At 70.9% G+C, this 56,239-nt stretch carries 51 protein-coding genes (2 of these 51 only partly in view); 11 read left to right on the top strand and 40 right to left on the bottom strand.

The genetic code is table 11. The features are described 5' to 3' along the window. The 4 genes in view from CRP50_RS21320 to queA are tightly spaced (at most 27 nt apart) and all read right to left on the bottom strand, a layout consistent with a single transcriptional unit that may run on beyond the window. Positions 1–61, bottom strand: the 5' end (the start) of a protein-coding gene (locus CRP50_RS21320; protein ID WP_097281219.1) for a chemotaxis protein CheB. It extends 2,462 nt beyond the left edge of the window; the window shows 61 of its 2,523 coding nt (coding positions 1–61); it begins with the start codon at positions 59–61; the stop codon falls past the left edge of the window. Further along, positions 62–1,258, bottom strand: a complete 1,197-nt coding sequence (queG, locus tag CRP50_RS21315) for a tRNA epoxyqueuosine(34) reductase QueG (protein WP_097281218.1) — start codon at positions 1,256–1,258, stop codon at positions 62–64. Positions 1,259–1,285: 27 nt separating this feature from the next. Then, positions 1,286–2,419 (bottom strand): tRNA guanosine(34) transglycosylase Tgt, encoded by a 1,134-nt coding sequence (gene tgt, locus CRP50_RS21310; RefSeq protein WP_176525291.1) that lies wholly within the window; start codon positions 2,417–2,419, stop codon positions 1,286–1,288. Then, positions 2,416–3,462, bottom strand: coding sequence for a tRNA preQ1(34) S-adenosylmethionine ribosyltransferase-isomerase QueA (queA, locus tag CRP50_RS21305; protein ID WP_097281217.1), 1,047 nt, complete (start codon positions 3,460–3,462; stop codon positions 2,416–2,418). Before queA ends, tgt begins: the two co-directional genes overlap by 4 nt. A 263-nt stretch (positions 3,463–3,725) precedes the next feature. On the opposite strand from queA, the gene CRP50_RS21300 reads away from it, so the two are divergent. Continuing rightward, the gene (locus tag CRP50_RS21300; protein ID WP_097281216.1) at positions 3,726–4,490 is read left to right on the top strand and encodes a DODA-type extradiol aromatic ring-opening family dioxygenase; all 765 of its coding nucleotides are present in this window, start codon (positions 3,726–3,728) and stop codon (positions 4,488–4,490) included. A 101-nt stretch (positions 4,491–4,591) separates the two neighbouring features. On the opposite strand, the gene CRP50_RS21295 is transcribed toward CRP50_RS21300, so the two are convergent. Together CRP50_RS21295 and CRP50_RS21290 are read right to left on the bottom strand one after the other, a co-directional pair. After that, on the bottom strand, positions 4,592–5,470 hold the full coding sequence (locus CRP50_RS21295) for a prephenate dehydratase (RefSeq protein WP_097281215.1): 879 nt from the start codon (positions 5,468–5,470) through the stop codon (positions 4,592–4,594). 35 nt (positions 5,471–5,505) lie between these two features. Beyond that, complete coding sequence (locus CRP50_RS21290) at positions 5,506–6,276, bottom strand: 3-deoxy-manno-octulosonate cytidylyltransferase (protein ID WP_097281214.1); 771 nt, start codon at positions 6,274–6,276, stop codon at positions 5,506–5,508. A gap of 168 nt (positions 6,277–6,444) precedes the next feature. Between CRP50_RS21290 and CRP50_RS21285 the strand changes: the two genes are divergently transcribed. Further along, positions 6,445–7,476: a c-type cytochrome gene (locus CRP50_RS21285; RefSeq protein ID WP_097281213.1), complete on the top strand. Its 1,032-nt coding sequence runs from the start codon at positions 6,445–6,447 to the stop codon at positions 7,474–7,476. 279 nt (positions 7,477–7,755) lie between these two features. Continuing rightward, a complete protein-coding gene (locus CRP50_RS21280) occupies positions 7,756–8,196 on the top strand; it encodes a PAS domain-containing protein (RefSeq protein ID WP_176525290.1) in 441 nt (146 codons plus the stop codon). On the opposite strand, the gene CRP50_RS21275 is transcribed toward CRP50_RS21280, so the two are convergent. Then, complete coding sequence (locus CRP50_RS21275) at positions 8,181–9,089, bottom strand: heme-dependent oxidative N-demethylase family protein (protein ID WP_245913604.1); 909 nt, start codon at positions 9,087–9,089, stop codon at positions 8,181–8,183. The two genes, CRP50_RS21280 and CRP50_RS21275, sit on opposite strands and share 16 nt — an antisense overlap. A gap of 106 nt (positions 9,090–9,195) precedes the next feature. Here CRP50_RS21275 and CRP50_RS21270 point away from each other — a divergent pair, with 106 nt between their 5' ends. After that, positions 9,196–10,218: an SDR family oxidoreductase gene (locus CRP50_RS21270; protein ID WP_097281211.1), complete on the top strand. Its 1,023-nt coding sequence runs from the start codon at positions 9,196–9,198 to the stop codon at positions 10,216–10,218. 4 nt (positions 10,219–10,222) lie between these two features. Here the strand turns inward: CRP50_RS21270 and CRP50_RS21265 are convergent, their stop codons facing one another. The 5 genes from CRP50_RS21265 to CRP50_RS21245 form a co-directional block, all read right to left on the bottom strand. Beyond that, positions 10,223–12,214, bottom strand: coding sequence for a response regulator (locus CRP50_RS21265; RefSeq protein ID WP_097281210.1), 1,992 nt, complete (start codon positions 12,212–12,214; stop codon positions 10,223–10,225). A 24-nt stretch (positions 12,215–12,238) separates the two neighbouring features. After that, positions 12,239–15,181, bottom strand: a complete 2,943-nt coding sequence (locus CRP50_RS21260) for a PAS-domain containing protein (RefSeq protein ID WP_097281209.1) — start codon at positions 15,179–15,181, stop codon at positions 12,239–12,241. Positions 15,182–15,367: 186 nt separating this feature from the next. Beyond that, the gene (locus tag CRP50_RS21255) at positions 15,368–15,856 is read right to left on the bottom strand and encodes a hypothetical protein (RefSeq protein ID WP_097281208.1); all 489 of its coding nucleotides are present in this window, start codon (positions 15,854–15,856) and stop codon (positions 15,368–15,370) included. 241 nt (positions 15,857–16,097) lie between these two features. Continuing rightward, entirely contained in the window at positions 16,098–16,265 is a 168-nt protein-coding gene (locus tag CRP50_RS21250; protein WP_097281207.1) for a DUF1328 domain-containing protein, read from the bottom strand. Between the two features lie 89 nt (positions 16,266–16,354). Next, positions 16,355–16,678, bottom strand: a complete 324-nt coding sequence (locus tag CRP50_RS21245) for a hypothetical protein (protein WP_097281206.1) — start codon at positions 16,676–16,678, stop codon at positions 16,355–16,357. Positions 16,679–16,877: 199 nt separating this feature from the next. On the opposite strand from CRP50_RS21245, the gene CRP50_RS21240 reads away from it, so the two are divergent. The 5 genes from CRP50_RS21240 to CRP50_RS21220 all read left to right on the top strand — a co-directional run bounded on the left by CRP50_RS21240 (position 16,878) and on the right by CRP50_RS21220 (position 22,073). Continuing rightward, a complete protein-coding gene (locus CRP50_RS21240) occupies positions 16,878–17,633 on the top strand; it encodes a glucose 1-dehydrogenase (protein ID WP_097281205.1) in 756 nt (251 codons plus the stop codon). A 14-nt stretch (positions 17,634–17,647) separates the two neighbouring features. Then, positions 17,648–18,850, top strand: a complete 1,203-nt coding sequence (locus CRP50_RS21235; RefSeq protein WP_097281204.1) for an acyl-CoA dehydrogenase family protein — start codon at positions 17,648–17,650, stop codon at positions 18,848–18,850. After that, on the top strand, positions 18,838–19,863 hold the full coding sequence (locus CRP50_RS21230; RefSeq protein WP_245913602.1) for a phosphotransferase family protein: 1,026 nt from the start codon (positions 18,838–18,840) through the stop codon (positions 19,861–19,863). The genes CRP50_RS21235 and CRP50_RS21230 overlap by 13 nt, the downstream gene beginning before the upstream one ends. Then, a complete protein-coding gene (locus tag CRP50_RS21225; RefSeq protein ID WP_097281203.1) occupies positions 19,863–20,231 on the top strand; it encodes a DUF6285 domain-containing protein in 369 nt (122 codons plus the stop codon). Before CRP50_RS21230 ends, CRP50_RS21225 begins: the two co-directional genes overlap by 1 nt. A gap of 318 nt (positions 20,232–20,549) precedes the next feature. Beyond that, positions 20,550–22,073: an acetyl-CoA hydrolase/transferase family protein gene (locus tag CRP50_RS21220; RefSeq protein ID WP_097281202.1), complete on the top strand. Its 1,524-nt coding sequence runs from the start codon at positions 20,550–20,552 to the stop codon at positions 22,071–22,073. Between the two features lie 4 nt (positions 22,074–22,077). On the opposite strand, the gene CRP50_RS21215 is transcribed toward CRP50_RS21220, so the two are convergent. Then, a complete protein-coding gene (locus CRP50_RS21215) occupies positions 22,078–22,476 on the bottom strand; it encodes a type II toxin-antitoxin system VapC family toxin (RefSeq protein ID WP_097281201.1) in 399 nt (132 codons plus the stop codon). After that, positions 22,469–22,714: an AbrB/MazE/SpoVT family DNA-binding domain-containing protein gene (locus CRP50_RS21210; RefSeq protein WP_097281200.1), complete on the bottom strand. Its 246-nt coding sequence runs from the start codon at positions 22,712–22,714 to the stop codon at positions 22,469–22,471. The genes CRP50_RS21215 and CRP50_RS21210 overlap by 8 nt, the downstream gene beginning before the upstream one ends. 143 nt (positions 22,715–22,857) lie before the next feature. Here CRP50_RS21210 and CRP50_RS21205 point away from each other — a divergent pair, with 143 nt between their 5' ends. Both CRP50_RS21205 and CRP50_RS21200 read left to right on the top strand, forming a co-directional pair. Further along, a complete protein-coding gene (locus tag CRP50_RS21205) occupies positions 22,858–25,644 on the top strand; it encodes a [protein-PII] uridylyltransferase (protein WP_097281199.1) in 2,787 nt (928 codons plus the stop codon). Between the two features lie 79 nt (positions 25,645–25,723). After that, the gene (locus CRP50_RS21200; RefSeq protein ID WP_097281198.1) at positions 25,724–26,428 is read left to right on the top strand and encodes a GNAT family N-acetyltransferase; all 705 of its coding nucleotides are present in this window, start codon (positions 25,724–25,726) and stop codon (positions 26,426–26,428) included. A gap of 127 nt (positions 26,429–26,555) precedes the next feature. On the opposite strand, the gene CRP50_RS21195 is transcribed toward CRP50_RS21200, so the two are convergent. The 26 genes from CRP50_RS21195 to CRP50_RS21070 form a co-directional block, all read right to left on the bottom strand. Beyond that, positions 26,556–26,927 (bottom strand): DUF4280 domain-containing protein, encoded by a 372-nt coding sequence (locus tag CRP50_RS21195; RefSeq protein WP_281257961.1) that lies wholly within the window; start codon positions 26,925–26,927, stop codon positions 26,556–26,558. Positions 26,928–27,017: 90 nt separating this feature from the next. Continuing rightward, a complete protein-coding gene (locus tag CRP50_RS21190) occupies positions 27,018–27,407 on the bottom strand; it encodes a DUF4280 domain-containing protein (protein WP_097281196.1) in 390 nt (129 codons plus the stop codon). A gap of 64 nt (positions 27,408–27,471) precedes the next feature. Then, the gene (locus CRP50_RS21185) at positions 27,472–29,424 is read right to left on the bottom strand and encodes a hypothetical protein (RefSeq protein ID WP_097281195.1); all 1,953 of its coding nucleotides are present in this window, start codon (positions 29,422–29,424) and stop codon (positions 27,472–27,474) included. A 77-nt stretch (positions 29,425–29,501) separates the two neighbouring features. After that, the gene (locus CRP50_RS21180) at positions 29,502–30,728 is read right to left on the bottom strand and encodes a hypothetical protein (protein WP_097281194.1); all 1,227 of its coding nucleotides are present in this window, start codon (positions 30,726–30,728) and stop codon (positions 29,502–29,504) included. Between the two features lie 271 nt (positions 30,729–30,999). After that, positions 31,000–31,695: a hypothetical protein gene (locus CRP50_RS21175; protein ID WP_097281193.1), complete on the bottom strand. Its 696-nt coding sequence runs from the start codon at positions 31,693–31,695 to the stop codon at positions 31,000–31,002. A gap of 34 nt (positions 31,696–31,729) precedes the next feature. Continuing rightward, positions 31,730–32,491, bottom strand: a complete 762-nt coding sequence (locus CRP50_RS21170) for a hypothetical protein (protein ID WP_097281192.1) — start codon at positions 32,489–32,491, stop codon at positions 31,730–31,732. After that, positions 32,491–33,039 carry a type VI secretion system baseplate subunit TssE gene (gene tssE / locus CRP50_RS21165; protein ID WP_176525289.1) on the bottom strand — a complete coding sequence of 183 codons (549 nt, stop codon included), beginning with the start codon at positions 33,037–33,039 and terminating at the stop codon, positions 32,491–32,493. Before tssE ends, CRP50_RS21170 begins: the two co-directional genes overlap by 1 nt. 59 nt (positions 33,040–33,098) lie before the next feature. Then, entirely contained in the window at positions 33,099–34,262 is a 1,164-nt protein-coding gene (locus tag CRP50_RS21160; RefSeq protein ID WP_097281190.1) for a helix-turn-helix domain-containing protein, read from the bottom strand. Between the two features lie 93 nt (positions 34,263–34,355). Next, positions 34,356–35,111, bottom strand: a complete 756-nt coding sequence (locus CRP50_RS21155; RefSeq protein ID WP_097281189.1) for a toxin-antitoxin system YwqK family antitoxin — start codon at positions 35,109–35,111, stop codon at positions 34,356–34,358. A 10-nt stretch (positions 35,112–35,121) separates the two neighbouring features. Further along, complete coding sequence (locus CRP50_RS21150) at positions 35,122–37,230, bottom strand: type VI secretion system Vgr family protein (RefSeq protein WP_245913598.1); 2,109 nt, start codon at positions 37,228–37,230, stop codon at positions 35,122–35,124. Positions 37,231–37,241: 11 nt separating this feature from the next. Next, complete coding sequence (gene tssH, locus CRP50_RS21145; protein WP_097281188.1) at positions 37,242–39,884, bottom strand: type VI secretion system ATPase TssH; 2,643 nt, start codon at positions 39,882–39,884, stop codon at positions 37,242–37,244. Next, positions 39,881–40,921 (bottom strand): type VI secretion system baseplate subunit TssG, encoded by a 1,041-nt coding sequence (tssG, locus tag CRP50_RS21140; protein WP_097281187.1) that lies wholly within the window; start codon positions 40,919–40,921, stop codon positions 39,881–39,883. Before tssG ends, tssH begins: the two co-directional genes overlap by 4 nt. Beyond that, positions 40,885–42,678, bottom strand: coding sequence for a type VI secretion system baseplate subunit TssF (gene tssF / locus CRP50_RS21135; protein ID WP_097281186.1), 1,794 nt, complete (start codon positions 42,676–42,678; stop codon positions 40,885–40,887). Before tssF ends, tssG begins: the two co-directional genes overlap by 37 nt. A gap of 105 nt (positions 42,679–42,783) precedes the next feature. Beyond that, positions 42,784–43,275, bottom strand: a complete 492-nt coding sequence (locus CRP50_RS21130; protein ID WP_097281185.1) for a type VI secretion system tube protein Hcp — start codon at positions 43,273–43,275, stop codon at positions 42,784–42,786. A 37-nt stretch (positions 43,276–43,312) separates the two neighbouring features. Continuing rightward, positions 43,313–44,785, bottom strand: a complete 1,473-nt coding sequence (gene tssC, locus CRP50_RS21125) for a type VI secretion system contractile sheath large subunit (protein ID WP_097281184.1) — start codon at positions 44,783–44,785, stop codon at positions 43,313–43,315. Between the two features lie 45 nt (positions 44,786–44,830). Then, positions 44,831–45,373 (bottom strand): type VI secretion system contractile sheath small subunit, encoded by a 543-nt coding sequence (gene tssB / locus CRP50_RS21120; RefSeq protein WP_097281183.1) that lies wholly within the window; start codon positions 45,371–45,373, stop codon positions 44,831–44,833. A gap of 138 nt (positions 45,374–45,511) precedes the next feature. Further along, entirely contained in the window at positions 45,512–46,798 is a 1,287-nt protein-coding gene (gene tssA, locus CRP50_RS21115; RefSeq protein WP_097281182.1) for a type VI secretion system protein TssA, read from the bottom strand. 4 nt (positions 46,799–46,802) lie between these two features. Beyond that, complete coding sequence (locus CRP50_RS21110) at positions 46,803–50,924, bottom strand: type VI secretion system protein (protein ID WP_097281181.1); 4,122 nt, start codon at positions 50,922–50,924, stop codon at positions 46,803–46,805. Continuing rightward, on the bottom strand, positions 50,921–51,808 hold the full coding sequence (locus CRP50_RS21105) for a DotU family type IV/VI secretion system protein (RefSeq protein WP_097281180.1): 888 nt from the start codon (positions 51,806–51,808) through the stop codon (positions 50,921–50,923). Before CRP50_RS21105 ends, CRP50_RS21110 begins: the two co-directional genes overlap by 4 nt. Next, complete coding sequence (gene tssK / locus CRP50_RS21100; protein ID WP_097281179.1) at positions 51,805–53,124, bottom strand: type VI secretion system baseplate subunit TssK; 1,320 nt, start codon at positions 53,122–53,124, stop codon at positions 51,805–51,807. Before tssK ends, CRP50_RS21105 begins: the two co-directional genes overlap by 4 nt. A gap of 70 nt (positions 53,125–53,194) precedes the next feature. Beyond that, complete coding sequence (locus tag CRP50_RS21095) at positions 53,195–53,650, bottom strand: hypothetical protein (RefSeq protein ID WP_097281178.1); 456 nt, start codon at positions 53,648–53,650, stop codon at positions 53,195–53,197. Further along, complete coding sequence (locus CRP50_RS21090) at positions 53,647–54,582, bottom strand: SPOR domain-containing protein (protein WP_141415217.1); 936 nt, start codon at positions 54,580–54,582, stop codon at positions 53,647–53,649. The genes CRP50_RS21095 and CRP50_RS21090 overlap by 4 nt, the downstream gene beginning before the upstream one ends. A gap of 63 nt (positions 54,583–54,645) precedes the next feature. Continuing rightward, complete coding sequence (locus tag CRP50_RS21085; protein WP_097281176.1) at positions 54,646–55,137, bottom strand: SPOR domain-containing protein; 492 nt, start codon at positions 55,135–55,137, stop codon at positions 54,646–54,648. 24 nt (positions 55,138–55,161) lie between these two features. Beyond that, positions 55,162–55,536, bottom strand: a complete 375-nt coding sequence (locus tag CRP50_RS21080) for a hypothetical protein (protein ID WP_097281175.1) — start codon at positions 55,534–55,536, stop codon at positions 55,162–55,164. Next, positions 55,533–56,168 carry a transglycosylase SLT domain-containing protein gene (locus tag CRP50_RS21075; protein WP_097281174.1) on the bottom strand — a complete coding sequence of 212 codons (636 nt, stop codon included), beginning with the start codon at positions 56,166–56,168 and terminating at the stop codon, positions 55,533–55,535. The genes CRP50_RS21080 and CRP50_RS21075 overlap by 4 nt, the downstream gene beginning before the upstream one ends. Further along, on the bottom strand, positions 56,141–56,239 hold the 3' end of the coding sequence (locus tag CRP50_RS21070; protein WP_097281173.1) for a PP2C family protein-serine/threonine phosphatase. It continues 1,875 nt past the right edge of the window; 99 of the gene's 1,974 nt are visible here — the last part of the coding sequence; the start codon falls outside the window, past its right edge; it ends in the stop codon at positions 56,141–56,143. The genes CRP50_RS21075 and CRP50_RS21070 overlap by 28 nt, the downstream gene beginning before the upstream one ends.

Below are 56,239 nucleotides of genomic sequence, written 5' to 3'. Positions count from 1 at the left end.
GCCGGCCCCGTCGCGAGGGTGCGGCCTCCTCGATCGTGTCGTCCACGGTATCGTCGGGCATTCAGCCCCTCCCCTCGTCCTCGCTCGGCCCTCGCGGACCCCCTAGTGTGCCGCAGGTGGTCGTCGCCGCCGCCCTGGCTGAAGGATAGGCGGCATCCCACTCGTCACGCACGGAAGGGTCGCCTTCGTGGTCCCGAAAGTTCTCGTAGCACGAAATATATCCTTCCGGATCGACAAGTCTAGCCAAACACCAGACCGCCGCCCCGCGAACCAGCGGCGACGGGTCGGTACAAGCCGCCTTTCGCGCCAATGGAGCGAGTGTGCGATCGCCCGAATTCCCTATAGCCACGAAAACATTACGTATGAAGCGGTCGCGGCCGATCCGTTTTACTGGCGAAACGGTGAACAGCGACCGAAACCCGGCATCGTCCAACTGCGCGAGATCCGCCAGCCGCGGCGCCATGAACTCGGCCCGCGGCTGGAACGCCGCGTGCGGCGTCGGGCGGGCGAAGCGGTTCCACGGGCACACGGCCAGGCAATCGTCACACCCGTAGATGCGGTTCCCCACGAGCGAACGCAACTCGCGCGGGATCGGCCCCTTGTTCTCGATGGTGAGGTAGCTGATGCAGCGGCGGGCATCGATCTGCCGCTCGGCGGTGATGGCGCCCGTCGGGCAGGCCGGCAGGCAGCGGCTGCACGAGCCGCAGTGGTCCGATTCGGGCGGGTCGGGCTCGACGTCCAGCGTCGTCAGGATCTCGCCGAGGAACAGCCACGAGCCGAAGCCGCGCGACACCAGGTTGGTGTGCTTGCCCTGCCAGCCGAGCCCAGCCTGCGCGGCCAGCGGCTTTTCCATCACCGGCGCGGTATCGACGAAGACCTTGATGTCGCCGCCGAAGCGCGCGATCAGCCACTGGCCGAGGGTCTTCATGCGGCCCTTGATCCAGTCGTGATAGTCGCGGTTGCGGGCGTAGACCGAGATGTGGCCGCGGTCCGGGTGGTCCTGCAACGTCCGCGGATCGAGCCCGGGGCCGTAGTTGGCGCCGAGCACGATGCCGGTCACCGCCTCCGGCCACAGCGCCTGCGGATGCGCCCGGCGCTCGGCGGTCTCGGCCATCCACGCCATGTCGGCGTGCCGCCCCTCGGCGAGGTAGGCGTCGAGGTTGGCGCGCACCTCCGCCGGCAACATGGCGCGGGTGAAGCGCACGTCGTCGAAGCCGAGGCGGCGGGCCTCGTCGGTGATCGCCTGCTTGATCGACATGGCCGCCACATAGGCGCGCGCGGGAGGTTATGCCAGCGGCGCGATGTCTCCCCGCGCCTGATCCTCGTCGAAGCGGGCGGCGAACTCGGCCAGCCGGCCCTCCTGGATGGCGCCGCGGATGCCGCGCATGAGGTCCTGGTAGTATTGCAGGTTGTGCTGCGTCAGCAGCATCATGCCGAGGATTTCCTCGCAGCGGATCAGGTGGTGCAGGTAGGCGCGGCTGTACTGGCGGCAGGCGGCGCACGAGCACTCGGCGTCGAGCGGGCGCGGGTCGTCGCTGTGGCGGGCGTTGCGCAGGTTCACCGTGCCGCGGCGGGTGAAGGCCTGCGCCGTGCGGCCCGAGCGGGTCGGCAGCACGCAGTCGAACATGTCGATGCCGCGCATGACGGCGCCCACCAGATCGGCCGGCTTGCCGACGCCCATGAGGTAGCGCGGCTTGTGCTGCGGCATGAGCGGCGTGGTGAATTCCAGCGTCGAGAACATGGCCTCCTGCCCCTCGCCGACCGCCAGGCCGCCGACGGCGTAGCCTTCGTAGTCGAGGGCGTTCAGGGCTTCGACGCTCTCGCGCCGCAGGTCCTCGAACACCGAGCCCTGGACGATGCCGAACTGGCCGTAGCCGGGGCGCGCGACGAAGGCCTTGCGCGACCGTTCCGCCCATCGCATGGACAGGCGCATGCTTTCGGCCGCCTGCTCGTGGGTGGCGGGGAAGGGCGTGCACTCGTCGAAGGCCATGGTGATGGTGGCGTCGAGCAGGTGCTGGATCTCGATGGAGCGTTCCGGCGTGAGGTGGTGGCGCGAGCCGTCGACGTGGCTCTGGAAGGTGACGCCGTCCTCGGTCAGCTTGCGCAGCTTGGCGAGGCTCATCACCTGGAAGCCGCCCGAGTCGGTGAGGATCGGCCCGCGCCAGTTCATGAAGTTGCGCAAGCCGCCCAGCGCCGCCACCCGCTCCGCCGTCGGGCGCAGCATCAGGTGATAGGTGTTGCCGAGGATGATCTGCGCGCCGGTCGCCCGCACCTCCTCGGGGCGCATGGCCTTCACGGTCGCCGCCGTGCCGACCGGCATGAAGGCGGGCGTGTCGATGGTGCCGTGGGCGGTGTGGACGCGCCCGAGGCGGGCGGCGCCGTCGGTCTTCAGAAGCTCGTAGCGGAAAACGTGGGTCACGCGGGAATGTCCTCGTCGCAGCGTTCCAGCAGGCTGCCGTCGCCGTAGGAATAGAAGCGGTAGCCGGTCTCGACGGCATGGGCATAGGCCGCCTGCATGCGGGTCAGGCCGCAGAAGGCGCTGACCAGCATGAACAGGGTGGAGCGCGGCAGGTGGAAGTTGGTCACCAGCCGGTCGACCATGCGGAAGCGCCAGCCGGGGGTGATGAAGATGTCGGTCGGGCCGCTGAAGGGATGCAGCACGCCGCTCTCGTCGGCGGCGCTTTCCAGCAGGCGCAGGGCCGTGGTGCCCACCGCCACCACCCGGCCGCCGCCGGCGCGGGCGGCGTTGATGGCGGCCGCGGCCTCGGGCGTCACCTCGCCGATCTCGGCATGCATGCGGTGCTCGGCGGTGTCGTCGGCGGTGACCGGCAGGAAGGTGCCGGCGCCGACGTGCAGCGTCACGAACACCCGCGACACGCCGCGCGCCTCCAGCCGGGCGAGCAGGTCGGGCGTGAAGTGCAGGCCGGCCGTCGGGGCGGCGACGGCGCCTTCCTTTTCCGGCGCGGCGTAGACGGTCTGGTAGTCGGTGCGGTCGCGCTCGTCGTCGTCGCGGCCCATGTAAGGCGGCAGCGGAATGTGGCCGTGGGCCTTGAGCGCGTCCATGAGCGCCTGGCCGCCGCGGTCGAACTTCAGCCGCACGTCGCCGCCGTCCTTGTCCTCCACCAGGGCCTCGAAGCCCTCGGCGAAGGTGATGGTCTGGCCCGGCTTCAGCTTCTTGGCGCCCTTGGCGAAGGCGCGCCAGGTGTCGTCGGCGAGGCGCATGTGCAGCGTCACCTCCACCTTGGCCTCGCCGCGCCGGCCCAGCAGGCGGGCGGGGATGACGCGGGTGTCGTTGAACACCATCACGTCGCCGGGCTGCAGCAGGTCCGGCAGGTCGCGCATGATGCGGTCGTCCAGGCCGTCGGGGCGGACGTGCAGGCAGCGCGCCGAGTCCCGCGGCGAGACGGGACGGTCGGCGATACGGTCGCGGGGAAGGTCGAAGTCGAAGGCGTCGACGCGCATGGGGCGGTGGTTTCGGCGGCTGTGGTGCGGAAGCGGCGGCAGGCGGCCCCCATATGGGGAGCCCCGGCCGCCGAGGGTATGCCCCATGGCGGCGGCGCGGGCAAGGCCGGTCGCCGGCCGGCGGCATCATGCAGTGGCGGCGCCGCCGGGGCAAGGTGACCGCCGCCGTTTCCGCCACGGAAACGTTGCGGGTCCGCAGCCGGCGCAGACGCGGGCGCCGCGCCGCCTTATCTTGCTGGGACCGGAACCAGGAGACCGCCGCCATGCCCATGCCCGTCCTGTTCGTCAGCCACGGCTCGCCCACCCTCGCCCTCGACCCGACGCCCGCCCATCAGGCGCTGCGGGCGCTGGGGCAGGACCTGGCGCGGCCGACCGCGGTGCTGGTGCTCTCGGCCCACTGGGAGACGGCGGTGCCGACCGTCAGCACGGCGGCGCGGCCGGAGACCATCCACGACTTCTACGGCTTCCCGCAGGCGCTGTTCGACATCCGCTATCCCGCCCCCGGCGCCCCCGCCGTGGCCGCCCGCGCCCATGCCCTGCTGGACGCGGCGGGCTTCGCCCCGGCGATGGAGGAGCGCGGCCTGGACCATGGCGCCTGGGTGCCGCTCGGACTGCTGTTCCCCGAGGCGGACGTGCCGGTGTTCCAGGTCTCCGTCGTCCCCGGCCGCGACGCCGCCTGGCACCGGCGGCTGGGCGCGGCGCTCGCCCCCTTGCGCGACGAGGGTGTGTTGATCCTCGCGACGGGCGCCGTCACCCACAACCTGCGGGCCGTCGCCTGGCGCCAGAAAACCGGCCCCGGCCTGCCGTGGGTGGAGGCCTTCGGCGATGCGGTGGCCGACCGGGTGACGCGCGGCGAGAGCCTCGACGACTGGACGGCCCTGCCCCACGCCGCCGACAACCACCCCTCGCCCGAACACTTCCTCCCGCTCCCCGCGGCCCAGGGCGCGGCGGCCGGCGCCGCCGCCAAGGCGGTCCACCGGAGCACCGAATACGCCGCCCTGCGCATGGACGTCTACCGCTGGGCGTGAGGATCGGGGGCATGGGATCGCGCTGAAACGACGCGACGCCCGGCCCTCCACGACCTGCCCGGCCTCGGGCCGGGCAGCCGCGGCTCCGCCGTCGCCGGCCGTCAGTCTTCCAGTTCGGCGCGGGCTTCGAAGCGGTAGGGATGGGCCGGGTAGACGCCGAGGATCTTCACCTCGCGCGAGAAGAACTGCAGTTCCTCGAAGGCCAGCCGCACGCTGCGCTCCTCCGGGTGGCCTTCCACTTCGGCCAGGAACTGGGCGGCGACGAAATGGCCGTCGACGATGTAGCTCTCCAGCTTGGTCATGTTCACGCCGTTGGTGGCGAAACCGCCGAGCGCCTTGTAGAGGGCGGCCGGCACGTTGCGCACGCGGAACACGAAGCTGGTCACCACCGGGTGGGGCGTGTCGCGCGGCGGCGTCACGGCCTCCTCGGCCATGATGAGGAAGCGGGTGGTGTTGTGGGTCTCGTCCTCGATGTTGGCGCGCAGCGACACGAGGCCGTAAGTTTCCGCCGCCAGTTCCGACGCGATGGCGGCGATGGTCTTGTCGCCCTTCTCCGCCACTTCCGCCGCCGAGCCGGCGGTATCGGCGGCGACCACCGGGCGGATGCCCAGCTCGCGGATGATGTTGCGGCACTGGCCGAGCGCGTGAACGTGGCTGCGCACCGTGCGAATGTCGGCGATGGTGGCGCCCGGCACCGCCAGCAGGTGGTGGTTCACCGGCTGGTAGTGCTCGCCGATGATGTGCAGGCCGGAGCGCGGCAGCAGGTGGTGGATGTCGGCGACGCGCCCGGCCACCGAGTTGTCCACCGGGATCATGGCGTACTTGGCGAGCCCGTCGCGCACCGCCTGGAAGGTGTCCTCGAACGACGCGCAAGGCAGGGCCGTGAAGTCCGGAAACACCGCCCGGCACGCCAGATGGCTGTAGGCACCGGGGCTGCCCTGGAAGGCGATGGTGGTGGCGGGCTTCGACGTCTCGGCCATGATGGCGGCGGTCTCCGGAGGGGTGGATGAACGGATCAGATGTGGTCGGGGGGCGGCAGGGCCGACAGCATGCGGCGCGCCTTCTCCAGGTCTTCGGGCGTGTCGACGCCGAGCGGCACCGTGTCGACCAGCACGGCGTCGATGCGCATGCCGGCCTCCAGCGCGCGCAGCTGCTCCAGCCGCTCGCGGGTTTCCAGCACCGCCGGCGGCAGGGCGACGAAGCGTTCCAGCGCGGCGCGGCGATAGGCGTAGAGGCCGATGTGGTGATAGAGCGGGCCGTCGCCGGTGGGCGCCGTGGCGCGGGTGAAATAGAGCGCGCGGGCGCGGCGCACCCCGGGCGCGAGGCCACAGATCGCCTTCACCACGTTGGGATTGTCGCGCTCCGCCGGGTCGGCGATCTCGGCGATGAGGGTCGCCACGTCCACCGCCGGATCGTCCAGCGGCTCCAGGGCGGCGCGCACCAGTGCGGGGTCCAGCGTCGGCAGGTCGCCCTGCACGTTGACGACGACGTCGAAGCGGCCCTGCGGGTCGAATCGCTCCACCGCCTGCCACACCCGGTCGGAGCCGGACGGAAGGTCGGGATCGGTGAGCACCGCCTCGCCGCCGGCGGCCCGCACGGCCTCGGCGATCTCGGGCTCGGCGCAGGCCACCAGCACCGGACCGACGGCGGCTTCCAGCGCCCGCTGCCAGACCTGCACGATCATCGGCCGGCCGGCGATGTCGGCCAGCGGCTTGCCGGGCAGGCGGGTCGAGGCCATGCGGGCGGGGATGACGACGAGGGCGGAAACGGCGGTCTGGGACGTCATGGCGAATTCAGCCTGTGCGGGCAAGGGGCACGAAGGTATCGTTCCAGACGCCGGGGGGAAAGTCCCAAATGCCCGTCAAGTCCGCACCGGAGCGTGGACAGGACGGGCCGCAGCCGCTAACCTCCCGCGCGATTCGCTGCCCTGGCTCAGAACCGTTCGGAGAGGCGCATGTCAATAATCGGCAAATCCGTCGTCGCGCTCGCCGTGGCGATCGTCCTGGTGTTCGTCGTGAACGCCGTGGGCGACATCTACAACCCGACGCGCACGTTGGAAGAACCCGTTTACCGCGCCGGCCTCGACGGCGGCGCCGCCGCCCCGGCGAAGGCCGATGCCGCCGCCGAACCCGAGGCGGACATCTTCACGCTGATCTCCGAGGCCTCGGCCGACGACGGCGCAGCGGTATTCAAGAAGTGCACCTCGTGCCACACCATCGACGCCGGCGGCGCCAACCGCGTCGGCCCGAACCTGCACAACGTGGTCGGGGCGCAGATCGCCCATCACGACGGGTTCAACTACTCCGACGCCCTGGCCGGCCACGGCGGCGAGTGGACCTACGAGAACCTGGATGCGTGGCTGACGGACCCGAAGGCGTTCGCGCCCGGCAACAAGATGACCTTCGCCGGCATCAAGGACACCGCCGACCGCGCCGCCCTCATCAAGTACCTGATGGCCAATACCGAGAACCCGCCGGAGGTGCCGGTTCCCGCCGCGCCCGCCGCCGCCGAGCAGCCCGCCGAGGCCGCCCCGGCCGAGGGTGAGCAGCCGGCCGAGGGCGGCGAGCAGCAGGCCGCCGCCGAAGCGCCGGCCGAGGGTGCCGCCGCCGCCGAGGCTCCGGCCGCCGGTGGTGGCTTCGCCGCCCTGGTCGCCGCCGCCGACCCCGCCGTCGGTGAGAAGGCCTTCAACCAGTGCAAGGCCTGCCACACCATCGACGCCGGCGGTCCCAACCGCGTCGGCCCGAACCTGCACAACGTCGTCGGCGCCGACATCGCCGCCCACGACGGCTTCAAGTACTCCGACGCCCTGGCCGGCGTCGACGGCGAATGGACGGCCGACAAGCTGGACGCCTGGCTCGCCAACCCCAAGGAGTTCGCGCCCGGCAACAAGATGGCCTTCGCCGGCGTGAAGGACGAGCAGCAGCGCGCCGCCCTGGTCGCCTTCCTGCGCGCCAACACCGAGAACCCGCCGCCGCTGGGCCAGTGACACCAAGACCGGCACGCGCCGCCGCGCGACGCCCCGTCCCGGACCTCCGGGGCGGGGCGTTCGTTCTTTCGGCCCTATGCACTTCTTCCGGATTGACCCGGCGTAATCCTTTCGTCACCATCCGCGCCCATGAAACGGGTTGGAGCCGGTCCACCAGAAGCCGCGCCCGCCTGGGGGACTGAGGAAGAAAGGACGCAGATGGCCCTCGCCACCGGCTTGACACCGGCAGCCGCAACCGCTGCCGGCGGGGCTCGCAGTACGGCCGCCGCACTCGAAGCCATGGCCGGTGAACGGCGCACGGTGGGGCAGGCCTTGTCCTACTGGCACGCCATCCGCGGCCACCGCTCGCTGCCGACACTCGCCGACGTCGACCTGGCGGAATGCGGGCCGCTGACCGACAAGCTGTTCATTCTGGACATCCGCGACGGCATCCCCGAGGCGCCCTTCACCCACTGCGGCGGCTCGCTGTCCGCCGCCTTCGGCCGCAAGGTCGCCGGCAAGCGCCCGCACGACCTGATGCCGGCCGACGTCGCCGACCACCTGCTGGACCTGGTGCGCGCCGTCGCCGACTTCCGCCGGCCGCTGGCCGATGCCGCCACCATGCCGCGGGTACGCGGCGGCGGCGTGCTGAAGCACCGCATGGCGGTCATGCCGCTGGCCGCCGACGACGGCCGCACGGTCACCCACATCCTGGGCGCCTTCAGCTACCGCATCGACTGAGCGGCGCCGTCCAGCCACGCCAGCAGGGCGTCGCGGAACCCCGTCATGCTCTTGTAGGCCGCCATCTCCGGCGGCAGCGCCCGCACCGCCTCCGCCAGGGCGGCGGCGGTCGCGGCGTCGCGCACCACCGCCCGCAAGGGATGGATGTGGGTGCGGATGCCGAACAGCAGGGCGCCGCTGCGCGGCAGCCGCCGCAGGGTCTGGCGCTCCACCCGCAGCACCAGCCGGTCGGGCGCCGTCGCCGGCGTCACGTCGGTGCCTTCGACGCCGCCGTGGCCGGTCGGCTGAAAACGGCGGGCGTCGGCCTGGATGCCCCAGTTGGTGCGCCACACCGCCCGGTCCGCGGCCAGCCGGTCGAAGAAGCGGTCCACCGGCACCCCCAGGCGATCGGCGTAGCCCGGCACGGGGACGTGGATCGCCGCCATGGCGCGCCCCAGCTTGTCGGCCAGCCGCCAGCGGTTGGGGAAGCACAGGGACGCCGCCGTCAGCACCCAGCCCTCGGCGCCCCGCTCCATGAGGCAGAGGTCTTCCTGCACCCACCGCCCGGCGGCGTCGAGCGGCGCGACGCCCGGCTCGTCCAAGCGCCAGGACCGTCCCTGCGGCCCGTGCAGCACGGCGCCGTCGCGGCGGAACAGGGCGGCGTGGTGCTCCGTCAGGTGGGCGAGCAGGAGGTCGCGCGCTTCCGCCGCGGCCTCTTCCGATCCCGGCACGGCGCCCACCACCTCGTGCGGCCGTTCGGCCAGCAGCCGCTCCTTCTCCGCCACGTCGGCGGCCCAACCGGCGTCGAGTTCGATCCACTCGGCGGGCGCCAGGGCGCGCAGGCCCATGGCCATGCGATAGGGCGCGGCGTCGAGGAAGGGGAGATGGCGGGGCGGCGGCGGCGGTGGGGTCATGCCGCCAGCTTAGCCACGGCGGCGCGGCCCCGGCAACGGCGCCGATGCAGGCGGCGTTGCCCGCAAGGCGGCAGACCCTGCCGCGCCCACCGCCCAAGGAGGTTCCATGCCCGCCGAGACCGTCGCCCCGTCCGCCGCCGCCCGCGCCCCCGTGGTGGTCATCACCGGCGGTTCGGCCGGCGTCGGCCGCGCCACCGCCGAGCTGTTCGCCGAGGAAGGCTGGGACGTCGCCCTGCTGGCGCGCGGCGAGGATCGCCTGGAAGACGCCTGCGACGCCATCGAGGCCCTCGGCGCCCGCGCCCTCGCGGTGCCCTGCGACGGGTCCGACGCCGCCGCCGTGTTCGCCGCCGCCGAGCGCATCGAGCGCGAGTTGGGCCCCATCGACTGCTGGGTCAACGACGCCATGGTCACCCAGTTCGCCCGCTTCCAGGACATGACGCCCGCCGAGTTCAAGCGCGTCGTCGATGTCACGCTCATGGGCCAGGTCTACGGCACCATGGCGGCGCTGAAGGTGATGCAGGCGCGCGACCGCGGCACCATCGTCTGCGTCGGCTCCGCCCTCGCCTACCGCGGCATCCCGCTCCAGACGGCCTATTGCGCCGCCAAGCACGGCATCCGCGGCTTCCTCGACGGACTGCGCAGCGAGCTGATCCACGACGGCAGCGGCATCCGCCTCAGCACGGTGCACCTGCCGGGCCTCAACACGCCGCAGTTCCACTGGGCGCGCAACCGACTCGACCGCGAGCCGCGCCCGGTGCCGCCGGTCTACGACCCCAAGGTCGCCGCCGCCGCCATCCTGCGGGCCGCTCGCGAGGCCCCGCGCGAGCTGTGGGTGGGGGCCTCGACCCTGAAGATCGTGCTCGGCAGCATGGTGGCACCGGGCCTGCTCGACAGCCTGCTGGCCAACCAGGCCTTCAGCGGCCAGAAGGACGACATCGCCGCCCGCGACCGCCCCGACAACCTGTTCGAGGCCGCCCCCGGCGTCTTCGCCGCCCGCGGTCGCTTCGCCGACGAGGCACGGCAGACGGCGGTCACGGTCGACGGCGAGCGGGTGCGCAAGGGCATCGGCATGGCGGCCGCCGCCCTGGTGGCGGGCGCCGCGGCCTGGGCCGTCGCGCGGCGGCGCTGAGCCGTCACTTGGGCTTGCGCGCCGCCGCCTCCTTGGCGCCCTTGTGGCCGCGGTTCATCAGCACCATCAGCTTCTCTTCCAGCTGCTCCGGCGGGAAGGGCTTGGCGATGTAGGCGGTGACGTCGTGCGCCATGGCCTCCTCCACCGCCGGCTGGGTGGCGAGCGCGGTGACCATGAGGAAGGGCAGCACCGGGCGCACGCTGCGCACCTGCTTCAGCACGTCGATGCCCGACAGGCGCGGCATCATCCAGTCGCAGACGATGATGTCGTAATCGTCCTCGTGGTCGGTGAACAGTTCCAGCGCCTCGCGCCCGTCGCGGGCGACGGTGACGCTCTGCACGCCCATGTCGCCGAGCACCATGCGGATGTAGCCGGCCGCCGCCTCCTCGTCCTCCACCACCAGCACGCGCATGCGGGTGACGTCGGTGAAAGGCACGCCGGCGCGGCGCATCTTCTCGCCGAGCGCCGCGAGGCGTGCCGCCCCTTCGGCGCTGTCCTTGACGCCGGCCAGGAACTCGCGGATCACCGTCGGCCGCTGGCCGTAGCGGGTGAGGAGGGTACGGGCGCGCTTCATGCACTCGCCCTCGGTGAAGGCGCCCTCGGCGCACAGATCGAGGGTTTCCAGCACCTTCTGCGGCGGCGGCTTGTCCTTCTCGAAGGGCGCGAAGACCTGGTTGGTGCGGATGAAGAGCGCCTGCACTTGATCCAGCATGGTCATCCAGCGCAGGCGGTCGTCGGCGGGGAACAGCGAGGCCTTCACCTTGCGCTGCACCTCGGCCACCGACTTCAGCTTCTTCAGGCGCGTCTTGCTGCTGTCGAGCAGGCGGCCGGGGAAATCGCGGTCTTCCAGGAAACTGCGCAGATAGTCCTCGACGATGCGGCGGGCATAGGCGCCGAACACCACCGTCTGCAGGTCGAACAGCGTCTCGACCTTCTCCAGCACCGTCCGCCCTTCCAGCAGGTCCTGCAGCGCCCCCACCGACACCAGCCGCCCGACGCGGCGCTCCAGCGCCTCCGCCGTGGCGTGGCCGCCGATGAAGGCGTGGCCGTCGGGCTTCAGCGCCTCGGCGAGGCCGCCCACCAGCTGCAGCTCCGGGATCAGCTGGTTGACGCCGTAGATGTCGCCGCCGACCGCCGGCAGCAGGCGGTCCTTGCGGCCGAGTTCGCGGTGCAGCGCCCCCACCAGGGCCTGCCGCGCGCCGGCCATGGCCGGATCGCCCAGCACGGCGGCGAGGCGCGTCACCGCCGGCATGCGCTGGCGCACCGGCGCCTTGCCGTCCAGGACCTCCAGTTCCAGCAGCGCCCGCTCCGGCGCCAGCAGGCCGAGCATGACCAGGGCGTCCTCGATGACCAGGGTCACCGGGTCGACCCGCTCGCTGATGTCGTGCAGGGCGCCGGGCGAGCGGAAGATCTCCGCCAGCAGGCCGGCGACGGCGGCCTTGGCGGACGGCGGCAGCGCCTCGGCCTCCCACAGGGTGAGCAGGCGTTCGGCCTTGTCGGCCCAGTCGCGGCTGCCGTGCAGGGCCTGCGACAGGGCGGCGTCGATCAGGAAGGCCGCTTCGGCCGGCGACTCGGCGGCGGCCTCCAGCTGGCGCACCTGGGCGGCGAACTGGCCGGCCTTGGCCTCCGGCGGCTTCCCGGCGGCGAGGCGGGCACGGGTCTGCTTGAGGACGGCACCGACCAGCGCCACCAGATCGGTCAGGCGCTGCGCCGGCTTCACGTGCAGGCGCGGCGCCTGCAGGTCGGCGACGTGCTGCAGGGCGCTGCGGTAGGACCGGTCGCTCTCCACCTGCTTCTGCCAGTGCGGCGTATGCAGAAGCTCGGTCGGCGTGACGTGGTTGCCCTGCAGCCAGCCGACCAGCAGGCGGCCGAGCAGGAGGCGCGACTCGGGCAGGTAGAGGTCGTCCGGCTGCGTGCAGGCCGGCACCTCGGCGGATGCCGCGGCGTCGGAGTCGCTTTCGGGTTCGGCGGGCTGTGCCGCCTTGTCGCTCGTCATCTTCGGTTCTTTCCCCTCGCCCCGTCAGCGTTCCAGGGCCTGCCGCACCGCCGCCAGCAGGCGGTCGGGCTGCACCGGCTTCGGCAGGAAGGTCACGCCGGGGCCCAACTCGGCCACCCGCGGTTCCGCCTCGGCGGCATAGCCGGAAACCAGCACCACGCTCACGTCGGGCCTGTCCTCGCGCATCGCGCGCACGAGGTCAAGCCCGCCCATGCCGGGCATGACCATGTCGGAGACGACCACGTCGATCCCCTCCGCCTCCGCCCGCCACACGGCCAGGGCTTCCGCCCCGTCGGCGCAGGCGACCACTTCCATGCCGTGTTCTTCCAGCACCAGGCGCAAGTAGTCGCGCACCGGCTCCTCGTCCTCGGCCAGCAGGGCGGTGCCCCACAGGTCGACGACCGGCGTCGCGATCTCCGCCGCCACGGGCGCCACCGCTGCCTCCACCGCCGGCAGGTAGAGGCGGAACACCGCCCCCTGCCCCGGCCGGCCGTCCACCTCCAGCCCGCCGCCGGCGCGGGTGGCGAGGCCGTAGACCATGGGCAGGCCGAGGCCGGTGCCCTTGCCCTGCGCCTTGGTGGTGAAGAAGGGCTCGAAGATGCGGTCGACGATGTCGGGCGCGATGCCCGTGCCGCTGTCGGTCACTTCCACCACGGCGAAGCGGGTGCCGCGCAGGGACGGCAGGCGGTCGCGCAAGGGGGCGTCGACCGGCAGCTCGACGGCATCCACGCCGATGGTGAGGGTGCCGTGGCCGCGCCCCGTCTCGGCGATGGCGTCGCGGCCGTTGATGGCGAGGTTGACCACCGCCTGGGTGAAGCGCGCCGGATCCACCTCCACCCGCACCGCGGCGACGCGCGGCTCGATGGTCAACGTCACCGTCTCGCCCAGCACGGGGCGCAGGAAGCTCTTGAGCTGCCCGACCGTCTCGACCGCATCGAGCACCACCGCCTGATCCGATCCGCGGCGGCGGCTGAAGTCGAGCAGCTGGGCGGTCAGGGCGGCGGCGCGGTCGGAGGCCTTGACGATTTCCGCCAGGCAGGTGATGACGCGCTCGGCATCGTCCGGCGCCCGCTCGGCCATGCGGGCGAAGCCGCCGATGGCCGTCAGCATGTTGTTGAACTCGTGCGCGATGCCGCCGGCGAGCTGGCCGACGGCGTCCATCTTCTGCGCCTGCTGCAGGGCGAGTTCCGTCTGGCGACGGTCGGTGATGTCGGCCAGCACCACCAGGTCGGCGTCGCCGCCCTCGGCGTCGATGGGGTAGCGGCCGATCAGCATGTGACGGTCGGCGGCCCCGGCGCCGCGCCGGGTGTGCTCCACCATGGCCTCGACGCCGCCGGCCGCCGTCAGCGGCGGCTCGAAGCCCAGCAGGTCGGGCAAGGGGCGCCCGAGCGGCGAGACGGCCTCTCCTTCCGGCGGCGCCAGCAGGGCGCGGGCGGCGGCGTTGGCGAAGCGCACCTGGCCGGCGCGGGTCAGCAGGATGCCGTAGGGCGCCCGCTCCACCAGGTGCCGGTAGCGCGCCTCGCTGTCGCGCAGGGCGGCGAGCGCCCGCTGCCGTTCCAGTTCGGCGGCGGCGCGGGCGGCGAAGATGTCGAGCAGCGTTTCGGCGCTGGCCCGCGGCTCCATGCGCGTGCGCGACAGCACGGCGACCACGCCGATGGGCCGTCCATGCCCGCCGATCACCGCCCGCGCCCGGCACGAGATGGCGTCGAAGGCCGGCGCCGCAGCGCAGACCCCCGGCGCATCGTGCAGCACGTCGACGACGAGGCAGCGGCCGCGGGTGACGGCGTCGTGCAGGGCGCCGACCAGCGGCAGCGGCTTCAGCACGAAAGGCCGACCGTCGCGCACCGCCGCCACCGGCAGCAGGGCGTCGTCGGCCAGCTCGGCGATGAAGGCGCCGTCGGCGTCGAGCGCCCGCGCCAGACTGTCGGTCAGGGCGGCGAAGAAGTCGCTCGCCCCGGCGGCGCCCGCCGTCACCCCGGCCGCCAGCTCGGTCAGCACCGCCTCGTGGCGGCGGTGGTCGGTGACGTCGGTGACGGTGGCGACGCAGCCGCCGTGCGCCAGCGGCATGGGGGTGACCAGCACCTCCAGCCGGCGCCCGGCCACGTCGACCTCGCAGGTCTCGGCGCCGGCGGTGTCCTCGGCCGGCAGCAGAGACTGGCCGCCGAGCAGGGCGACCAGGCCGCGGCCCGGCAAGGCGTCCTCGGCGACGTCCATGAGGCGCGGGAAGACGCTGTTCCATGCCACCAACCGGCGGTCGGCGTCGAACACGGCGAGGCCCTGGGTGATGCTCTCCAGCGTCGTCTGCAGGCGGGCGCTCGATTCGGCCAGTTCCTGCTCGTGACGCTTCAGGGCGGTGATGTCCATCAGCACCTTCACCACGCCGCCGGCGCGGGTGGCGTGCTCGCTGATGCGGTACCAATGGCCGTCGGACAGACGGCAATCGACCGGCGCGCGATGGTCCAGGTGGCGCTCCAGGCGACGCTGCACCCAGGGTTCCAGGGGGCCTTCGGCGGGATCGTGGGCGCCGCGCGCCGCCGCCATGCGCAGCAGGGCGTCGAAGGTGATGCCGGGCTGCAGCGCATCGGCGAGCATGGGATAGGCGCGGCGGTAGCGGTCGTTGCACATGACCAGCCGACCGTCGCCGCCGAACAGCACGAAGCCTTCCGAGATGGAATCGACGGCGTCCACCAGATGGCGGTGCAGGACGGCGCTGTCCGCCACCTGCCGCTCCGCCTCCTCGGCCCGCGCCACCGCCGCCCGCGCCGTCGCCTGGGCCCGCAGCCCGGCCCGCACGACCAGCCCGAGGGCGCCCGCCGCCACGCCGCCCAGCACCGCCGCCGGCACCCCGAACCCCTGCGCCGCCGCACCGCCCCCCAGCACCGCCGCCACCGCCGCGGCGAGCGCCGACACCACGAGGCCGTGCGGCCGCAGGGTGGGTGCGGCCGCGGCGTCATCCTTCAGCGTCATGCTCTTTCCCCCTCGACCGCACCGACCGGCGGCCGAAGGGACAAGGTGACGTCCCCGGCGCAGGTCGGCAAGACCTTAGTAGGGGTGCGGTCGTATCGGAGGTATGCGGACGGCCCGCTGCCCGGGCCGTGGGAGGGTGTCCCCGGCAGGTCCCGGGCACGCCGTGGATGCCCGGCACGGAGGCACTCAGGGCGTGGCCGGGGCGCCTTCCTGACCGGCGGCCAGGGCTTCCAGGATGCGGATCTTGTCCAGGTCCTGCGACAGCACGCCGATGGCGCGCTCCAGCACCTGGACCGTCGCGAGGCAGGGAATGGTGTCGACGTGCTGGCGCATCTGCAGCAGCAGGTGCTCGTCGTGTTCGCGCAGGCGGCGCACGAGGCCGCACAGTTCGTCGCCGGCGAGCGCGCGCGGACGGACTTCGCCACCCAGCGGCACCTTGCCGCCGACCCGCCACCGTGCAACGGGAGCGGCCACGTCCTGTTCCATGGACACCACCTCGCGGCCGAGCACCGCTGCGATTTCCGCGAGCACGTCGGCACGGGCCGTTGCCATGTGGTTGAACTGCAGCTTCAGGCCGGGGTCGCCGACGGTACGCGCAGCCCCGGCGTAGAGCGCCCGGCCGGCCTCGCACGCGGTGAACAGGGGATCGAGGCAGGCCGTGGCGAGCGCTGTCATGGCAGGACGACCTTCGCGGGGATTGGATGACGGAAAAACAATCGCAACGGCGAAATGTTCCGTCGCGGGACTTTTGGCAAGCCCCCATTTCCGCCGCAGAGCCGCGGCCCTACGCCGGTGGCGCACGCCAAAGGCAGGGCAACCGTCGGTCGCGGGGGCACCTCATGCAAAGGTATATGACCCACAAGAACAATCCCCGACGCCCATGGGGCGCCGGGGAAAGGGCGAGGCCGGCGCGGCGTCAACGCCTGCCGCGCACCACGTGGGCGATGAGCGAGACGACCAGCAGCGCCAGGAAAATGAAGAACAGGATCTGCGCGATGCCGGCCGAGGCCGAGGCGATGCCGCCGAAGCCGAAGACGGCCGCCACGATGGCGACGACGAAGAAAATCAGAGCCCAGTAAAGCATGGTGACCTCCGGGGGGTCGTTAGTCCGTTGTGTTGCTTCATCAACGGCCCTGGGCCGACACCCGTTGCGGGCACCGGCGACATCCCCGCCTAGTCACGGTCCATGACTTTTCCGAGGACGAGGCCGACCAGGAAAGCGATCAGCACGCTGGTGATGGGGCGCTGCTCAATGCTCGCCTGCGCCTGCTCCAGGCCCGCCTGGGCGCGGCGCTGCACGTCGTCGGCGGTGGCGCGGGCGCGCTCGGCGGTGGCGTGGCCGCGCGCGCTGGTCAGGTCGCGCAGGCTTTCCGCCAAGGAGGCGAAGTCCTTGCGCAGCGCCTCCATGTCGCTCTTCAGGCGGTCGACGTCGCCCTCGGCTCGGACGCGGGCGGTGCCTTCCTGGGCACGGGCGGCGGCTTCGTTGACCTCGGCCATGATGGAACTCCTCCTGCTGGCGGGTTGTGCGACGGGCGACCTTTTCGCCTCGCCGGGGCAAACGCAGGAGCGGACCCTTCGGCTGCAATGCCTTGCGCCTGCGGCCCTTGACGCGGACCGCCGCCTTCCCGAACACTCGTGGACGAACGAACAAGAACGTCAACGACAAGACCAGCATTCGCCCGGGAGGCATTCCTTCATGCAGTTGAGTCTGGACGGCAAGGTGGCCCTGGTCACCGGCGCCTCCGGCGGCCTCGGCCGCCATTTCGCCGGCGTGCTCGCCCGCGCCGGAGCCACGGTGGTCCTGGCGGCGCGGCGGGTGGAGAAGCTGGAGGCCGCCGCCGCCGCGCTCGGCCCGCAGGGCCATGCGGTGGCGCTCGACGTCGCCGACCCGGTTTCGGTGGCCGAAGCCTTCGCCGCCGCCGAAGCCAAGGCCGGCGGGCCGGTGACGGTGGTGGTCAACAACGCCGGGATCGCCGACACCCGCGCCGCCCTCGACGTGACGCCCGACGACTGGGACCGCGTGCTCGACACCAACCTGACCGGCGCCTTCCTGGTCGCCCAGGCCGCCGCCCGGCGCATGACGGCGGCCGGCGTGCCCGGCAGCATCGTCAACATCGCCTCCATCGCCGGCCTGCGCCCGGCCGGGGCGGTCGCCGCCTATTGCGCCAGCAAGGCCGGGCTCGTCCACCTGACCAAGGCGCTGGCGCTGGAGTGGGCGCGCCACGGCATCCGCGTCAACGCGCTGTGCCCCGGCTACGTCGAGACCGACATCAACGCCGAGTTCTTCGCCACCGACGCCGGCAAGGCGCTCATCAAGCGCATCCCGCAGCGCCGCCTGGGCAAGCCGGAGGAGCTGGACGCCCCGCTCCTGCTGCTCGCCTGCGATGCCGCCAGCTACCTCACCGGGTCCGTGCTCGCCGTCGACGGCGGCCACCTGGTCAGCTCCCTCTGAAGGATATCCGCCCCATGGACTTCGCCCTGTCGCCCGAGATCGACGCGATCCGCCTGCGCATCCGCGCCTTCGTCGCCGACCACATCCTGCCGGTGGAGGCCGACCGCAGCGCCTACGACGAACACGACAACATCACCGAAGAGGCCTTGCAGGCCTTGCGCGCCAAGGCCCGCGCCGCCGGCCTGTGGGCGCTGCAGATGCCCGCCGAGCGCGGCGGCATGGGCCTGCCGGTGGTCGGCATGGCGGCGTGTTACGAGGAAATGAACCGCTCCATCTTCGGCCCCGTCGTGTTCAACTCCGCCGCCCCCGACGACGGCAACATGATCCTGCTGAACAAGGTGGGGACGGAGGCGCAGAAGGACCGCTGGCTGCAGCCCATCATCGACGGCACGGTGCGGTCGTCCTTCGTCATGACCGAGCCGGCGCCCGGCTCCGGCTCCGACCCCGCCGGCATGATGGCGACGCGGGCGGAGAAGAAGGGCGACCGCTGGGTCGTCCACGGCCGCAAGTGGTTCATCACCGGCGCCGGCGCGGCCGAGCACTTCATCCTCATCGCCCGCACCTCCGACGACCCGCGCAAGGGCCTGACCGCCTTCCTCTACCACCGCGACCAGCCCGGCTGGCGCATCGAGCGGCGCATCCCGATCATGGGGCCGGAGGAACACGGCGGCCATTGCGAACTGGTGTTCGACGGCCTGGAGATCCCGGAAGAGAACGTGCTGGTGAAGGTCGGCGACGGCCTGAAGGCGACGCAGATCCGCCTCGGCACCGCCCGCCTCACCCACTGCATGCGCTGGACCGGCCTCGCCAAGCGGTCGCTGGAAATCGCCCAGGACTATATCAGCGAGCGGCGCGCCTTCGGCTCGACGCTGGCCGAGCACGAGAGCGTGCAGACCATGATGGGCGACGCCGCCATGCAGATCGAGATCGGCCGCCTGCTCACCATGAAGGCCGCCTGGAAGCTCGACCAGGGCGACTTCGCCCGCAAGGAGGTGAGCATGGCCAAGGTGGTGGTGGCCGACGCCCTGCAGCAGGCGGTGGACACCGCCATCCAGCTCAACGGCGCGCGCGGCTATTCCAAGGACACGCCGCTGGAATGGATCTACCGCTACGCCCGTCAGGCCCGGCTGGTGGACGGCGCCAGCGAGGTCCACAAGATGGTGCTGTCCCGCGCGCTCGCGGCCGAGGGGCAGGACTTCTGGTCGTGGGGCGCCTGATGGAGGGCCGCAAGGAGGCCCTGGAAACCTGGCTCGCCGCCCGCATGGGCGCCGACCGGGTGAGCCTGACCGAGGTGCGCAAGCTTTCCGGCGGCGCCATCCAGGAGAACTGGGCGGTCGACGCCGAGGTGACGGGCGGACCCTTCGCCGGCGTGCAGGCCCTTGTGGTGCGCACCGATGCGCCCTCGGGCGTCGCCGTCAGCCACGGGCGGGCGCAGGAGTTCGCCCTGTTCAAGGCGGCCTTCGACGCCGGCGTGACAGTGCCCGAGCCACTGTGGCTGGAGGCCGAGGGCGCGGTGCTCGGCAAGCCGTTCTTCGCCATGCGCCGCATCGCCGGCGTCGCCGCCGGCCACAAGGTGGTGAAGGACGACGCCCTCGGCGGCGGGCGCGAGGTGCTGGTGGCGGCCCTGGGGCGGGAGCTGGCGCGCATCCACACCGTACGGCCGCCGCGCGACGACCTGGGCTTCCTCGCCATGCCCGAAGGCTCGCCGGCGCTCGCCTGGGTGGCGGAGTTCCGCGGCTGGCTCGACGGCCACCGGCGGGCGCACCCGGTGCTGGAATGGGGCCTGCGCTGGCTGGAGCGCCACGCCCCGCAGCGCGGCGACATCGTGCTGTCCCACAACGACTTCCGCACCGGCAACCTGATGGTGGACCGCGGCGGCGTCACCGGCGTGCTCGACTGGGAGTTCGCGTCCTGGGGCGACCCGCTGGCCGACGTGGGGTGGTTCTGCGCCCCCTGCTGGCGCTTCGGACAGCGGCAGAACGAGGCCGGCGGCATCGGCCCGCGCGAGGCCTTCTACCGCGGCTACGAAAGCGAATCGGGCCGGCCGCTCGACCGCACCCAGGTCTTCTATTGGGAGGTCATGGCGACCATGCGGTGGGCCATCATCGCCCTGCAGCAGGCGGAACGCCATGTCTGCGGCGGCGAGACCAATCTGGAACTGGCGCTGACGGCCCATGTGGTGCCGGAGCTGGAAATGGACATCCTCGACATGACGCGGGAGGACGGCTGATGCGCGACGACCCCCAGGCCGCCGATCTGCTGGAAACGGCGCTGGCCGTGCTCAAGGACCGCCTGCTGCCGCACCTGCCGGCCGACTGCCGCTACGACGCGCTGATGGTCGCCAACGCCATGGGCATCGCCGCCCGCCAGGTGCGCGCCGGCGCCCATCCCGAGGACGAGGCCCACGCCCGCCTGTCGGCCCTCTACACCGACAAGCGCGAGACGCTGGCCGAGCTGGAGTCGGCCCTGGCGGCCGACATACGCGCCGGGCGATTCGATCCGGGGGCGCCGGAGCGGGCGGCGGTGGTCGATCATCTGCGCGCCACCACCCTCGCCAAGCTGGCCGAGAGCAACCCCAAGGCCGCCAAAGGGCGCTGAAAACGCAGAAAGCCGGGCGCGATCGCTACCCGGCCTCCCGCACGACTGCCCGGCCCCACGCCCGACAGCCCATGTTCTCGTCTGTCCGTGCAGTTTAGACTCGTTCCGGACAGCGGCAAGGAGAAGTTGACTCCACGCGCCGGCTTTCCGCCACCGCCGCATGGAGCCATGCGTCCAGCGCAGAGCTCTTTGTCTCGCATTTCCTCATGTAGCGGTGCTAACGCAGACCGTTCCCGGATCTGCGCGCTTCGTCGCCGGGGTTCCCGGCCCGGCCGCGAAGCGTGTCCCGTCCCGCCAACCGAGGGGATGCCGTTTCCCATGTACGAAGACCGTATCAAGCCCCGCTCCCTGTGGAGCAAGGTGGTGACGCCCGAAGAGGCGGCCCTGCACATCCGCGACGGCATGACCGTCGGCATGTCTGGCTTCACCCGCGCCGGCGAGGCGAAGGCGGTGCCGCTGGCGCTGGCCGAGCGCGGCCGCCGCGAGCCACTGAAGATCACCCTGCTGACGGGCGCGAGCCTCGGCAACGACCTCGACAAGACGCTCGCCGAGGCCAACGTGCTGGCGCGCCGCCTGCCGTTCCAGTCCGACCCGGCGCTGCGCAAGCGCATCAATGCCGGCGAGGTGATGTTCGTCGACCAGCACCTGTCGGAAACGGTGGAGATGCTGCGCTCCCGCCAGTTGGGGCCGGTGGACGTCGCCATCGTGGAAGCGGTGATGATCAAGGAGGACGGCTCCATCGTCCCCACCACCTCGGTCGGCAACTCGGCGACCTTCGCCATGCTGGCGGAGAAGGTGATCGTCGAGATCAACCTGACCCTGTCGCCGGTCATGGAAGGCCTGCACGACATCTACATCCCGACGCGGCGGCCGTTCCGCGGCCCCATCCCCATCACCCGCCCCGACGACCGCGTCGGCGTGCCGTCCATCGCCATCGACCCGTCGCGGATCGCCGCCATCGTCATCACGGCCAAGGAGGACAGCTGCGCCGCCATCCAGCCGCCCGACGCCGAGACGAAGCTGATCGCCGGCCACCTGACCGAGTTCCTGACCAACGAGGTGCGCCGCGGCCGCCTGGGCTCGTCGCTGGCGCCCCTGCAGGCGGGCATCGGGTCCATCGCCAACGCGGTCCTGCACGGCTTCCTCGACACCGACTTCCACGACCTGACCATGTATTCCGAGGTGCTGCAGGACAGCACCTTCGACCTGTTCGACGCCGGCAAGATGGTCTTCGCCTCGGGCAGCTCCATCACCCTGTCGCCCGAGCGCCACGACCAGGTGCTGCACGACATCGGCCGCTACAAGAGCCGCCTCGTGCTGCGCCCGCAGGAGATTTCCAACCATCCCGAGGTCATCCGCCGCCTCGGCCTCATCGCCATCAACACGGCGCTGGAGGCCGACATCTACGGCAACGTCAACTCGACGCACGTCGCCGGCTCGCAGATGATGAACGGCATCGGCGGCTCGGGCGATTTCGCGCGCAACGCCTATCTGTCGGTCTTCGTGACCAAGTCGACGGCCAAGGGCGGCGCCATCAGCTCCATCGTGCCCTTCGCCACCCACGTCGACCACTGCGAGCACGACGTCGACCTGATCGTCACCGAACAGGGCCTCGCCGACCTGCGCGGGCTGGCGCCGCGCGAGCGGGCGGCGGTGGTGATCGACACCTGCGTCCACCCGGAGTACCGCGACCTCCTGCGCGACTACTACCGCGACGCCGAACGCACCGTCGGCGGCCAGACGCCCCACCGCCTGGACCGCGCCTTCGCGCTGCACCTCGCCTACCAGACCCACGGCGACATGCGCCGCGCCGCGGAGGTGCCGGAGGCGGCGGCGGAGTAGGCGGTCAGGGCCTGGGACGGATGTTGCGCACGTCGACTCCCACGGCGGATGCAACCCGCTCCCAGGCCGCATCCGTCGTCAGCGCCGGCAGCCCCCGCTGTCGGGCGAGCGCCAGACAGGCCCGGTCGCCGAGCGACAGCCCGGCGCCCCGGGTCGCTTGCCGCAGGGCCGCCGCCTCGACGGCTGTCTCGGTGTCGAGGTCGACCACCGTCGCGCCTACCGCTTCCGCCACGCGGGCCGCCACCGCCACGGGCACTCCGCGGTCCACGAGCTTCCCGAGGACTTCGCTCAGATTGACGGTGGAGAGCAGCGCGCCAGGCATGACCGCGGCAACGGCCTCGTAGCCCGGCTCCCGGTCGAGGAGGGCGAGCAGGGCCGACGCATCGAGCACGACGTCACTCATCGGCGGCAGCCCGGCGCCGCTCCGCCACCAACTCGCCGGCCAAGTCCTCGCCCTCCGGGACGTAGCGGCGCATCTCGGCCCACACTTCTTCGAGCACGGCGCGGTACGGGCGCATGACCACTTGCCCGTCCTCGACGTCGACGAGGAAGGCGCCGCCCTCCTGCATGCCGAGCCGGGCGCGGATCTGCGCCGGAACGACCATCCGACCGTTCTTCGCCATGGTCACGTGCTGGGACATGACTGTTCCTCCGGTGTGGCACAGCCGAAAATATGGCACTGCGCCGAAGGCACCGCAACGCCCCCTCCCGCATCCCCTTGTGGTGATCGCGGCCCCGACGGCCTATATTGCCTGCAACCGCAATGCAGGGGGCGGGAACCGCCATGTTGAAGATCCGTAAGCCGCGCGCCGTCATCGACCGCAAGGCCCTCGTCGGGCGGCTGGAGGACATCGCCACCGACGGGGCGCTGCTCGACCAGAAGAAGCGCCTGGCCGCCCTCGGGGCGCTGAAGGACGCCTACAAGCGCGGCCACGAGGAAGTGCGCCGCCGCTTCGAAGACGAGCACGGCCGCGGCGACCAGTGCGTGCGCGAGAACTGCTATCTGGTCGACCAGCTGGTCCTCACCCTGTTCGACTACACCGTCACCCACGTCTATCCGGCGCGCGTCAAGACCATGGGCGAGCACCTGGCGGTGCTGGCGGTCGGCGGCTACGGGCGGCGCGAATTGTCGCCGCAGTCGGACATCGACCTCCTGTTCCTGCTGCCCTACAAGACCACCCCCTACTCCGAGCAGGTGGTGGAGTACATGCTCTACATGCTGTGGGACATCGGGCTGAAGGTCGGCCACGCCACCCGCTCGGTGTCGGAGTGCATGCGCCAGGCGAAGGCCGACATCACCATCCGCACCGCCATGCTGGAGGCCCGCTATCTGGTCGGCCAGCGCGCCCTGTGGGACGAGTTCCAGAACCGCTACAAGGCCGAGATCATCGCCGGCACCGGCCTGCAGTTCGTCGAGCAGAAGCTGGCGGAGCGCGACCAGCGCCACGACCGCCTGGGCGATTCGCGCTACGTGCTCGAGCCCAACGTGAAGGAAGACAAGGGCGGCCTGCGCGACCTGCACACCCTGTACTGGATCGCCAAGTACCTCTACGGCGTCTCCGACATGCGGCAGCTGGCCGAGATGGAGGTCATCTCCGAGCAGGCGGCCACCACCTTCATCAAGGCGCAGACCTTCCTGTGGAGCGTGCGCTGTGCCCTGCACTACCTCACGGGGCGCACCGAAGACCGGCTCACCTTCGACATGCAGTCGGCGGTCGCCGAGAAGCTCGGCTATACCGACCGCGGCTCGGTGAAGGGCGTCGAGCGGTTCATGAAGCACTACTTCCTGGTCGCCAAGGACGTCGGCGACCTGACGCGCATCTTCTGCGCCGTGCTGGAGGAGCGCAACCGCCGCAAGCCCAAGGTCCGCATGCCGGCCGCCTTCCGCAAGCGCAACCTGGAAGGCTTCGTGGTGGAGGGCAGCCGCATCGCCGTCGCTCACGAAGGCGCCTTCGCCGAGGAACCGGTGCGCCTGCTGTCGCTGTTCCATGTGGCGCAGCGCCACGGCCTCGACATCCACCCCGACACCCTGCGGCAGGTCACCGAAACCCTGCAGCGGGTGAAGGGCCTGCGCAGCGACCCCGAGGCCAACCGCCTGTTCGTCGAGATGCTGTCCCACCCCAAGGACGCCGAGAACACCCTGCGCCGGCTGAACGAGTCGGGCGTCTTCGGCGCCTTCATCCCCGATTTCGCGCGCGTCGTGGCGCAGATGCAGTACGACATGTACCACGTCTACACCACCGACGAGCACACCATCCGCGCCATCGGCATCCTCAACCGCATCGAGCAGGGCAAGCTGGCGCACGAGCTGCCGCTGTCGACCCAGCTGATCCAGAAGGTGCAGTCGCGCCGGGCGCTCTATGTCTCCGTCATGCTGCACGACATCGCCAAGGGCCGCGGCGGCGACCATTCCGAGATCGGCGCCAAGATCGCACTGAAGCTCTGCCCGCGGCTCGGCCTGACGCCCGAGGAGACGGAAACCGTCTCATGGCTGGTGCTGCACCACCTGGACATGAGCCGTACCGCCTTCAAGCGCGACGTCGACGACCCCGACACCATCAAGGCCTTCGCCGGCCTGGTGCAGTCGCCGGAGCGCCTGAAGCTGCTCACGTTGCTCACCTGCGCCGACATCCGCGCCGTCGGGCCGCAGGTGTGGAACGGCTGGAAGGGCACGCTGCTGCGCGAGCTGTTCTACCGCACCGAGGACGCCCTGTCGGGCGGCCTGTCGGCCGGCTCGCGCGACGCCCGCGTCGCCCGCAAGAAGGAGGCCCTGGGCACCACCCTGGAAGCGACGGGCTGGACGCGCGCCGACATCGACGAGCACATGGCGCGCGGCTATCCGTCCTACTGGCTGACCTTCGACACCGTCACCCAGCAGCACCACGCGGAACTGGTGCGCAAGGCCGAGCGCGAGGGCCGGCTGCTCACGGTGGACAGCCGCGTCGACGAGATCCGCGGCGTCACCGACGTCACCATCTACGCCGCCGACCACCCGGGCCTGTTCTCCAAGCTGACGGGCGCCATGTCGCTGTCGGGCGTCAGCATCGTCGACGCCAAGATCATGACGCTGACCACCGGCATGGCGCTCGACACCTTCTCCATCCAGGAGACGGACGGCTCGCCGGTCACCCAGCCCGACAAACTGAAGCGCCTGGCCGATACCATCGAGAAGGCCCTGTCGGGCCGCATCTGGCTGGAGCGCGAGCTGGCCGCCAAGCCCTCCGGCCTGCCGAGCCGCACTCGCGTCTTCAAGGTGCCGCCGCGCGTGCTGGTCGACAACACCGCCAGCAAGACCTACACGGTGATCGAGGTGAACGGCCGCGACCGCCCCGGCTTCCTCTACGACGTCACCGCGGCGCTGACCCGCTGCGGGCTGCAGATCCACTCCGCCCAGGTCACCACCTACGGCGAGCGCGTGGTCGACGTGTTCTACGTCAAGGACGTGTTCGGCATGAAGGTGGAGCACGACGCCAAGCTGCGGCAGGTGCGCGAGACGCTGATGGAAACCCTGGAGGGCCGCAGCGCCCGCTCCACCGCCCCGCAGCGCAAGAAGACCGCCGCGGCGGAGTGATCGGCGGGAGCAAATGGCTCCTGCCTCCCCGCGGCCATGCTGGTAGCGTGGCGGTCCATTCCCAGGGGAGGACCGCACCATGACCGACACCATCCTCGGCGAGCCCATCGGCCCGCTCGTGCCCGGCTGGACGCCGCGCGCGCGTCCGCCGGCGACGCCCATGCAGGGCCGCACCTGTCGGCTCGAGCCGCTCGACCCGGCCCGCCACGCCGCCGACCTGTGGCAGGCGGTGCAGGCCGATGCCGAGGGTCGGACATGGATCTACCTCGCCTACGGCCCCTTCGCCGACGAGGCCGCCTACCGCGCCTTCCTCGACGGCATCGCGGGCAAGGACGATCCGCAGTTCTTCACGGTGATCGACATGGCGAGCGGCCGCGCCGTCGGCGTGCTGTCGTTCCTGCGCATCGACCCGGCCAACGGCGTCATCGAGGTCGGGCACGTGTGGTTCTCGCCCTTGCTCGCCCGCACCACGGCGGCGACGGAAGCGGTGATCCTGATGATGCGCCGGGTGTTCGACGAGTTGGGCTACCGCCGCTTCGAGTGGAAGTGCAACGCCCTCAACGCGCCGTCGCGCCGCGCCGCCGTGCGCTTCGGCTTCACCTTCGAGGGCGTGTTCCGCCAGGCCATGGTGGTGCACGGCCGCAACCGCGACACCGCCTGGTACGCCCTGATCGACGGCGAGTGGCCGGCGGTGAAGGCCGAGGCGGAGCGCTGGCTCGCGCCCGACAACTTCGACGCCGACGGCCGTCAGAAAACGCCGCTGCGGATGCCCGTCGCCGGCTGAGCCGGGTTGATCTTTGTGCCCTCAGGCGCCGGGCGCGGGCCCTTGGCCCGCTTGGCTCCCGCGGCAGGAGCCGCGCGGCGCGGTCGCGCCGTCCGATCCCGACGAGCGCAGTTCGTCGGCACCGGGGCTACGGCACCATCACCTGGAACTGCCCCGGCACGGTGATCTGGATGACGCCGCCCCAGTTGCACATCAGCTTGGAGCTGTTGTTGAGCGTCGGCATGTTGCCGATCAGCACCGTCGGCGAGCCCGGCACCCAGGGGGCGGCCGTGACCGGGATGCAGGGCATGGGGGTCAGCACCCCCAGTGCCGCCGCCGTCGCCGCGGCGACGGTCGGGTTGGACGGGCTCATGCACATGCCGAAGGGCAGCACGTTCACCATGGGCTTGTTGTCCATGATGTTGGCGGCCGGTACCGCACCCGTCAGCGTCTTGTTGGTGGGCAGCACCATGAGCGACGACGGCGCCGCCCCGAAGCTGCACATGGTCATCGCTCCCATGCATACGCACATGCCCATCGGCGAGCCCTCCCCTTTTCCCCCACGGCGAGTGGAAAGAGGATAGCGCGCAACGGCTCGCTGCGGGAGGGATTACGGGACTTGCGTCTGCACTTGGCCCGGAACGAGGATTTGAATCACCCCGCCCCACATGCACATGAGCTTCGACGTGTTGTTGAGCGCCGGCATGTTGCCGATCAGCACCGTCGGCGCGCCGGGCACCCAGGGCGCGACCAGCGTCGGCGTGCAGGGCTGCGGCTTGATGACGCCCGGCGGCGGCACCGGGATCTTGCTGGCGACGTTGGGATTGGCGGGACTGGTGCACATCCCGAAGGGCGGCACGTTCATCATGGGCTTGTTGTCCATGATGTTGGCGGCCGGCGGCCCGGTCAGGGTGCGGTTGACCGGCGGAACGACCAGGGTCGACGGTGCCATGCCGAAGCTGCACATCATCGTCGCGCCCATGCACACGCACATGCCCATGCGGTTCTCCCGGCGACTCGCGTCCGGCCGGCGCCCCCGGGCGGGAGGGCGCCGGCCGCCGCGGTCAGGCGTTGGCCATGTTGGTGATCAGGCGGCCGAGCGGCGCCATCTTGTCCTGCAGCGCGGCGACGTGCGAGACCACCAGCTTGCTGTCCGGCAGCGCCCGGCGAGCGAGACGGATGGCCGACTGGCAGTTCTCGTAGACGGTGCGCAGGTCCGCCTCTTCGTCGGTGTGCTGGCAGGCCTCGACCTTGCCGACCATGGTCTGCAGCACGCCCACCAGGGCGTCCTCCTTCACCACCACCACGCTGTCGTAGACGGCGTCGAGGGTCTTGAAGGGGATGGTCGGCAGCTTCGGGTCGTGCACCTTGGACAGCGCCTTGGCGAAGCTGTCCTGCAGGCCGCCGGGCACGCCGTTGCGGCGCATCCACTTGGCCAGCTCGCCCTTGTCGATGGAGCCCTTGTCCCACTGCACGCGGCGCTTCACCAGCTCTGCCAGATCCTTGGCCTTGCCCTCCAGATCCTTCATGGCCTCGGCGACGTCGCCGTTCTGCATGGCCGACGACCGCTTCAGCTTGTCGGCTTCCTTGCGGATCTTCACCAGGGTGGCGCGCAGGGTCTTGGTGGTGTCGTAGTCGAAGCTGAGCCGATCGATGGCGGCGCCGAGGCCGGAAATGGTCTGCAGCGCCTCGGTCGGGTCGACGGCCTCCACCGGGCCCTTCAGGGTGTTGTCGTCGACCACCACTTCGCCGCCGATGCGGGCGTCGATGTCCTGCTGCCCGAACGTCTTGGCGATGGTGTCGTAGACGTTGTAGAGCGCCGCGTAGGTCTTCTCGTCCACGGCGCACTTGGCGGCGGCCACGGCGTCGATGTTGGCCGAGATCTGGTGCACCTCGACCGCGCCGCGCTTGAGGATGGCGTAAGCCTCGGGGCTGCCCTTCTTGGCGAGGTCGAGGGCCTTCTTGTACGGGTCCTTGATCTCGCTCGCCACCTTCTCGCGGAAGCCCTTGAGGTCCTTGTCCTCGCCCTGGCTCATGCCGATCTTGGACTTGATCAGGTTGCCGAGGTGGAGGATGGCGCGCGGCACGTCGTCGCCGGTCAGGGCGCGGCTTTCAGGCGTGTCCTCGCGCTTGCGGAAGGTCGGATTGAAGCGCGCCGACTCGGTTTCCATCTTCAGGTAGAGGCGCGGCTCGCCCTTGCCCGTCTCCACCTGCTGGTAGAGCACGGTGCGCATGCCCGAGGGCAGCAGCAGGTCGAGGTTCTCGATGGAGCCCTCTTCCTCGTTCACGCCTTCGTAGAAGTCGATGCCGCGCGCCTGGCCGCCCACCTTGGCCTGCTGTTCCTTGATGTGGGAACTGTCGCGGCCGTAGACCTCGGTGCTCTTGTCCAGGTACTTGCGCAGGCGGTTGTCGGGGTCGGGAATGGTCAGCGCGCCGCGCTCGTACGGCTCGCCGGTCATCTCCTGGGCCTTCGACTTGATGGCCCACATGAGGTTCGCCACGTCCTCGCGGCTCGGCGGCGGCAGGTCGTCGATGTCGTCGCCGTAGAGGACCGTGTCGAGCATCTCGCGGCCCTTGGAGATCTTCTCCGTCAGCTTCTTGGTGACGGCGTCCTTCTTGCCGTCGTCCAGGCCCGTGAAGCCCGGGATGTCGGGCATGTAGAGCTTGGCCGTGCCGCCGTCGGCCAGCGTCACCGGCATGGGCGTCTTCTTGGCCAGCGTGCGGGCCTCCTTGGCCTTGTCGCGTGCTTCGTCCTTGACGGAGTCCAGGTTCTTGAAGGCCGTCTTGGCGTCGGCCTTGGAGAGTGCGGTGGCGTTGGCCACCTGGGTGCGCAGGCCGGTCAGCGCCGTGCGGTAGGTGCCGGCCTCGGGATGGGCCAGCTTCTCCAGGTGCGCCACGGCCCCGGCCATTTCGGTCAGGGCGGCCTCCACCTTGCCCTTGCGGATTTCGAAGTTCTTTTCGTTGGACGCGAACTTCTTCTGGAAGGCGCGCTTGAACGCCTCGATCGTCTTCGCCATTGCGGAATTCCCCTCGGCTCTCGGCTGTCGTCGTCTATCGGCTGGATCGGAGCGCGGTTGCTACCGCAGGCGGCGGATCACGCCACCTGCTTGAGCACCGTCTCCATCTGGCCGAGTGCCCCGCCGAGCGTCTGGCGGATGCTGACCTTGACGCCGAACGGATTCTCGTCGACCGCCTCGACTTCCTCGCTGCTGTCGATGTGGCCGCGGAAATTGCCGATGGCCGTGAGCAGCTTGGCCGCGGCCTTCTTCATGTCCGGGCCGCTGGCCCCTTCCAGGTCGCGCATGGCGGCCATCATGGGCACGCGGAAATTGCCGGTGACGCCGTTCATGCCGAATTCGGCGATGGCCACCAGTTCCTCGTCGTCGCTGCGCTTGAGCATGGCCTGCAGGGCCGAGATCTGGGCGTTGACCTCGTCCGTCGCGTCGAGATAGGCCTCGCGCGCCTCGCGCCAGCGGGCGCCGATGTCGGCCGGCGTGGCGGTACCGCCGTCGCCGTCGGGCCGGTCCTGCGCTTCGTCCTCGCGGCCTTCCTCCGCACCGCCGGCATCGTCGCCGTCGGGGGCGTCGAGGTCGGTGCCGCCCTCGGCCTGCAGTTCGCGATCGAGATCCTCGTCCCCTTCCTCGACGAACTCGCCGTCGGGACCGTAGATCTTCACCGGCACCATGAGCTTCCAGCCCTTGAAGATGCGCACGATGCGCTTCTTCAGGCCGGGCAGCGGCATCTTCTCGCAGGTGAACTTGCACAGGCGGCCTTCGACCGTCAGCGTGCCGAAGGCCATCTTCACCGCGCCCGTCTCGCGCTTGATGAGGGCGGCGATCTGCTTGCCCGGACGGCGCGGGTGCAGGCCGATCATGTCGGCGTCGTCGCCGATGCCGAAGCCGAACTGCATGGGCTTCTCGCGCGCGGCCTTGATGCAGCGGCGGATGAAGGCTTCCTGGAAGATGCGGTTGTCGGGCTCGGCCTCTTCCTCGCCGTCGCTGGCGTCGGACTCGCTGCCGCCGCCGATGACGCCGTCGTAGCCGTTGAGGCCGTTCTTGCGCAGCCACTCGTCGAGCAGCTTCTCCGCCCCGCCGGCGCTGCCCTTCTTGATGTCGAAGCTGACCATCTTGCCGTCGGTGGTGAGTTCACCGCTGATGATCTTGCTGCTGCCGGTCTCCGACTTGAGCGCCGTCGCGAGGCGGTCGGCCGACTGCGACTTGTCGGCGGCCATCACCTTCTTGTCGAGCGCGAAGGCGAAGGGCACACCCTTGCTCGCCCCCTTGATGAGCTTGGCGACGGCTTTCGGGTCCGTGACGGACATCTGTCTCCCCCCTGGTGGTAGAGTTTCCCCAATGGGGGCGTATCCTACCACGATGGCCCGAGACGATCGACGGAATGCGAACGCATTCCGCACACTCACCCATCGTCATACACCTTTAAGGTAATCACACACGAAAACACCCTCTTTAGAAGCAGCCGCAACGCCGTGGCCACAACCATTGGCATGATCCCCACCGGCACAGTAAGGCACCACCCACAACCACCGGCGCAGACTCGGCGCGACGCGGGGAGGTGCCGTTCAACCGGGGCGCTCACTCGTCGTCGTCGGTCTGCTCGCCCTCGGGGCCGAAGACCTGCACGGGGACCATGAGCTTCCAGCCCTTGAACATGCGGACGATGCGCTTCTTCAGGCCGGGCATTGGCGTCTTCGCGCAGGTGAACTTGACCAGCCGGCCGTCCACCGAAACGGTGCCGAAGGCGATGCGCATGGCGCCGGTCTCGCGCTTGATGAGGGCGCCGATCTGCTTGCCCGTCTTGCGCGGATGCACGCCGAGCAGGTCGCCTTCCGGCCCGCCGACGCCGAAGGCGAAGTTGCCGGGCTTCTCGCGCGCCATCTTCAGGCAGCGGCGGATGAACATCTGCTGGAAGATACGGTTGTCGGGCTCGCCGTCCTCGTTGGCGTCCTTGGCCGCGCCGGAGCCGGCCATGCTCGCCTCGTAGCCGCCGAGGTTGCGGCGCAGCCAGGTGTCGAGCGCCTTTTCCACGCCCGACAGGCTGCCCTTCTCGACGTCGAAGGTGACGACCTTGCCGGCGGTGACCACGTCGCCCGAGACGATGCGGGCGCGGCCCAGTTCGTCCTTCAGCATCTGCGCCAGGCGTTCGCCGGGCAGCGTCTTGTCGGCCGCCATGACGCGCTTGTCGACGGCGAAGGCGAAGGCGATTTCGCGGGTCGCGCTCTTGATCCGCTTGGCCGCGGTCTTCTGATCGATGGCGTCGGCTTCCGCCATGGCGTGTCTCCCCCCTTTAAGCGCCCCGTCCCCCTCAGCCGGCGCGCACGAAATCGAGCAGCATGCGCCGCGCCTCGATGAGCTGGCGCATGCGGTCGGGACAGGCGAGCAGCCCGGTATCCGGATGGAAGACGGGCGCCAGCTCGCGGAAGCGGCGGGTCACCTGGTCGGGCGTACAGCCGAACTCGCTCAGGAACCCGAGGATGCGGGCGGCCTGGGCGGGCGTGCGAATGCCGCCGTCCAGCGGCTTGAACGCCAGACGTTCGAGCGCCGCCATGGCGGCGTCGCGGGCAGCCTGCAGGGCTTCCTGCTGCGCGGCGGCGGCCGCCGCCGTGGCTTCGGCGGCGCGCACCTCGCGCGTGGCGAAGCGCAGCAGGTCGGTGCCGGCCATGGACAGGGCGAAGGCGAGGCAGCGGCGCACGTCCTCGGGCGCCACATCCGGCCCGACGCGCAGGCGCAGCGACGGCACCTCGCGCACCCGGCGCATGCCGCCGGTGCGGGTGCGCCGCCAGACGACGGTGATGTCCTCGCCCTGCGGCGCGCCGGGATCGGCGACGGTGGCCAGCTGCGCCGGCGTCGCCAGCGCCAGAACGGCGGCGACCAGGGCGTCGGGGCTCACGGCGCGGCGATGGCAATGGTGCTCGACGGCATCGCGGAAGCCGCGCCGCATGGGGATGGCGCGGGCCCGCGGCCGGACGTCGGCGCCGACCGTGAGGGCACGGCCGCCCACGGGTTCCGCGCCGCCGGCGGGTTCGGAAATCGCCGGCACGAGCGGCAGCGTCATCTGCACGGCCATCAGTCTTCCTCCACCCGGCGCTGGCGTTCGGCGGCGGCCTTCACCAGGCGGCGCTTCAGCTTGCCGCCCACCCGCAGGTCGGAGGCGAGCGAGAACACCAGCGGCTCCAGCGAGCGGCCGAGGCGGACCATGCCGCCGATCTCCACATGGGCGCCGTCGCCCGACGGCAGCAGGTGGACGGCCACCGTCGGTTCCTCCAGGCGCGGTTCGAAGGTGCGCACCGCCTCCAGGATCAGGCGCTCGATCTGGTGGCGCTCGGAATTGTTGCTGACGCAGAGGTGGCTGAGGTCGGGCAGGCCGTAGCGCACGACCGTGGTGCGCATGTCCACCGGCTGCATGCCCTCCTCCGCCTCGTCGTCGGCGGGCGGCGCCTCGTCGTCGTCGTCCTCGGGCAGCCACGGCAGGCGGGTGTCGAGGATGCGCGCCACCTCGCGGCGGATGGACGCCGCCACCGCCTCGTGGGTCTGGAACGACAGGTCCTGCGCGTCCTCGCCCGAGCCCGGCCGCAGGTCGATCAGGCGTTCGAACAGGGGGGCACGCAGGCCCACGAGGCTTTTCGGCTGTGGCATTCCGGTCCCGATGGCGGTGGTGGCGGGCGACGGCCGCGTCAGGTCAGCTCCTGCTTCTTCGACGCGTCGTCGCCGAAGGGATTATCGTCGCTCCCGAAGGGATTGTCACCGCCGAACGGATCGTCGTCGTCGGAGCCGAAGGGATCGTCCGGATCGGCTTTCTTCTTGGGCGCGGCGAACGGGTCGTCGTCGTCGCCCGTGGCGAAGGGATCGTCGTCGCCGCCGGCACCGAAGGGATCGTCGTCGTCACCCGACGCGAAGGGGTCGTCCGGATCGGCCTTCTTCTTGGGCGCGGCGAACGGGTCGTCGTCGTCGCCCGCGGCGAACGGATCATCGTCGCCGCCGCCGCCGAACGGGTCGTCGTCGTCGTCGCTGGCGAACGGGTCGTCGGGGTCGGCGGCCTTCTTGCCGCCGCCACCGAAGGGATTGTCGCCGTCGTCGTCCTCGTCGTCGTCGGCGGCGAAGGGATCGGCGGCGGCCGCCTTCTTGGGGGCAGCGCCGCCGGCGGCCAGGCCCTGCATCTCCTTGCGCAGCGCGGCGATCTGCTCGGCGACGCTCGACTTCAGGGTCTCCAGCTCGCCGCGCAGTTCGGCCGCCAGTTCGTCGAACTTGTTGTCGAAGCGCTGGATGGCGGTTTCGAAGCCCTTGCGCGCCAGCACGATGGAGTCCCGCTCGCGCGCCATGTCCTCGACCGCCTTGGCCTGGCTGTCGAGCAGTTCCTTGCGGCTGTGGTTGAACTCCTCCGCCATGTCGCGGGCGTAACCCTCGAAGGCGGAGAACTGCAGCCCCAGCACCTCCACCCGGTGGGCCAGGTCGGCGGTGTCGTCCTCCGCCCCGCGCTCGGGCGACGGCGGCGACGGGCGGGCGGGCGCGGGCGTGCCGTCCTCGGCCTGGTCGGCGGGGACGAGGTCGCGCGGGTCCACCTTGACACGCAGCGGCGACGGCGGCGGCGGCGGCGGCTTGTGGACGACGCCGACGTCGCCCGACAGCCAGCGCGACACGGTGATGTAGGGGATCTTCAGCGTCTCGGCGATGCGGCGATAGCTGTAGCCGGCCTTGCGCAGGCGGTTGGCCGCCCGCTCGGCGTCGGCTTCCTTCTTGCCGGCCGCACCACCGCGCACCGACTGCGGCACGCCGGAATCGTCGGCGCCAGGGGTGGCGGCAACGTAGATCGTCTCGTTGGAGCTGCCCCAGTCACTCATGATCCCGATCCCACTGCGCGAAAGACATAGATACTAGACCAACAGGATAAGCGTTCGCCCCGGGCTCCGCCATGGAGAAGCGGGTGCCCGGGCTCATCGCGGCTTCGGCCGCGGCGGCGGCTCGGCCTTGGCGGTGACCTTGCCGCCCTGGGAATAGGTCTCCAGCGGCGACACCAGCACGCCCGCCCGATAGACGCCGCGCTGCATCAGCTCGCCGGTCTGGAAGAAGCGCTTCAGCTCGCCCTCCAGCAGACCGCTCTTGTAGGTGCTGGTTTCCATCACCGCCCCCGTCGGATAGTAGGCGACCTGCGGCCCGTCCTCCTGGTCGGCGACCCAGGTGCTGCGGCGGAGGAGGTGGCCGTCGGTGTCGTAGTAGCGTGCCTGCCCGTCGATCTTGCCGCCGCGGTAGGGGATGACCGCCGTGACGAGCCCGTTGGGCGCGAAGTAGGTGGCGTCGCCGTCCATCACGCCGCGCACGAAGGGCATGCGCGCCACCATGCGGCCGTGCTGGTAGAAGGCCGTGTCGCCATGCTTCACGCCGTCGGCATACTGCGAGATTTCCGCCAGCGCGCCGTCGTCGTCGTAGCGCCGCAGCTCGCCGTGCAGCTTGCCGCCGGCGACGCGGGCGCGCTGCTGCAGCTTGCCGCGCGGGCCGTAGTCGTAGGTCTCGCCGTGCATGGCGCCGTCGGCCATGCGGCCGCGGAAGGTGACGCGGCCGGCGTCGTCGACAGTTTCGAAGGGCTCGCCGCTTTCCGGCCCCGCCGGTGCGGGCGCCGGCGCGGGTTCCCCCGCCGCCGGGTCGGCGGAAGCGGCGGCCGCGGCGGCCGGGTCGAGTGCGTCTGCCGTCATGGTCGCATCCTCAGCCGATCTTCACCAGGCCACCCTTGAGCATCAGCATGCCGCCGCCGTCGACGGTGCCCATGGCGCTGCCCTTCACGGTGGTCTGCAGCCCTTCGGCCTGGAAATTGAGGTTGGCCTTCAGGTTCATGCCCATGGACGACTGCACGTTCATGGCCATGGAGGACTTGATGTCCATGGCGGTCCCCGATTCCACGGTCATGGCGGTGCCCGACTTGTGGGTGGCGGCGGTGCCGGCCTTGGTGGTGAGCGCCGTGCCCGCCTCGATGTCGGTGGTGGTCGCCGACTTGGTGGCGATGCCGGCCGAGGTCGACTGGAAGGTCAGCGACTTGCCCTTCATGATCACGTCGCCGGTGACGGTGATGGTCAGGTTGCCGTCCACCGTCAGCTCGTAGTTGCCGGCGACCTTGTGGGTGAAGTCGGCGTCGTTGTTGTGGGTCTCGTTGTCCTTCACGGCGACGTCGCGCGTGCCCTTCTCGACCTTGTGGACCTCGTTGCCTTCCTGCACCGTCGTGGTCTTGTCCTTCTTGACCGTCGTGGTGTGGTTGTTCTCGATGGTCTGGGTCAGGTCGTGCTTGATGGTGCGCGTCAGGTCGTTCAGGACCTCGACGTTCATGTCCTTCTCGGCATGAACATAGATCTCTTCGCTGTCCTTCTTGTCCTCGAAGCGGATCTCGTTGAACTTGCCGGTGCCCTGCTTGGACGACAGAGTCTTCACCGTGCTCTTGGTGGAGTTGGCGGGCAGCGTGTAGGGGATGGTCTGCTCGGCGTTGTAGACCGCACCCGTCACGATGGGCTGGTCGGGGTCGCCCTCGAGGAAGGAGACGATCACCTCCATCCCCACGCGCGGCAGGAACATGGCGCCGAAGGCCTTGCCGGCCCAGCCCTGGGAGACGCGGATCCAGCAGGAGCTCTTGTCGTCCTTCTTGCCTTCGCGGTCCCAGTGGAACTGCACCTTCACGCGGCCGTACTTGTCGACCCAGATCTCCTCGCCGCTCTTGCCGACCACGATGGCGGTCTGCGAGCTGTGGATGCGCGGCTTGAAGGCCGTCTGCGGCGGGCGGAAGGATTTGCTGGCGGGAAAGGCCTCGAAGCTGGCGGTGTAGTCGGTGCGGGTGGCGGAGACGCGCAGGCGGCGCAGCACGTATTCGGCGTTCACGCTGCTGCGCGGGTGTTCCTTGATCTTGAACTTGTAGCCGGCCACCAGCGAGCGGGCGCGGCCGCTGCCCTTGATGATCTCGCCGTCCGCCGCGGCGGCTTCCATCAGCACCTTGGCGTACTTCTCGCCCTCCTTGGACTTGAGGTAGCGGCCCGTGTAGCTGTTCACCGTGCCGATGCCCTTGGTCCCCTGCGCCTTGGCGTAGAGGTCCGTCGACGGCGTCTCGAAGTTGAAGCTGTCGAGGCCGACGGTCTTGGTGGTCACCTGGCGGGAATAGCGCACCGAGGTGAGGTAGTCGTCCTCGTCGTCGAAGGCGCGGGTCGGGCGGTAGGTCAGGTTGCTGACCGACGGGCAGCTCTTGAAGGCGCTGGAGCCGTCGCCGATCACCATCTGGCACTGCGAGATGGTGTGGCTGAAGTAGTAGAAGATACCTTCCTCTTCCATCAGCCGCGAGATGAAGTTGAAGTCGCTCTCGCCGTACTGCACGCAGTATTCGCGCTTGGCGTAGGTGCCCGACAGGCTCTTCTTGACGTGCGGATAGCCGGCGCCCTTGCAGACCTCCTCGATGATCTCGGGCACCGACTTGTTCTGGAAGATGCGGCAATCGCCCGACAGGTTGAGCAGCCACAGCCACGGGCGCAGCTCCGCCTCGTAGGTGGCGAGGCCCTCGCGCTCGTCGAAGTGGATCAGCTCGAAGCTGGTGATGATGCCGGTGATGTAGCGCTTGTCCTCGTCGGTGGTCATGCGCACGGTGATGGTCGCCGCCTTGCCGATGACCTTGTCGAACGACAGGTCCTCGTCCTCGGCGATCATGGTCAGCTTGTAGTAGAAGCAGCCCGACAGCCACTCCTCCCCTTCCATCTCGCGCAGGATCACCTTGTCCTTGCCGAGCGGCGTGCTGATGGAGAAGTACTGGTCGCCCTGCGTCAGGTCCTTGCTCAGCAGTCCCATGGCCCCTCCCCTCAGGTCGCCGCCGCCTGGCGGCAGGTGAGACGGCCGTCGGCGTCGGCGTCGACGGTGACGGCGCCGAATTCCGCCCCCTCCGTCATGGCGGCGAGCATGAGCGGCGCGAGCTGCGGCACGATGGTGGTGTTCAGTACATTGTCGACCATGCGCGCGCCTGTGTCGGCCGTCATGGCGCGGCGCACGATTTCGGCCTTGGCGCCTTCGGTGAACACCAGGCTGCGGCCGCGCTGCCCGGCGAAGCGCTCGGCGACGCGGGCGCAGCGCATGTCGACGATGGTGCGCACCTGCGCCTCGGCCAGCGGCAGAAAGGGCGCCACCGTCAGGCGGCCGAGCAGGGCGGTGCGGAAGTGGCGGCGCAGGTCCTGCGACACCAGTTGCACCAGGGCATTGAGGCGCGCCGTGTTGTCCTCGATGCCGCGCACCGCCTCGGCGTCCTGCGACAGCACCTCTTCCGCCGCATTGCTGGTCAGCAGGATGACGGTGTGCTTGAAGTCGACGGAAACGCCCTCGCCGTCCTCCATCACGCCCTTGTCGAACACCTGGTAGAACAGGTCGAGGACGTCGGGGTGGGCCTTCTCCACCTCGTCGAGCAGCACCACCGAATAGGGCCGCCGCCGCACCGCCTCGGTCAGCACGCCGCCCTGGCCGTAGCCGACGTAGCCCGGCGGGGCACCGCGCAGGGTGGCGACGGAATGCGCCTCCTGGTACTCGCTCATGTTGATGGTGATGAGGCTGGCCGAGCCGCCGTAGAGGATGTCGGCCAGCGCATGGGCGGTCTCGGTCTTGCCGACGCCGCTCGGCCCGCACAGCAGGAACACGCCGACGGGACGGCCCGGCTCGGCGAGGCCGGCGTGGTAGGCGCGGATGGCGTTGGCGATGACCGTCAGGGCCTGATCCTGGCCGATCACCCGCTCGCGCAGCAGGGCGTCCAGTTCGCCGACCGTGGTCGCCAGATCGCGCGACAGCGAGCCGGCCGGGATGCCCGTCCATTCGGAGATGACCTGCGCCACCGCCACTTCGTCGACGCACCACGGCACCAGCGGGTCGTCGCCCTGCAGCGCCGCCAGGTCCTTGCGCAGGGCCGGCACGGCACCGACGTCGCCGCCCTCGGCGAGCGCGGCGTCGAGCTTCTCCAGCAGCGCCTGCTCGGACGTCCGGCGCTCCTCCAGCGCCGCCAGGTCGGCGCGGGCGGCATCGGCGCGGGCGGCGATGGCCAGGAGGCGCACCTGCGCCTCCGCCGGCGCGCCCGGCTCGCGCTCCAGCTGGGCGCGTTCGGTGTCGAGGATGGACAGTTCGGCTTCCAGGCGGCCGATCTGCGCCGGCTGCACGCTGCGGCCGATGGCGACGCGGGCGCAGGCGGTGTCGAGCACGCTGACGGCCTTGTCGGGCAACTGGCGGGCCGGCATGTAGCGGGCCGACAGCGCCACCGCCGCCTCCACCGCCCCGGCCAGCACGCGCACGCCGTGGTGCGTTTCCAGCTTCGGCACCAGGCCGCGCAGCATGGCGCAGGCGACCGGCTGTTCCGGCTCCTGCACCGGGATGGCCTGGAAGCGGCGGGCGAGCGCCGGGTCCTTCTCGAAGTAGCGCTTGAACTCGCTCCAGGTGGTGGCGGCGATGGTGCGGAACTCGCCGCGGGCCAGCGCCGGCTTCAGCAGGTTGGCGGCGTCGTTCTGCCCGGCCGCGCCGCCGGCGCCGATGAGCGTATGGGCCTCGTCGATGAACATCACCACCGGCACCGGCTGGGCCGCCACCTCGGCGATGAGCTTGCGCAGGCGTTCCTCGAACTCGCCCTTCACGCCGGCGCCAGCCTGCAGCAGGCCGAGGTCGAGCTGGCGCACCACCATGTTGCGCAGCGGCGGCGGCACGTTGCCCTCGGCGATGCGCAGGGCGAGGCCCTCCACCACCGCCGTCTTGCCGACGCCCGGCTCGCCGACCAGGATCGGGTTGTTCTGGCGGCGGCGCATCATGACGTCGACCAGCTGGCGGATCTCGTCCTCACGGCCGGTGACCGGGTCGAGCTTGCCGGCCTTGGCCTGGGCCGTCAGGTCGGTGGTGAAGCGGTCGAGCGCCTCGGTTTCCGAGCCCGAGCCGCCGCCCGCCGCCGGCGCCGCACCGCCGGCCGGGCCGGCACCGGGGCGCAGCAGCGGCGCCAGCGCCGTGCGGGCGGGGCCGCCGACGCGGTTCATCTCGGGCAGCAGCTCCAGCGCTTCCGCCATGTCGATCTTGGCAAACGCGGGCACCGCCTCCAGCAGCACGGCGCGCAGCGGGTCGCGCTCCAGGGGCGCCAGCAGCAGCGTCGAGGACACGATGGACGGGCTTTCCAGCCGCGCCACCGACATGAGCAGGGCGCATTCCAGCATTTCAGGCACCCGCGGCGAGAAGGCCGGCGTGCGCACGTTGCCGCGCTTGACCCGCGACAGCGCGTCGTCGAGCGGCTTCAGCACGTCGTTGGCCGACAGGCCGTAGCGGTCGAGCACGCACTTGACCACCGCGTCGCCGCTCTTGACCAGCGCCGTCAGCAGGTGCTCGGGCTCCACGTCGTAGTGGGTGTGCGACACGCACAGCGCGGCCGCCTGCTCCAGCACCTTCTTGGCGTTGCGGTCGAGCTTGGAAATCAGCGTCTTGAGGTCGATGGTCATGCACTGGCCTTCCGCTGGCTTGTCACCACGACGCGCACGCGGCCGTCGTCGGCCGCCGTTTCCGACGGGCCGAGCAGCCACGTCGTCCAGCCGAGCCGCCGCCCGGCCGTCCGCGACAGCCGCATGGCCGGCACCGCCGGGCGCTTCAGGGTGAGATCGAACACGATGTCGGTGGTCTCGCCGGCATAGAACCGGCACAGCGCCACCAGGGCGGTGAAGTTCCGCCCCGTGGGCAGGAACTCCTGGTACTTGTCGAGGCGGTCGAGGGTGATCTCGACGCGGAAGCCGGCGTGCTGGTCCCACACCCGCGTGCCCAGCATCACCCCCCCGCCGAGCCGGCGCGATTCTTCCGAGCCCCCGCCGAGGCGGCTGTGGGTCTCGGGCTCCAGGTCGAGCCAGCGGCCCTCGAAGCTGCGCACCTCCACCGCCGCCGAGAACACGCCGGCCAGCACCGCCTTCAGCCCGGCGGCGGAGCGGCGGCGGTCGGCCAGCAGGGCGGTGAAGCCGAGCAGCACGCGGTCGCCCACGTCCTCCACCCGGTTCTCCATGCCCGGCGTGCCGATGCCGGCGAAGGAGCGCAGCGCCTGCGCCAGCAGCGAGCGTTCCGGATGGCCGTCGAGCAGCGGCAGGGTGGCGCGCCGCACGCGATAGAGCAGCGACACGATGCGGTGGTTGAAGACGTTGAGGAAGGCCGCCATGGAAGTGTCGCGGCGCGACACCCGCTCGGTCAGCGTCTCGGTGAAGGCGTAGGGCAGCGGGCCGCTGACGCCGGCGATGCCGATGACCGGCGTGCGCAGCACCGGGCGGCCGTCCACGTCGTCGCGGATGGAGGCGACGTCGCTGGCGGGGAAGTCGAGGCCCGGCTCCTGCTCGATGCGCAGGGCTTCCACGTCGGGGTCGATGCCCGTGCCGAGCGGCACGCAGCCGGCGTTGAACCGCTCCAGGATGGCGATGGCCTGGAACAGGTCGTAGCGGTACGGCTCGTGCCGCAGGTCCTCGATCAGAGGACGTGCTGGTCGCCGGAAATAGACCGCCATGTGCGCCATTCTCCACCGCGCTGCAAGGACTGGAAGCGCAGTTGCACGAAACTGTTGATCGAGGCGTAGAGCCCGAGGAAGCGGGACAGCACCTCGCCGAAGACGAGCGGACTGGCCCCGACGAAGCCGCGTTCGTCGACGTCGATGGTGACCAGCAGGCCGCGGCAGAACCCGCGCCAGGCATCCTGCCCGATGCGCTGCACGATGGGCCGCACCTCCAGCCCGCGCAGGGAACTGACCTGCATGCGCGCCGCCGGATCGTCCAGCGTGTGCAGCACCAGGATCTCCTGCAGGGCCGTCAGCGCCTCCGGCCCCGACACCAGGCTCAGGTGGTTGAGCGCCATCTGGCTGACCAGCCGCCACGACGTCTCGCCGCTGCCGCTGCGGTAGCGCGGGATGGTCGGCTTGTAGAGCAGCATGGCCTCGCCCACGGGGGCTGCGTCTTCCAGGTAGAGCCGCGCCTTGGCCGGCACTTCTTCCGCGAGGCCGCGGTTGGTGCAGAGCGTGGTGACCAGCAGCGTCTCGGCCGCCGGCTTCACGGGGTCGAAGTTGAGGTCGGTGAGGCTCAGCCAGGTGTCGGTGCCCGGACGGTCCTGCCGCAGGCCGGCGCCGCGGCTGCTGAACCAGAAGGCCTCCGGGTCCTCGCCGGCGAGGGCGTGGCGGGTGGAGAACAGCGGCACGTAGCGGATCTGCGTGCCGTCGTCGCGCACGCCGGCGACGTCGAGCACCGAATAGACTTCGGTGATGCGGTCGCGCAGGGCGTCGGGCGTGACGAGGTAGCTGGTGCGGCGCTGGTCCAGGCGGATGGGCTCGGCGATGCGGCGGAACAGATTGACCACCGGCACGCAGCCGAGTTGCAGGGTGTCGTGGCGCAGGCGCAGGCGCTGCGGCAGCGGGCGCGACAGGCCGAGCAGGATGGTCGCCGTCTCGCCGCTCAGCGCGCCGGGCGGCAGGGTGATGTCGAGGAACAGGAACTTCTGCGGGAACACGAAGTATTCCTGCAGCAGCGCATAGCCAGGATGGCTGTTGGGCGGCACCGGCAGCATGGTTTCGTCGGTGCCGAGGCCGGCGGGCTCGACGATGGTGCCGCCGCGCACCCGCACGTCGGGCGCGCCGGGGCAGCGCACCACCGCCTGCCGCACGTGGCAGGTCAGAGCCTCGTAGAGGGCGGCGGCGACGGTCGGCTCGCTGTGGATGAAGACGCGCAGGGTGCGCAGGCCCGTCTCGTGCAGCGGCACACCCTGGGCGGCCAATTCGATGCGCAGCACGCCGGCGACCGACGCATCGTCCTCGAAGGGCGTGCCGTCGGGGGCCTGGGCGGCGGTCTCGGTCAGCGCCACCGGCCAGAGCGTGAGCGGCGCCGTGGTGGTGAAGCGGCAGCGGGCGTCCTCGCCGGCCGTCGCCACCAGTTCGGTGCCGCGCGGCAGGACGTGCCCCTCGGTCAACTGGCCGGCGTCGCCGTCGGGCACCAGGCGGGCGATGCCGCACGACGGGATGGGCGCCGACAGATGCGGATACAGAATGTCGAGCAGCGCGTCGGTGAAGACCGGAAACTGCCGGTCCAGGTTCATCTGCACGCGCGCGGTCAGGAAGGCGAAGGACTCGATCAGCCGCTCGACGTGCGGGTCGCCGGCGCTCTCCGGCCCGAGGGCGAGGCGTTTGGCGACCTTCGGGTAGGCGCGGGCGAAGCCCTCCCCGGCCCGGCGCAGGTACAGCAGTTCCCGCTCGTAGTGGGAATAGAGATCTTCGCGCCGCATGGGTGACCCTTGTTTGGACGACCGCGGAAGGGCGCGGCGCCCGGGTGTCTTCGTCTTGGTGGGAGGTGCCCCCGCCGCCCGATGGCGGCAGGGGCACTTCCGGGATTATTCCCCGACCTTGCCGGAGATGGTGTCGAACTTGACCGACCAGTTGCCGGTCTTCTTCTGCTCGCTGTCGTACTCTTCGTAGGTCCAGCTGACGACCACCGCGTTGATTTCCAGGTTCTCGGTGGTGTCGCCTTCGTTCACTTCCAGGCTGTACTTCGAGAAGATCGGCTTCTCCAGCTCGACCGTCAGGAAGGGCTTCTGCATGGCGCCGGTTTCACCCAGGCCCTTCAGGCAGATGATCTTCCACGGCGCGCTGTCGACGGTGGCGCGCAGCATGTTGCCGATGAGCTTCACCGACGCCGAGTCCCACTTGCGCGACAGCACGAAGTTGTTGACCGTCGGAATGTGGACCGTACGACGGGCGTTCGAGGTCATTTCGATCTCGATTTCCATGTCGTGCGACAGGGTTTCGCAGAGGATCTTGCCCTCGTAGCCACTCAGCCCGCTTTCGCCCTTGATCGACGGAATGTCGAGGATTACCTGAGCCATCTATTTCTCTCCGGATGAAATGCGTTGCACGCAGGCGTTACTGGGCGCCGGCAGCCGGCAGTTCGGCCACCAGACGGATCGACGCCGACAGCTCTTCCAGCTGGAAGTGCGGGCGCAGGAAGACGTTGGCGCGGTAGACGCCGGGGCGGCCCGGAACGTCGTACACGTCCACCCGGCCTTCACGCAGCGGGTAGCGCGCCTTGGTCGCCTGACCGGCGTCGTCGTCGAGCAGGATGTAGCTGGCCATCCAGGTGTTGAGGTAGTTCTCGACGTTGCCGCGCGTCATGAACGAGCCGATCTTGTCGCGCATCATCACCTTGATGTAATGGGCGAAACGGCTGGCGGCGAGCACGTAGGGCAGCATCGCGGAGACGCGCGCGTTGGCGTTCGCCTCGTTGGTGTTGTAGACCTTCGGCTTGTTGCAGGTCTGGCCGCCGAAGAACGCCGCGTAGTCGGTGTTCTTGCAGTGCACGAGCGAGATGAACCCGAGGTCGCTGAGTTCCTTTTCGCGACGGTCGGTGATGGCGATCTCGGTCGGGCACTTCAGTGCGATGTCGCCTTCGTCGGTCTTGAAGGTGTGGACCGGCAGGCCCTCGACCTTGCCGCCGCCCTCGACGCCGCGGATCGCCGCCATCCAGCCGTACTTGGCGAAGGCGGTGGTGATGCGCAGGGCGAGCGCCCAGGCCGCGTTGCCCCACAGGTACTTGCTGTGGTCGGTGCCGTCCACGTCCTCGACGAAGTTCACGCCTTCGACGGGCTTGGTGTTCGGGCCGTAGGGCAGGCGCAGCAGGATGTGCGGCATGGCGAGCGAGACGTAGCGGCTGTCTTCCGACTCGCGGAACGACCGCCACTTGATCAGCTCGGCGCTCTCGAAGATCTTGGCGAGGTCGCGCGGCTGGCCCAGCTCGGTGAAGCTCGCCATGTCGAACAGCAGCGGGCTCGCACCGCCGATGAACGGCGCGTGCGCGGCGGCCGCGACGTTGGACAGCTTCTCGAGCAGCGCCACGTCCTGCGGGTGACGGCCGAACTCGTAGTCGCCGACCAGCACGCTGTAGGGCGTGCCGCCGAGCGTGCCGTATTCCTCTTCGTAGATCTTCTTGAAGAGGGTGCTCTGGTCGAACTCGACCGCCTTCTCCAGGTCCTTCAGGACTTCGGCCTTGGTGGCGTTGAAGACGCGCAGCTTCAGGCGGGTCGAGGTCTCGGTGTTGGACACCAGGTAGTGCATGCCGCGCCACGTGGCTTCCAGGCGCTGGAAGTCGGGGTGGTGCAGGATTTCGTTGAGCTGCACGCTGATCAGCTCGTCGATCTGGGCGATGCGGGCGTTGATCAGCTCGACCACGTCGGCCTGGCTGGCCTCGCCGGTCTCGGCGAGGACCTGGTCGACGAACTCGGACAGCAGGTCGCGGGCGTAGGGACGCTGGGCGTCTTCGCGGGCCAGCTTGCCCTCGGTCATCATCCGGTCGAGGATGCTTGCGCTCTCGGCGCTCTGAACGCTGTTTTCGGTGCTCACGGCGATACCCTTTCGAATGGAAGCAGGTCCATGGGACCGTCGGCGTCAGGCCTTGGGCTCTTCGGCGGCGTCGCCACCGTCGGCCGGCGCGCTGCCGTCACCCAGCAGGCCGCGCAGCTCCTTCTGCTGTTCGGTGCTGGCGACGATGTCGTTGAGCATGGCGCCCAGCTCGTCGTTGCCGTCCAGCTTGCCGAGCAGGTCGCTCAGGCGCTGGCGGGCTTCCAGCAGGCGGTTCAGGCTCGGCACCTGCTTGATGACCTGCAGCGGCTCGAAGTCGTCGACCTCTTCGAAGTTCAGCAGGATGTTGAGCTTGCTGCCGTCTTCCTGCAGTCGGTTCGGCACCTGGTAGGCCAGGCGCGGGCCCGACGCGGCGAGCACGTCGTTGAAGTTGTCGCGGTCGATCTCGACGAACTTGCGGTCCTTCACCTTGGGCAGCGGGTTCTCCGGCTTGCCCGACAGGTCCGCCATGATGCCGACGAGGAGCGGCAGCTCCTTCATCTCGATGGCGTCGCCGATGTGGACGTCATAGGTGATCTGGACGCGCGGCGGACGCACCCGATCCAGTTTCTTCTGCGTGCTCTCGCTCATTGTCGAGCTCCCATTCAGGACTGTGATTGAATAGAAATGTCACCCTGCTGGTGACGACACGACCGACTACAAGAGCTCCGCGAGGATCGTCTTGAAGCTCTCCGACAGATTCATGACAGGTTGTGTCCCCCCATTGCTCTAGTCATCCCCCAACGTGTGCATGGCGCGGCGTCCGCCGACACCGGCGGCCCCGGTGTTGCCGGCGGGACGGCCGTCCTGGTCGATCCCGAGGTTCTCGAGGATCGCCTCGCTGTCGCCGCCGCGCGCCATGAGTTCCAGAAGCACCGCGCGCAGGCTCGCCTTCTCCCAGGAGACGGCGCGCTTGACGAGGTACGGCGCCGGGCTGTGCGGCTCGTGGGCGAGCAGCCAGTCGGCGGCATGGTCGAGCAGGCGGTAGGCCTGCGACCGGTCGGTGATGGGCGGCAGGGCGAAGACGCCCGCCTCGCCCGCATCGGCGGCGCCGCGCGCCCGGCGGCCGTCGCCGACCAGGGCGGCGAAGGTCGCCGCGTCGTCGTCGTCATCCACCATCGCGTCGTCGTTCGCCATGTCGTCTCCGTCGGAGGCGTCGCCCCCGGTGTCGTCACCGCCGCCGCCCGCCGGTTCGCCCGTCTCCAGGCCGCGCATGGTCAGCACGCCGGTGACGAAGGCCTCGTAGTCGCGCAGCAGGGTGGTCAGGGCGCTGAAGCTCGGGCTCTCGGCCTCGGGCGCCAGTTCGTCCAGGGTGTCGCACAGGCGGTCGAGCCCGCGGCGCACGAAGGCGAGGTCGGTGGCGAGCCCGATGTAGAACAGGTCGCCGGTGTCCTCGACGACGCCGTCGATGGCTTCCGGCGAGCGGTCGCCGTCGGCCAGCGCCGCCTCGTAGGCGCGGTGGTTGTTGCTCTCCAGCTGGCGCAGCTTGCGGCCCTTGACGATCTCCTGGTAGCTCAGGCCGATGCGGGTGCCCTCGGGGGGCTCCGTCGCCTCCACCTGCAGCACCTCGGCCGGCAGTTGGGCGTCGAGCCAGAAGAACGGCGCCATGCGCGGTTCCCAGTCGTCGCCGTCGGGGCGCGGCCACAGCACCGCCCAGTGATCGCGCGACAGCCGCACCAGCATGTCGAGGCCGGCGGCGAGGCCCTTGATGCCCTTCAGCCGCACCAGCGCCTGCACCACCCACACCGCCACCTGCAGGTCCTTGGACCGCTTGGCGAGCAGCGCCGTGCCCTGCTGCAGCACGGCCTTCCAGTCGGCCTTCTTCTGGGTGGTCTGCCACACGCCCTGGCTGCCGCCGGCGTCCTCGCGGCGCAGCTCGGCCAGCGCGTCCATCTCGGGCGCGTAACGGATGTCCTCGCCGCCGCCGTCGCCACCCGGAATGGTGCGCAGCAGAACGGTGATGTCGAGGCCGACCTTGCGGTGCAGGGCGAGGATGGGATCGACGACGCTGGTCATGCGGTCATCCTCCCGTCAGGCCGAAAAGGTCGCGGTCGACGGTCGCCGGGTCGAGCGGGCGGCCGTCGCCGGGGAAGGCCGGCAGGCGCGGCTTGGACCCGTCGCTCCAGTTCACGTCGCCGTAGCCGGTGCCGAGGCCGGCGCGGTAGCGCACGGCTGCCGGCACGGGCACCGGCGGCGCCCGGTCGGGCAGGTGCGGGAAGGCGACCGGCTCGGTGGCGGCGGCGCCTTCGGCCTCCGACACCTTGCTCAGGCGGACCTGCACGTAGACGCGCGCCATGGTGCCGTCGCCGACCGGCGCATCGCCCTGTTCGGCGGCCGGATCGGCCGGGGTCAGTGCCACCGGCTGGGCCGCCTGGGCGGGCTGCGCCACCGGACCGGAGGCCGGGCCGGTCTCCACTTCCAGGCGGGCGAGCAGCGAGCCGGCGGGCAGCGACGCCGGGCGGTCGCGCGTCGGCGCTTCCAGCGCCCGCAGCAGGCTGTGCAGCGCCCACGGGCCGTCGGCCGAGAAGCGCGCGGTCAGGCCGTCGATGCCGTCGGCCACCGGGCCCTCGGCGCGCAGCGGGATGACCGGGCCGTCCTTGGCCCAGCGCAGGTCGATGCCGGCGCGCTCGCCGGGGAACCAGGCGATCTCGTCCTTGGCGAAGCTGGAGAAGCGGCGTTCGCCCATGGTGAACGTCCACTCGATGATGTCGCGGCCGCCGACCTCGATGGCACGCGCGGCGCGCACCGTCGGCGCCACCACGAGGCGGGTCTTCGGCTGCGGATCGGCGACGTACATGAGCAGCGGGCGCGCCGCCGCCATGGTGGCGATGAAGTCCGACGGCGTGCGCCATTCCGGCCGGGTGCGGGCCGCCGCCGGGATGGCGGTGGTCAGCACCTCGGCGTTGGCGTCGAAGGCGGCGTAGAAGGCGCGCACGTCCTGCGGCGTCGCCGCCACCTCGGCCGCCCCGCCGGCGAAGGGCTCGCGGCCGGCCAGGCTCTGCTCGAAGATGCCGCGCAACGTGGCGTAGGCGGCGATCAGGCGCTCGTCCATGACTTCCAGGCAGCGGGTGCGGATGTCCTGCTTCAGGGCGTTCACCCGGTCGGCGAAGAAGTCGCCGGCCATGTCGGGCTCGGTCGCCGGGCCGAGGCAGGTTTCCTGGGTGATGGTCGGCACCACCTCGGTGACGAACTTCTCCAGCTGCATCAGCGTGCTGTTGGGCCGCGAGCCGTCGTAGGCGTCGAGCGCGCCGACCACGCCCAGCCACTTGCTGGCGATGGCCATGGAGCGCGGCGTCTGCATGAGCGGCCGGGCGAGGATTTCCAGCAGCGGGCTGGCCGTCTCGCGGGCCAGCGACGCGATCTCCATGCGCCACTGCATGAGGCGCAGGCGCAGCGCCGCGGCGTCGCGCTGGTCGAACAGGCCGTGCGCCGACATGGGCTCGCCGTGCCAGCCGGCGAGGTAGAGGTCGCTCGCCCGGTAGATGCCGTCTTCGTCCACCATGCGGTCGACGCGGTCGACGATGGCCTGGGCCAGGTCGGCGACGCGGAAGCGCAGGGAATCGGCGGCATTGGCCATGCCGAGCTGCATGAAGGTCTGGATGGAGCGTTCCACCACCGGCACGGCGATGCGCAGCGACCGCGCCCAGTCGCGCAGCTGCGCGAGCGAGTTGCTGACGGCCGCCGCCTCGGCGGTGACGCCCGTGGCGGCGCGGTCGTACACCCGCTCCACCGACGACAGCAGCGCCGCCTGGGCCGCCGAGCGGGCGGCGCCGCGCAGGGCCTGCGGCATCTGCGCCAGTTCCTTGGCGTCGAACAGCAGGTAGTCCTCGAACAGCGGCGGCACGCTTTCCAGGATGGCGGCGTCCCAGCCGTAGCCGGAGGCCGGCGCGGTGGCGAAGGCGGCGTCGGTCGGCGCCATGAAGCGGCGCTGCAGCCAGCCGTCCAGCACCTGGCGCAGGCCTTCGGCCGGGCCGGACAGGGCCGCGGTACCGTCGCCGTTGCGCATCACCAGCGGACCGATGAGCGAGTCGATGGCCGCCAGCTTGTCGCGCACCTGCTCGTAGCGCTGGCGGGCGATGGCCATGGCGTCGCGGGTCGAGCGGTCGCCCAGCAGCTGCGACGCCGCCGAGGCCTGGATGAGGATGTCCACGTCCTGCGGCAGCACCGGGCCGTCGGCCCCGAGCCACGACGGCTGGCCGGAGGCGAGCAGGCCCATGGCCTCCTCCAGCCCGGCGGAGATTTCCATGAAGCTGGCCGTCGCCTCGCCGCCGGCCCGGCGGCCGCTGGCGAGCAGCCGCATTTCCTCGGCCACCAGTTGCAGGCGCAGGCCCGCCTGACCGCCGGCCGCCAGCATGCGGAAGTAGCCGTCGGCGAGCTGCAGGTAGGTGCCGCGGGCGGCTTCCTGGAACTGCGTCAGGTCGATGCGCAGGCGCGGATCGTCGATGGGCTCGGCCCGGCCGCCGATGGCGCCCCAGGCTTCCAGGTTGTCGATGGTCCGCCGCGGCACGTCGATTGCCAGCGCGTAGTTCAGCATCTCGCGCACCATGGGCGCATTGCCCGTGCGGCCGATCTGGTTGAAGGCGAGCGCGAAGGCCTCGGCTTCGGCGACGCGGGTCATGAAGCGGGTGAAGGCGACGTCGGCCGGCAGGTCGGTGTCGCCCGACGTGGCGAGGTCCGACAGCCGCTTCTCGATCTGCACCTTGACGCCGGCCAGGGCCACATGGCGCCAGCCCGCCCGCATGGCGGCCTCGACGCCGTAGGGATCGTCCTGGAACCACGTCGAGGGCATGTAGACCATGGGCTCGGCGTCGGTCAGCACGGTGGCGTTGCGCAGGTAGCGCACGGCGGCATCGGCGGCGGCGCCCGGATCGGTCTCGCCGGTGCGGATGCCGGCGGTGGTGGCGACGTCGGCGGCGGTGGAGCGCAGCACCGGCACCACCTGCTTCTCGTAGTCGGCGACGCGGCCGACCGAGGCCCAGATGGTCCCCGCCGCCACCAGCCCGACCACGGCGGCCGCCGTCGGCCACGCGAAGCGGCGCAGCACGCGCGACCGCCCGACGCCGGACAGCTGGGTCGGCAGGCCGTGTTCGGCGAAGACCTTCTTGTCGAGCAGATCGTGGGCGAAGGAGGCCGCGCCCTCGTCGTCGCTGCGGGTGATGAAGTAGAGGCCGCGGAAGTAGTTGGATTCCTGGAAGGCGGTGCGGCGGAATGCGGTCGACAGGAAGGCGCGCAGCGGCTCCTCCAGGTCGGCCAGCTCGTCGCGCACCCGCAGGATCTCCGCCCCCTGCTCGCCGTCGAGCACGGTGCCGTAGGCTTCCAGCGCCACCGCCAGCAGGCTGGTCTCGACGCTCTGCAGGGCCTCGGTCACGTAATCGGGCGTGAAGGCCGTTTCCATGGGATAGGGGAACGACCAGCCCAGCATGCCGTCGCGATAGACGGTCGGCAGCATCTCCTCGAAGGCCTGGAAGCCGGGCAACTCCTCGGTGCCTGCCACCACCACGAAGACCGGGATGGAGAAGCCGAGCATGCGCTGGGCGCGCCACAGCATGCCGTAGGCCTCGGCGCCCAGCGCCGTCGCCTTCTTGGGGTCGCGCAGGGCCTGCACCGGCACGGTCAGGACGATGCCGTCCACCGGCAGCGACGGGCGCACCTTGGCGGTGAAGTTCAGCACCGCCGTCCAGGCGTCGGGATCGCACACGTCGATGACGACGCCGCGCTCGTAGTAGCGCCACGCCAGCGGGTCGCGGCCGGCCTCGCCGACGCTCGGGCGGATCTCGTCCACCGCTTCCAGCAGGCCGCCGGCCGGCACACCGCCGACGCCGACGCGCAGCACCCAGGGCATGAGGTAGGGGTTGCGGGCGAAGGACTCGCGCACGCCGGCCAGACCGTCGCGCAGCAGGCGGCGCAGGCTCTTGGCCGCTTCCTGCTTCTGCGCCTCGATGTCGGCCGGGGTGACCGCCACCACGTCCAGCTCGGTCGCTGCCGGCTCCGGCGGCGGTTCCTCGGCGGCGAGGCGGGCGGCGCGGTTGGCGCGCACCAGGATGACGATCATGCCGACGATGAGCAGCAGGATCAGCACGCCGATGACCGCCAGCGCGATCATCTGGTTCTGGGCGGCGTAGACGAAGAGGCCGTCCATCATCGGCTTTCTCCCGCGGCGCGGATGACGCTGTCGGCCGCCTCGGCCGTCGGCGAGGAGGTCAGCATCCACACCCCCTGCCCGACCAGCAGCCAGCCGACGACCACGGCGGCGACGATGGCCGGCCAGCGCGGGTGGACGCGGCGGCGGCGGGAGATGTCGCCGACCACGGTATGGGCATAGGCCGCCGGCACCAGCGGCCGGGTGGTGGTGACGAAGTCGCCGAGCAGCTCGGGCTCGCGGCCCGACAGCAGCTCGAACAGCCGCTGGGCGTAGCCGCGCACCGCCGCCTCGCCGCCGGGACCGCGATGGCGGCCACGGAAACCGAGCGACAGGATGCAGAGGTACACCGCCGCCAATTGCAGCAGGCGGCGGTCGCCAGCGGCCAGCAGGCGGTCGATGCGCTCGAAGATGCGGTCGCCGGCCAGGCGGGAATTGAAGATGCGCTGTTCCAGCAGGGCCTCGCGCCACTGCTCGCGGCCGGGCCAGTCCAGTTCGTGCAGGAACACGTCGTCGGCCAGCGCCACCATGGCGTATTGCGCCTCGCGGTACTGCGCCAGCATGAAGTCGGTGGCGCGCCGGCCGAACTGGCGGGCGTCGGACTCCAGGAACTGCTGCAGGCGGTCGAGGATGATGTCGGCGTCCACCGGCGCCATGGGGGCCAGCTCGCCGTCGCGGGCGGCCACTTCGGTGACGCCCACCGGCGCCTCCAGCAGGAATTCCGGCAGCGCGTCGGCGTCGCCGCCGCCCTCGCCCGCCGCTTCCGCCGCCGGACGGGAGCGCCGCCGGTGGCCGGCGACGGCCACGCGATGGACGTTCAGCTCCGCCGCGAAGGCGAGGAAGCTGTCGAGAATGTCACGACGGGCGAGCAGGGCGGCGTCTGTCATGAGATCACGTACAGCACGATGTCGGCGGGCCGCGAACGGCTGCCGAGGTTGTCGGGATTCCAGATCTCCAGCCGTTCGCCGGGGATCACCAGATCCTCGGGCACCTCGATCCGGAACAGGACGGTGCCGCGCGGCACCACGAGGCCGAGTTCGCTGTCGGCCTCCACCGGTTCGCGCGCCACGCCCTTCACGCGCAGGCCCGCCAGATGGTCGAGCTTGCTGCGCGCGGCGATGACCGCGTTCTCCATCCAGGCGACGATTTCCGCCGTCGACATGGCGGCCGGGCCGCGCACGCCGACCAGCAGGCGCGCCGTCATCCACTCGTCGCGCATCTCGACGCCGAACATGCCGCTGTCGAAGGTGAAGCGGATGGGCTCGGCGACCGAGCGCACGCGGTCGACCATGCGCACCACGTAGTCGCGGATTTCCTCGAAGCTGCGCAGCGGGTCGTTGTGGTCGTAGCGCGACAGCTTGGGCGGCACCCGGCTGGTCGACAGGCGGGCGAGGTGCCCGAGCACGCCGCACAGCGACAGGTAGACGGCGAAGGGATGCACCACCTCCACCGCCAGCTGGGCCTCCAGCTGGGGCAGGCCGGCGACCAGACCGCTCACCTCGTCGGCGAGCTTGCCGCCGCCCGGCGCGCCGTCGGCGGCCTGTTCGGCGATCATCATGGCCTTTTCGCGCAGGCGGCGGGCGACGTCGGCCGACAGCCGGCCGAGCGCCGAGTTGGCGGGCACGGTCAGGGCCGGCGGCGCGAAGTCGACCAGGGCGAAGGCGTCGTTGGCGAAGGCGACGCGGGCGATGGGCATGGCGACGAAGCGCTGCGGCGGGCGTTCGCCGGCCACCGTGGTCGCCACCAGCGACAGGCGCGGCCGCAGGCGCGGGATCGACAGTTCGTCGCCGCTGTTCTCGTCGGCCACCGGGCGGCCTTCCACCGAGCGCCAGCGCTGCATGCCGCCGGCGCTGCCGGCGCGCGCCGCCGGCACGGTCAGGTGGATGACGATGGGCACCTGCGCCAGCGGGTCGGCGTGGGCGGAAATGTCGAGTTCGAGCGGGTCCGGGCAGGTGTTGTCGTGCCACACCGTCAGCCCGTCGGGCATCACCGCTTCCAGCTCCAGCACCCGCACCATGCCCGACACCAGCGCCACGCGGTCGAGCAGCAGGTGCGTGATGCCCCACGGGAAGGGCACCGCCTGGTCGAGCCGCACCGACAGGGCGGCATGGGCGCGCAGCGAATCCTGCTGGAAATGCTGCGGAGCGAGCAGCATGCCCTCGTGCCAATGGATCGGATCTGGAATGTCCCGGACTGTACTCACGGATGTCTCCGGTAGGCGGGTCGCGACGCGCTGCGACGACGGTGACGGATCGTGACGGTGGCTGTGCCGGTCAGGGCACGATGACGGCGCTCGTCTCCTCCAGGCGCAGGCGGATGGGATCGGTGGCGGTGCCGGGGCCGATGCGCAGGCGATGAGCGCCCGGCGTGCGGTAGCTGGTGAAGACGATGCCGGCCCAGGCGGCCTTCTCGTTCAGCACCTCGTCTTCCAGCACCTGGTTCGGCACCACTTCCCAGCTGAACACGGTGAGGCCCTCGGGGTGGTCGCGGCGCAGCTGGTCGCGCTGCTTGAACCAGTCGACGGCGGACAGCGCCAGCACTTGGTCGACCAGCGGCTGGTCGTGCACCATCACCAGGTCGACGGCGACCGGCGTGTCGTCGTTGGCCCGCGGCGTGGCGGCCAGCTCCACCCGGTCGAGCAGCAGCTCCGGGTTCTCGGCGCAGGCGGCGACGGAGAGGGCGGCGGCGACCACCAGGGCGCGCACGAGAGAACGGCGGTACAGGGTCACGAGGCGCCTCCGAGGCCGGTGTCGCTGACGACGGTGCCGCCGTAGCCGCGCCCCTGCAGTTCCCGCAAGGCGCCTTCGGCGGCGCCGCGACCGACGAAGCGGCCGTGGCGGACCACCGACCACAAGCGACCGCCGTCCTGCTCCATGGCCACGTGGGCCGGGATGCCGCGGCGGCCGAGGTCGGCGGCGAACTGTTCGGCATTGGCGACGGTGGCGAAACGTCCCATGCGGATTGCATAAATCTCGGTCGGGGCCGGCGCCGGCATGCCGACGGCCACCGGCTGCACCGGGGCCGCCATAGCGGTGCCGGCAGCGCCGGCCGGGGCGGTGCCGGCAGCGCCGGTCGGGGCGGCAGGCCGGGTGGCGGGAGCAGACCCGCCGGCACCGTCAGCCGGCGTGGTCGCCGCTGCCGATGCGCCGCCGCCCGACGGCGTGCCACCGAGAAACTCGGGGCGGGCGGCATCGGAAGCGGCGACGATCTGATCTTCGACGACACCACCGAGGGAATCTGCGGCGGTGCCTTCCGCGACGAATTTCGCGTAGCCCGCCAGCCAGGGCACTTGCCCCTGCAGAAACTTGGGGAGCACCCGATCGACGGCATTCACGCCGGCGTCGAAGCCCGGTGTCACAGCATCGCTGACCCCGTCGACCAGCGGATCGGCGACAGCGTCGGACGCATGAACTTTGTAGATGTAGAGCTTGCTGTCGTACTCCGAGGCGAGGCGGCTCTGAAGCCCGCCGAGCGGGCCGCCGTCGCCCTCTTCCGCGGGCGCGCCGGCCGCCCCGGGCGCCGCAGCGACCCCGGCGGCTTGCGGCTGCTCGAACCCGGCCATATCCGACCCGGAGGCAGTGTCATTGGACGGCGCCGAAACGATGGCAACCGCCGCATAACCCAGCGCTCCGATCAGGATACTGCCGGTGACGAGCGTCACCGCCTGCAGCGTTCCCAAGGAAAATCGCCCCAACGTTCCCCCCTTTCCCCAAAGGGTCCCCTTTTACTGGGCCTCGGTGCCGGCGGGACGGATTTCCGTCACCACGATCCCGAACAGCCCTGCTTTTCGTTCGACGTCCGGCATCCTGGCCGCAGCCTGCCGGGGGTCGTCGAATTCCCCCACCCGAATGTGGTACCACGAGTGGCCTGCGGCATCTACAATTTCTACCATTTCTGTCTTCAAATCGCGTCGGGCCATCTCGGCCTGATACGACCTGGCGTTGTCCAGACTGCGAAAACTCGCCAGCTCGATAGAAAACCGCGGCCAATTGGGAGGCTTCAGCGCCTCTTCCACCTTGCGCGGCGGTTGTGGCTCCTCCTCGGCTGCCGGAGCATCGGTTGCAGACTCCGCCGGAGTTGCCGGGTCGGGTACCGCCGCCGCGGTGGCCGCAGCTTCCCCCTCCGGCGCGCTCGACGACTTGCCGAGGAAGTAGGCGCCGGCGCCCACCCCGACAAGCAGCAGCAGACCGGCGAAGATCCCGAGCACCCACTTCATGATCCGGCCTCGCCCCTCCCCGCCTCAGCCGCAGCACAGGCCGACGCAGGGCAGCGCCAGGCTGGGCGCGGCCAGCGACAGGCTGACCGACGGCAGCGACGCCGACAGCGACGGCGCCGTCAGCGACACGCTCGGCATGGTCAGGCTGGGCGACGGCAGCGCGAGGCTGGGGGCCGCCAGCGACAGCGACGGCATGTTCATGGCCACCGACGGCGCCAGGCTCACCGACAGGCTCGGCAGGCTGGCGTTGAGCGACGGCAGCGCGAGGCTCGCCGAGGGCAGCGTCAGGCTGGGGCCGGCCATGGCGAAGCCGACGCTGCACATGGCCGCCGCCGGCGTCGCCGCCAGGGCCAGCACGGTCGCCGCCGCAAGGGTTCGAACGATCCATGCAGTCTTCATGATCCACCTCCGTCGCGGTCCGCCAGGCGGACGAGCGTCTCCGGCGCGGCACAGCGGTCGCGCATGGCGTCGGTCACGTCCTGGTAGCCGAGGCGCGTGCGCGCCGCCAGGACCTTGCACAGGTAGTCCGCCTGCGCCCGGCGTTCCGATCCGTGGTAGTGCCGCACCGCCGCCTCCCACGAGCCGCGCTCGCGCCGTAGCGACACCAGATAGGCGGCGGCGTAGCGGACGTTGTGGGCCGGCTGCAGCATCTGCTGCACGTCGGTGAAGTTCTCGGCGTGCCAGCGCAGGTAGACCTGCATGCAGCCGATGGCGATGGCGTCGCCGAAGTGGCGCATGGCCGCCTCCGCCACCACCACCGCGTCGGAATGGGTGCGCAGGTAGAAAGGCCGGCCGGAGGCGTTGATGGTCCACGGCCAGGCCCGGCCGCCGAGGCCGCTCTCCACCAGCGCGATGGCCTGCAGGATGCCCGGCGGCACGCCGAACTCGGCTTCCGCCTGGGCCGCGAGCGGCCGGCAGTCGCCCTCGCCGCCGCCGTCGAGCGCAGGCATGGCGGAAGCCGCCGCCGCGGGCAGCGCCACCGCCAGGGCGGCGAGCAGGCCGATCAGGCGAGGAAGCGAACGGCGACGCATGCGCGATCCCTCAAGTTGCCGCCGGTGGCGGTTTCCAGCAGGCCCTCGTTGCGCAGGGCGGTGAGCAGTCC

The sequence above is a fragment of the Caenispirillum bisanense genome (genome assembly GCF_900230255.1).
Classification (GTDB): Bacteria; Pseudomonadota; Alphaproteobacteria; order Rhodospirillales; family Rhodospirillaceae; genus Caenispirillum; species Caenispirillum bisanense_A.
The sequence above is the reverse complement of the archived record's forward strand: the minus strand, read 5'-3'. Positions and strand labels throughout refer to the sequence as shown.

Excerpts from the sequence above, each read along its gene's own strand:
- CRP50_RS21110 (WP_097281181.1), bottom strand. The coding sequence starts at position 50,924 with ATGATGGACGGCCTCTTCGTCTACGCCGCCCAGAACCAGATGATCGCG.
- CRP50_RS21240 (WP_097281205.1), top strand. The coding sequence starts at position 16,878 with ATGCAGTTGAGTCTGGACGGCAAGGTGGCCCTGGTCACCGGCGCCTCC.
- tssG (WP_097281187.1), bottom strand. The coding sequence starts at position 40,921 with ATGGCGGTCTATTTCCGGCGACCAGCACGTCCTCTGATCGAGGACCTG.
- CRP50_RS21245 (WP_097281206.1), bottom strand. The coding sequence starts at position 16,678 with ATGGCCGAGGTCAACGAAGCCGCCGCCCGTGCCCAGGAAGGCACCGCC.
- queA (WP_097281217.1), bottom strand. The coding sequence starts at position 3,462 with ATGCGCGTCGACGCCTTCGACTTCGACCTTCCCCGCGACCGTATCGCC.
- CRP50_RS21275 (WP_245913604.1), bottom strand. The coding sequence starts at position 9,089 with ATGACCCCACCGCCGCCGCCGCCCCGCCATCTCCCCTTCCTCGACGCC.
- CRP50_RS21265 (WP_097281210.1), bottom strand. The coding sequence starts at position 12,214 with ATGACGAGCGACAAGGCGGCACAGCCCGCCGAACCCGAAAGCGACTCC.
- CRP50_RS21185 (WP_097281195.1), bottom strand. The coding sequence starts at position 29,424 with ATGGCGAAGACGATCGAGGCGTTCAAGCGCGCCTTCCAGAAGAAGTTC.
- CRP50_RS21080 (WP_097281175.1), bottom strand. The coding sequence starts at position 55,536 with ATGAAGACTGCATGGATCGTTCGAACCCTTGCGGCGGCGACCGTGCTG.
- CRP50_RS21285 (WP_097281213.1), top strand. The coding sequence starts at position 6,445 with ATGTCAATAATCGGCAAATCCGTCGTCGCGCTCGCCGTGGCGATCGTC.
- CRP50_RS21175 (WP_097281193.1), bottom strand. The coding sequence starts at position 31,695 with ATGGCGGAAGCCGACGCCATCGATCAGAAGACCGCGGCCAAGCGGATC.
- CRP50_RS21180 (WP_097281194.1), bottom strand. The coding sequence starts at position 30,728 with ATGTCCGTCACGGACCCGAAAGCCGTCGCCAAGCTCATCAAGGGGGCG.
- CRP50_RS21190 (WP_097281196.1), bottom strand. The coding sequence starts at position 27,407 with ATGGGCATGTGCGTGTGCATGGGCGCGACGATGATGTGCAGCTTCGGC.
- CRP50_RS21105 (WP_097281180.1), bottom strand. The coding sequence starts at position 51,808 with ATGACAGACGCCGCCCTGCTCGCCCGTCGTGACATTCTCGACAGCTTC.
- CRP50_RS21260 (WP_097281209.1), bottom strand. The coding sequence starts at position 15,181 with ATGACGCTGAAGGATGACGCCGCGGCCGCACCCACCCTGCGGCCGCAC.
- CRP50_RS21205 (WP_097281199.1), top strand. The coding sequence starts at position 22,858 with ATGTTGAAGATCCGTAAGCCGCGCGCCGTCATCGACCGCAAGGCCCTC.
- CRP50_RS21255 (WP_097281208.1), bottom strand. The coding sequence starts at position 15,856 with ATGACAGCGCTCGCCACGGCCTGCCTCGATCCCCTGTTCACCGCGTGC.
- CRP50_RS21300 (WP_097281216.1), top strand. The coding sequence starts at position 3,726 with ATGCCCATGCCCGTCCTGTTCGTCAGCCACGGCTCGCCCACCCTCGCC.
- queG (WP_097281218.1), bottom strand. The coding sequence starts at position 1,258 with ATGTCGATCAAGCAGGCGATCACCGACGAGGCCCGCCGCCTCGGCTTC.
- CRP50_RS21215 (WP_097281201.1), bottom strand. The coding sequence starts at position 22,476 with ATGAGTGACGTCGTGCTCGATGCGTCGGCCCTGCTCGCCCTCCTCGAC.
- CRP50_RS21155 (WP_097281189.1), bottom strand. The coding sequence starts at position 35,111 with ATGACGGCAGACGCACTCGACCCGGCCGCCGCGGCCGCCGCTTCCGCC.
- CRP50_RS21250 (WP_097281207.1), bottom strand. The coding sequence starts at position 16,265 with ATGCTTTACTGGGCTCTGATTTTCTTCGTCGTCGCCATCGTGGCGGCC.
- CRP50_RS21210 (WP_097281200.1), bottom strand. The coding sequence starts at position 22,714 with ATGTCCCAGCACGTGACCATGGCGAAGAACGGTCGGATGGTCGTTCCG.
- CRP50_RS21150 (WP_245913598.1), bottom strand. The coding sequence starts at position 37,230 with ATGGGACTGCTGAGCAAGGACCTGACGCAGGGCGACCAGTACTTCTCC.
- CRP50_RS21160 (WP_097281190.1), bottom strand. The coding sequence starts at position 34,262 with ATGAGTGACTGGGGCAGCTCCAACGAGACGATCTACGTTGCCGCCACC.
- tssA (WP_097281182.1), bottom strand. The coding sequence starts at position 46,798 with ATGACCAGCGTCGTCGATCCCATCCTCGCCCTGCACCGCAAGGTCGGC.
- CRP50_RS21130 (WP_097281185.1), bottom strand. The coding sequence starts at position 43,275 with ATGGCTCAGGTAATCCTCGACATTCCGTCGATCAAGGGCGAAAGCGGG.
- CRP50_RS21170 (WP_097281192.1), bottom strand. The coding sequence starts at position 32,491 with ATGGCCGTGCAGATGACGCTGCCGCTCGTGCCGGCGATTTCCGAACCC.
- tssF (WP_097281186.1), bottom strand. The coding sequence starts at position 42,678 with ATGCGGCGCGAAGATCTCTATTCCCACTACGAGCGGGAACTGCTGTAC.
- CRP50_RS21220 (WP_097281202.1), top strand. The coding sequence starts at position 20,550 with ATGTACGAAGACCGTATCAAGCCCCGCTCCCTGTGGAGCAAGGTGGTG.
- tssB (WP_097281183.1), bottom strand. The coding sequence starts at position 45,373 with ATGAGCGAGAGCACGCAGAAGAAACTGGATCGGGTGCGTCCGCCGCGC.
- CRP50_RS21200 (WP_097281198.1), top strand. The coding sequence starts at position 25,724 with ATGACCGACACCATCCTCGGCGAGCCCATCGGCCCGCTCGTGCCCGGC.
- tssH (WP_097281188.1), bottom strand. The coding sequence starts at position 39,884 with ATGACCATCGACCTCAAGACGCTGATTTCCAAGCTCGACCGCAACGCC.
- CRP50_RS21295 (WP_097281215.1), bottom strand. The coding sequence starts at position 5,470 with ATGGCCGAGACGTCGAAGCCCGCCACCACCATCGCCTTCCAGGGCAGC.
- CRP50_RS21085 (WP_097281176.1), bottom strand. The coding sequence starts at position 55,137 with ATGAAGTGGGTGCTCGGGATCTTCGCCGGTCTGCTGCTGCTTGTCGGG.
- CRP50_RS21075 (WP_097281174.1), bottom strand. The coding sequence starts at position 56,168 with ATGCGTCGCCGTTCGCTTCCTCGCCTGATCGGCCTGCTCGCCGCCCTG.
- CRP50_RS21195 (WP_281257961.1), bottom strand. The coding sequence starts at position 26,927 with ATGGGAGCGATGACCATGTGCAGCTTCGGGGCGGCGCCGTCGTCGCTC.
- CRP50_RS21280 (WP_176525290.1), top strand. The coding sequence starts at position 7,756 with ATGGCCGGTGAACGGCGCACGGTGGGGCAGGCCTTGTCCTACTGGCAC.
- CRP50_RS21225 (WP_097281203.1), top strand. The coding sequence starts at position 19,863 with ATGCGCGACGACCCCCAGGCCGCCGATCTGCTGGAAACGGCGCTGGCC.
- CRP50_RS21290 (WP_097281214.1), bottom strand. The coding sequence starts at position 6,276 with ATGACGTCCCAGACCGCCGTTTCCGCCCTCGTCGTCATCCCCGCCCGC.
- CRP50_RS21235 (WP_097281204.1), top strand. The coding sequence starts at position 17,648 with ATGGACTTCGCCCTGTCGCCCGAGATCGACGCGATCCGCCTGCGCATC.
- CRP50_RS21270 (WP_097281211.1), top strand. The coding sequence starts at position 9,196 with ATGCCCGCCGAGACCGTCGCCCCGTCCGCCGCCGCCCGCGCCCCCGTG.